Source organism: Rugamonas aquatica (assembly GCF_009380215.1).
Taxonomy (GTDB): domain Bacteria; phylum Pseudomonadota; class Gammaproteobacteria; order Burkholderiales; family Burkholderiaceae_D; genus Rugamonas; species Rugamonas aquatica_B.
Genome location: NZ_WHUG01000006.1, coordinates 281,086 through 336,891, shown reverse-complemented (window position 1 = coordinate 336,891; position 55,806 = coordinate 281,086). Strand labels below are relative to the sequence as shown.

Here is a 55,806-nt window from a genome sequence, read left to right as displayed (position 1 = left end):
CGACAACAAGGGCGGCGTCTGGGCCGCCACCTGGCCCGGCGGGCTGGATTACATGGCGCCCGGCGCCACAGGCTTCCAGCACTTCCGCGTCGACGATCCCGATCATCCCAACCCCAAGGCCAACGACGTGCGCGCGCTCTACTTCGACAGCGCCGCCACGCTGTGGATAGGCTCTGCCGACGGCCTGGTGACGTGGAAGGCGGGCCAGCCCTGGGACCAGCGGGAAGCCTTGTCCGTGCAGGCCAAGCGCGTGACCGACATCGACGAAGACCGCGCCGGCGACATGTGGATCAGCACCCGCACCAGCGGCCTGCTGCGCTGGGACCGCGAGCTGCGCCAGTTCCAGTCCTACCGCCACCGCGCCGAGGACGCGCATAGCCTCAACAGCGACGCCATCAACACCACCATGCGCGACCGCAGCGGCACCTTGTGGGTAGGCTCGCTGACCGATGGCGTCAGCCGCGCCAACCTTGGCAACCACGGCTTCGAACGCTTCGTCCCGCGCGACGTCGATCCGGACTTCGTCAAGTCCAGCAATTTCGTGCGCAGCGTGGGCGCCGCCGCCAACAACCAGCTGTGGCTCGCGCTGGACGACGGCCTGGCGCTGTTCGATCCAGCCAAGCGCGAGATGGTGCGCACCTGGAGCGCCACGCCGAAGCGCCCCGGTGCGCTCAGCTCCAACGTCATCTACAGCACCTATCAGGCGCCGGACGGCACGCTGTGGATAGGCACCTCCGAAGGCCTGAACCGCCTGGACACGCCGGACGGCCAGTTCAAGGTGATCCACTTCGGCAGCAAGACCACGGACTTCATCAACTCCATCGCGCCCGGACGCGGCGGCGTGCTATGGCTGGCCACCGGCACCGCGCTGCTGCGCTACGATCCGGCCAGCGGCGCGGTGGAGAGCCACGCGCACGACGAAAAGAATCCGGACAGCCGCAGCGTCAACGGCGCCACCACGGTGGTGGAAGACAGCGCCGGCCGCGTATGGAGCGGCGAGTTCTATCGCGGCGGCGGCCTCGATATGCTGGACCCGGCGACCGGCAAGTTCCGCCATTTCCGGCTCGATCCGAAGAATCCCGCAAGCCTGAGCAGCGACCGTGTCAGCAGCTTGCACCAGGATGCGGACGGCAGCATGTGGGTCGGCACGTCGAAGGGCTTGAACCACGTGGTGGCGGGCAAGAACGGCGCCTTCACCGTCACCCGCATCCAGGAAAAAGGCGAACTGGGTACGCGCCTGATCGAAGCGATACGCTCGGATAAAAACGGCATGATCTGGGTGACGACTGCGGCGGGACTGAGCAAGATCGATCCGGTCTCCAGCTCCGTCACAGAGTACTCGGTGGAGGACGGCCTGACCGAAGGCTTCTACATGGATTCCGCCGCCAACACCAGCAACGGCTTGCTCTACTTCGGCAGCAGCAGCGGCGTCACCGCCGTCAATCCCGCGATCCACAGCAGCGCCTCGCGGCCGCCGCAGCTGGCGATCACCGACATCCGCGTGCTCAATCGCTCGCTGGGCGGCAGGAACCCGCCGGCGGACGTGGTGCTGGAAGGCAGCCTGACGCAGCCCCGTTCACTGAGCCTGCCATGGATCGCCAACACCATCTCGATCGAATTCGCCGCGCTGCATTACGCCGAGCCGCGCCGGAACGCTTATTCCTACTGGCTGGAAGGCTTCGACCAGCAACCGGTGCAGGCCGATGCAGGGCATCCGGTGGCGACCTACACCAATCTGGCGCCGGGCAAATACCGCTTCCACCTGCAAGGCACCAACAACAAGGGCGTGGTGAGCCGCGATGAAATCGTCCTGCCGATCACCATCACGCCGCCGTTATGGGAGACGTGGTGGGCGCGCAGCGCGGTGGTGCTACTGACGCTGGCATCGCTGGCCTTGCTGTTCCGCTGGTCGGTGCGGCGCCTGAATGCGCGGGCTCGCGAACTGGAAGCGCTGGTGCAGGAGCGTACGGAAGCGCTGCGGGTAGCGCAGCACAAGCTGGCCAACCTGTCGGCCACCGACAGCCTGACCGGCATCGCCAACCGCCGCTGCTTCGACGACCAGCTGGCGCGCGAATGGCGCCGTGCGGCGCGTGAGGAAAAGCTGATGGCGGTGGGCCTGGTGGAGATCGACCACCTGAGCGCCTACCGCGACCACCACGGCCAGCAGGCTGCGGACGATGTGCTGCGGCGCGTGGCCGATGCGTTGAGCGGCGCGGTGCAGCGCGCGGGCGATCTGGTGGCGCGCTATGGCGCCAGCCAATTCGCCTTCCTCGCTCCCGGCACCAGCGGCGAGGAGGCGATGCTGATCGCGCACCGCATGGAGAATGCCATCGCCGCGTTGAACCTGCCGAATGCGAAGGCATCGTCGGGCAGCATCAGCGCCAGCATCGGCGTGGCCGCGCTGGCAGCGGTGCAGGAAGGCAGCACCGAGGATCTGGTGCTGGCGGCCGACCAGGCGCTGTACCGCGCCCGTTCGGAAGGCGGCAGGCGCAGCGTGCTGGCGCCCGAGGACAAGGCGACGCAGCTGGTCTGACGAGTTTGGTCTTGTACGCCCCGTTAGTGGAAAAATGTTGTTATTATTGACACACACCCACGACAGGAACCCAGACCATGCGCTTTCAACTCACCTCCCGGCTGCCCGTCCTCCCCTTTTCCTTGTTGCTCAGTGCCGCCTGCGTCGGCCATCATGCCTACGCCGAAACGGCGCAGGCAACGGTCTATTTCTCGGCCAGCCCCGCCAGTATCGAGCAAGGCCGCAGCGTCAATCTGGCGTGGGACGCGAGCAACGCAACGGCCTGCTCAGCGTCTTGGTCCGGTCCCATTCCCCTGTCGGGGAGCTATGCCACGCCACCGCTGCAGGCCGGCACGAACTACACCATCAATTGCACCAGCGGCGAGCAGACCATATCGCGCACCGTCGCGGTCGACGTGACGCCCTCCTGCGAGAACTGCTTCAAGAAACGCTGGATCTACTACTACGGCGGCCTGGGCTACAAGCGCGGCGTCGAGAACGCCTCCTACAAAAAACTCGTCGAGCTGATCGGCCGGGCCAAACAGGCGGGCTACAACGGCATCATGCTCAACGTCGGCGGCGACGATTCCTACACCTCCTTGCTGAAACCGAGAGAGGCGCCTGAATTCCAGGCGAATTTCGACGAGATCAAGAAGCTGGCCAGCGACAACGGCATCGAACTGATACCGGTCGGCGGCAGCCCCGACGTCGCGGCGAAAATCGACCCCACGCTGGCCGAGGCCCTACCTGTCAACAATACGCCTTTCGTGGTGGACGGCAGCAAGGCGACGCCGGTGGGTGGCTCGATCGTGAGCAACGGCGGCTTCGACAAGGGCACCGAGGGCTGGTACTTGTTCGACACCAGCGTGCACTACGACACCAGCGGGCAAAACGGCGCTGTCAAGCTGGACCAGACCGATCCGAATGGCCGGGCGCGCCTGTACCGGCCTTTCACCAACATCAACCCGCACACCGCCTACCGCCTCTCCTTCTCGGTGAAGACCCAAAACTACGACGCCCCGCTGCGCATACAAATCTTCCCGCCGGCAGCGGACGACTATAACACCGACATCCCGCTCTACATGAGCCGCAACTACCTCGGCTGGGGCAGTACCGACGGCAAGTGGAACGCCAAGGCCAACGCCATCGCCACGACCCAGGACTGGACGCGCTACAACATCGACTTCAACACCCGAGCCTACACAGGCTTTCGCCTCTACATCGGCGCCTGGGGCAACGGCACCACCAAGACCGGCTTCGCCTTGATCGACGATATCGACATCCGCGAGATCGGCCTGGCCCACACCGTGCGCCGGCCATCGCTGCCGGTGGTGGTCAGCGCCGAGGCCAACGGCGAGCGCATCGTCTACACCGAAAGCAAAGATTACGAGGTCGGCGTCGAGTCGCTGCTCATTCTGCCCGGCAGCGGCATCCATGACAAGGATCGTCTGCTGGTGTCGGGCTACCAGGAGGCGACGAATATGCTACCGATCTGGAACCCGCCGGGCAATTCCTGCTCCAGCAAATACTACGACGTCCAAAGAGCCGCCTACCAGAACATCAAGCAACTGTTCACGTCGTCTAAATTCTTCATCAACTACGACGAATGGCGCATCATGAACTGGGACCGGTCCTGCGGCAATCTGACTGCGGGCGAATACCTGGCCAACACCGCCAGGACCATGCAAGACATGCTGTCGAGCGAAAACCAGAACATCGACATGTATGTCTGGAACGACATGTTCGATCCCTATGCAAACGCGATCGACCATTATCTGGCGGTCAACGGCCCGCTGCTGGACGGCTGGAAGGGGTTGCATGCCAACACGACCATCATGAATTGGATTCAAAACCGGACGGACAAGAACCTCCAAGTCCCTTCACTGAAATTCTTCAGCGATAGAAAGTTCCACCAGATGATCGCGCTCTACTACGACGACGACAGCGACCTGACCCGTACCAGGCAATGGCTCGACAGCCTCGATGCCGCGGAGAAGGACGGCGTGACCGGCGTGGACGGCTTCATGTACACCACCTGGCAAAACAACGACAACTACGGCGCGCTCGAAAATGTGTCGGAGTTGATCAAGTCGAGATATTCAAAGCGCTGGCCGAAGTAAGCAGGTCTAGGAAAGCTGCAACTCCCAGTAGCCGACATCGATCCAGCGGTCGAACTTGCGGCCGACCTGCTTGAAGTGCGCGACCTTCTCGAAGCCCAGGCTTTCATGCAGCGCCACGCTGGCCTCGTTGGGCTGCGCGATGCCGCCTATCGCCATGTGAATCTCGCGGGTGCGCAGCTCTTCCAGCAGCGCTTTGTACAGCGCCTTTCCGATGCCCTTGCCGCCCTGCCCGAACTCCAGGTAGACGCTGGTCTCGGCGGCGAAACGATAGGCGCTGCGGGCACGCCATTTGGTGGCGTAGGCGTAGCCGAGCACCGCGCCGTCCTGCTCATATACCAGCCAAGGCAAGCCGGTCGTGACATCGCGGATGCGGCCCGCCATTTCCTCCGGCGTGACGGCGCGCTCCTCGAAGCTGATGGTGGTGGTGGCGATGTAGTGGTTGTAGATGGCGACAATGGCTGCGGCATCGTCCGGCGTTGCAGGTCTGATCATCGGATTCAAAGATAGCGGGTTTCGGTGGGCGGCGATATCCAGTTGTCGGCGCGGCCGTCGACATAGGTGATGGGGGCGTTGGCCAGTTCCTCGTCGCTGACGCCATCAAGGCTGGCGACGTTCACGCCGTAGAACACACCGTAGCGCGGCGAATTGCCGATGCCGTAAGGACGCACGCCGCAATGCTTGCAGAAGTGGTGATGCTCGTTCTTCGCGCCGAACTGGTAGACGTTCATCTCCGCCTCGCCGGCCAGCAGGCGGAAGGCCTCCGGCTTCACCATCACGGCCCAGCAGCGTATCTTCAGGCAGAACGAGCAATTGCAGCGCAGGCTACCCTGGCTCAAGTCGACATCCGCCTCGAAGCGCACCGCGCCGCAATGGCAGCTGCCGTTATAGGTTCTCATCATCTGGTGTGTTCTCCTTATGATAAGTATAGACCAACAACGCCGTTTCAGTTCTTCGCATGCAGAAGGTCGTCAACAACGGGGATGATGGCCAGCGACAGCAGCGCCAACGCCAGCGGCACGGTGACGATGAAGCCGAGATATTTGAAGCCAAAGGCGCCAGCCAGACCGCCCAGCAGGAACATCGCCAGCAGGGAGCTCAGTAGACGCAGCTTGCCGCGATCCGCCACGACCCTGTCCGCCAATGCGCTGCTATTCCAGAAAAACAGTTTACCCAGTTCGATGCCGATGTCCGTCACCAGGCCGGTGACGTGCGTGGTGCGGATCTCAGCACGCGAGACCTTGGTGACGATGGCGTTTTGCAGCCCCATGACAAAGCACAGCAAGGCGACGATGGCCGATATCTGGCCGGAGGCGTCCAGCCGGGCGCCCATCAGTCCAAAGCACAGTAGTAGCGCGGCTTCCACGATCAACGGCAACGCGTACTGGCTTTGCGCGCCGCGCCGCCGTCCCCAGTTGATGAGGATCGCGGAAACCGCCGCGCCAAGCAGAAACGCCAGCAGCGACGCCAGCCCCGCCGCCAACAGGCGCACCTCGCCCAGCGCGGCATTGTCGGCCAGCGCGGAGACGATGCCGGACATATGCGATGTGTACTGTCCCACTGCGAAAAAACCGCCGGCATTGACCGCGCCGGCCACGAAGGCCAGCGAACGGCCAAGGCGGCGGTTGCTGATGTCGGTGCGTTGCGGGCTGGTTAAAGCCCGCAGGTAGTGCATAGGCATGGTCGGCCTCCTTGTTGCTGTCGGCCGGACCATTGTATGCCATCACCTCATTTACGCATCATTTGAGCGTCACATTCCAGTTCTTCTCCACGCACTTGGTGTAGTTGCCGGCGATGAGGGCGCTGTATGGCGTTTGATAGCTCACCAGCTGGCATTGATAATCGCCGCCGCTACTCCAGTTCTTCTCCCAGTAGATGTTGTAGGCCGCCGAACTCGAACCCGTGAAGCGCTGCATGTTCGCGCACGACAGCTGCTCGCTGCCGACGTTCCAGCCGATGTCCGCCGCGAACTGCTTGTAGTAGTCGATGCGGTTCTGCGCTGCCGCCTTCTCCGTGCCGGTCCCGCATTCGGCGTTGATAATCATGATGGTGGTGGCGAAGTTGTTGCCCGCACCAGCCGCCTTGTCCGCCGCATTCGGCACCCACGTCCCGTCCAGCACATGCAGCATCGATGGCTTGGGCGGTTGCGGGTAGACGAAGAAGAACGTCGCCGAGGCGAGATTCAGCCAGGTCGACGCCACCAGGTCGGGATTCTTCAGCAGCACCGACTGGTCGCCGTTGTACATCACCTGCGAGAACGGGCCATAGTTGTAGTTGTACGAAAGCTGCTTGGCGCCGCGCCCGTAGTACTTCTTGAAGCTGCCGTCGGCGTTTTTACCGCAGGTCCAGACGGTGTTGAACACCGGGTCCGCACATTCGACGTTGTAGCCGCAGTTGGTGCCGGTTTCGTCGCAACCCATCTCGCGCAGATACTTCAAGCCCTGGCGCCACTGCGGCAGCGGGATGCTGGCGTTGTGGTCGCCCGTCTCCTGCGCGAAGTGGGCGAACATCGTCGCCAGCGTGTGGCGGCAGATGGCGTCCGCATCGCGGCCGTCGGTGTAGTCGCCGCACACTGCCGGGAACTTGGCCACCGCCTGCAGGAAGCGGCCGTACGTGTAGCTGGGCTCACGGATGCCGAAGTAGTAGTCCCACTTGGCCGACGTCAGCAAGCGCTCCACCCGCTTGACGTTGGCCGGGTTGGCCGCCGCGCCGGGCGACACCGCGTCCACCGCCGCGTTGTCCAGCGTGCGTATCGACGCCTTCACCGTGCGGAAGAAATCGTTGTTGGTGAGCTGCGCTTCGCGCGCTTCCGCCTGGGCCTTGGTCGGCACGCCGCCCGGTTGCGGTGTGCCAGGATCTGGCGGTTGCGGATCGGTGGCTTCGCCGATGTACTTCCACGGCCCCCATGTGTCGGCCGGATTGGGTGCGGTGCCCTGCACCCACCATTTGGCTTCGTACTGCTTGCCCTGGTAGATCGTGCACATGCCGGCGGTGTAGACCGCGGTGGCGGTCCATGCCGGGCATGCGCTGGCGGCGGCGGTGGAGATGCCACCGGAAAGCACGCGTGGTGCGGTGCTGCTGGCCTGGTCGCTGCCGCCGCCACAGGCGGACAGCAGTACAGCGCCCAGCACAGCGATGCTGTGAACTGGTTTCATCGCATCCCCTTATTTCAACGCGACCGGCAGGCCGGGGTACTCGTCGCTCAAGGCGTAGCGCACGCCGCTCACTGTGATGACGTAGGCGGACGGCCCAGAGATCGGCAGCGAGTAGTTCAGCGTCAGCGACACCGAAGCGCCAGGCGCCAGCGACTGCCATGTCGGGATGGTGAACTTGGCGTGGTTGAAGTTGGCCTTGAAGCCGCCGATATTATTCGGCCCCGTGTAGCCGGCCTTGGTGACGGTCAGGCCGTAACCCGATTGGTCGCTCATGTTGGCGGGCGCCGATACCGGATAGTCAAACTCCACCACCGAGCCGCCCGGTATGGTGACGGTGGTGTTGTTCGTCAGCGTCATCACAGGGTTGATCGGGTAATTACTGTCGCCGAGCTTCCAGCCGCCCAACGCGATGGACACTTTGGCGCTACTCGCCGGGATCGGCGATTCAGCACGCACCGCGCCGTAAGGGCTGGCGGTCTTGAAGGCGTTGTAGATGTTGGTGGTCAGCGTGTAGCCCATGAAGTACTCGCCTTTGCCGCCGTTCTTGCTGGCGTCCCAGGCGTAGTCGCCGGCCAGTTCCCAGATCATGATGCCGCCGATGCCCTGGTCGATCACGTACTGGGTTTTGGCTGCCATCGATTGCGCCGTCTCGGTGGAGATGAAGACTTTGCGGGTGGCGTTCCACAACCAAGGCGCAGCCATCGTCGCGCTGTAGTTGGCGGTGTAGGTGCCGGTGATGGTTTTCTCGGTGACGCCGTAGACATCCAGGTAGTCCGGCACGATGCCGTTTTGCAGGTTGAGCGCATGCCACAGCGGATTACCGCCGCCAGGTACAGGCTTGCCGTTGGTATCGAGGTCGTACCAGACGTTGTCGATGCCGACCGCGCCGGTGCCGCAGGTTTTGACGCCGGCGCAGGTGACGGTGTCGTTCACGAGCGGCGTGGTGCCCCACAGGCCGTTGGTGCCGCCGGTGACATCCTTCCAGCCACGCGTGTAGTACGGCACGCCGACGTTGATACGGCCGGCCTGCAATGCGCCACGATAGTAGCGGTAAGCCCAGTCGACGTTGAGGTAGCCGATGCCGCCGTACGAGTAGGCATTGCCTGCGCGGAGTTCCGCGTCGTTGCCGTCGTCGAACAGCGCGGCGTTCGGGCCGACGTACTGGTTCCAGCCGCCGTGCAGGTCATAGGACATCAGGCTGGCATAGTCGAGGTACTGCAGGCCGGAGAGATTTTCCTCGCCGCGCAATATCCAGCCCGATGCCGAGCCGGCGATGGTCAGCATGTAGTACTTGTTGTCGGCGACGGCTGCGGTGTCGAGCTTCTGGCGTACAGTTTTCAGCAGCACGTTGTAGCTCTTCATCAGGCCCGCCAGGCGTGGCTTGGAGAGGCCGAAGTCGAGCGGGTTGCCGGCTTCGTTGTTGGTGGTCGGATGCTCGTAGTCGATGTCGATGCCGTCGAAGAAAGTGTATTGACGGAGTACGGCGACCATCGAATCGGCCAGCGTGTTGATGCCGTTGGTGTTGAGCGAGCCGTCGGCGTTGGTGGTGGCGGTGTAGTAGCCGCCGCTGCCTGCCCAGCCGCCTACGGACAGCATCACTTTCACGCCGGGGTAGCGCTTCTTGTACTGCGCCAGCAGGTTGAAGTGGCCTTTGTAGGGCAGCGACGGGTCCATCGCGGCAGCGGGGATCGTTGGCCAGGTCAGGCCGGTATCCGGGTTGTTGGCGCCGGTGCCCAGTTGGACCTTGGCACTCGCGTCCACCGAGGCGAAGGCGTAATTGATGTGGGTGACTTTATCCCACGGGATGTTGTTGACCAGGTAGGCCGGCGTGTTGTTCGCGCCCGTGCGCCAGCTGGTGAAGTAGCCGACGATGCGGCGGTTCAGGCCATTGGCCAGCTTCTCGCGGCCATTGGCGTCGTACACGCCGCAGTAGTTCACGTTCGGCACCGGCGAGGTCAGGCCGTCGGGACGGCATGCGACCGGCGTTGGCGTTGGAGTCGGCGTTGGAGTCGGCGTTGGAGTCGGCGTTGGCGTTGGCGTTGGCGTTGGCGTTGGAGTCGGCGTTGGCGTTGGGGTCGGCGTAGGCGTTGGAGTCGGAGTCGGAGTCGGAGTTGGCGTCACGGATTGCAGCGCCCATGGTCCCCACTCCTCGGTGCCTGGCACGTTATTCTGGGTCCACCATTTGGCCTTGTAGGTATTGCCGCCATAGGTCACGCACATGCCGGCGGTGTAGATCGCGCCGGACGACCATGCAGGGCAATCGGCGGTTGCGGCTGCGGTGTGCACGCCGCCCAGCAGTTTAGGCGCAGGCGTTGCGCTCTGGGGATCGGAACCGCCGCCGCAGGCAGCAACGGCGCTGCCGATCAGCGCCAGCATCAAAAGGTTATGTCGCATTTTGTCTCCCGTATTTTAGAAGTCGTGATTGTTCGGGTAATGGCTGTAGAAATCGTTGTCCCACTTGAAGTGGGTGGCAGAAATGGTGATGGTGATGTCCAGCGCTTCGACGAAGTGCCACCAACCGACGGGCAGGAACAGGATCTCTCCCGGTTCCAGCACGCAGTCGATGACCGGCACGTCTGCCATCATCGGAAAACGCTGCAGGTCGATGTTGCGTCCATCGACCGGAGTAAAGCAGTGACGCTGGTTGTACAGCTTGGGCGTATCGCAAGGCGCGATCAGCCGTACGCGTTTGCGTCCCGCGATCTGGATCATGAAGTTGTTGGTCAGGTCGTGATGGAACGGCGTGATGGTGCCGGCCGGACCAAACCAGAAAAAGCCCCGCCCTTCCGGCGTCAGATAGTCCGTCAGCGGCGGTGCATCGGCCATCAGCTCCTGCAGCGACTCGCGATTCTGGCCGTCGTTATTGGCCGTCATGTAGAAGTCGTTGGTATGGCCGCTGTCGCGCACCAGTTCCACGTACTCGCCGAAACGCATGCGGCGCTTGTGGGACAGGCTGTTCATCTCGTAGTCCGGATCGGCGCTGCGGCCGAACTGCACTTCCACCATACGGTCGCCCAACTGGCTGCCGAGGTAATCCAGCGTCCACTTGCTGCGGGCCGCGCAATCCTCCAGCATGCCGGTGATGATGACCGGCTGGTTGCGCAGGTAGTGCTGCTCCAGGAACTCCGCGGCGGAAAGGCGCTCCCGCCACGGCACGACGGCCGGCGCCAGCCGGTTCAATTGCGACTGGATGCGCAGCACCCAGTCACGCTTGGCCAGCCGGTTATGCAGACGCGATACGCCCTGTAGATAAGGGCTGCGCAGCGCGGCGGCGATCTCCGCGTGCGCATCGCGCGCTCCGATGCCGGACTGGATCAGGATGCCGGCCAGTGTATCCGGCCGGCTGCCGAGGATCAGGTTCTCGGCGATCCAGCTGCGCCATGCGTCGCTGACGCCGATGGTTTGGACAGCGGCATGGCGCTTCATGGCTTAGCGTCCTTTCCAGACAGCGCTGGTCAGGGTGCCGTTGGCATCGCCGTCCAGCTCCCACGAGAAGGCGCCTCGCAGGCCCTGGTCCTTCATGTACTGCATCTTGGTGGCGATCACGGTCGGATCGTCGTAGCTCCACCATTCGCCGGTGCCGGTGTACAGGAACAGCTGCTTGGTCTGCGGATGGTACCAACGCGTGCCGGACTTGTTGACCAATACCTTGTAGTCGTCGATGCCGGCTTCGTAGGTACCGGCCGCGCCGCCTGTGGTGGTTTGATACAGGCCGTTGGCGTTAGGGCCGGCGGCTACGCCTTTCCATCCACGTCCGTAGAACGGCACGCCGAGCAGGATCTTATTGCGCGGCATACCGGCTGCCACCAGCGCTGTGACGGCGTCGTTGGTATTGTACTTGGCGAGGACGCCGGTCGCGGGATCGGCAGGATCGTGGTACAGCGGCGAGTGGAAGTTGGTGGTGCTTTCCCAGCCGCCGTGGAAGTCATAGGTCATCAGGTTGACCCAGTCCATGTACTGCGAATACACGGCCGGTTCGGTCTGGGCGATCTTCTCGGTGCCGGCGCCGATGGCGGCCGTCAGTGCATAACGCTTGCCGTCGATGGCGCCTTGCGCATCCAGTTGCGCGCGGAACTCGGCCATCAGCAGCGTGAAGTTATGCTTGTCGTTGACCGCGTCGACGGTGTTGTATGGCTGGCCGCCACCGCCCGGGTATTCCCAGTCGATGTCGATGCCGTCAAACACGCCCTTGCCGGAGCCTGCGCCGCCACGGCCATCCTGCACCGGCAGGTCGCCGGCGATGAACATCTTCACGCAGGACTTGGCCAGCTGCTTGCGCAGCGCGTCGGTCTTGGCTGCGGCCGAGAAGTTCTTCGACCAGGTCCAGCCGCCCAGCGAGATGAACACCTTCAGATTCGGGTGCGCGGCTTTGAGCAGCTTCAGTTGCAGGAAGTTGCCGGTCAGCGGAGCGTCCCATGGCACGGTCTTGCCGTCCACGGTGCGGGTGGGCTGGCGTTGGTAGTCGGCGTAGGCGTCGCCGCCGGTGCCGGCTTGCGGCGAGGTTGGCGTGTCGTTGCCCACTTCGGCGCGCGTGACCATGTCGCATTCGTAGCCGCCGTTCTTGGCGTAGGTGTTGCCGAAGGCGTAGTTGATGAAGGTGAGCTGGTCGGCCACGCTGGTCTGTACGCCGTTGACCGGGGTCTTGGTGGTGTGGATGTCGGCCACTTCGTAGCTGCGGCCGTACACGCCCCACTGCGCGAAGTAGGAGCCGATTTCACGGCCGCCCACTGGCGTAGGGGTCGGCGTTGGCGTTGGTGTCGGCGTTGGCGTTGGTGTCGGCGTTGGTGTCGGCGTTGGAGTCGGCGTTGGCGTTGGCGTTGGCGTTGGCGTTGGCGTCGGAGTTGGCGTTGGCGTCGGCGTCACAGCTTGCAGCGCCCATGGTCCCCACTCCTCGGTGCCGGGGACGTTATTTTGCGTCCACCATTTGGCCTTGTAGGTGTTGCCGTTGTAGGTCACGCACATGCCGACGGTGTAGATCGCGCTGGACGACCATGCCGGGCAATCGGCGGCTGCGGCGGCGGTGTGTACGCCGCCCAGCAGTTTCATTTGTGGTGTGGCGGTGGTGGAGCCGTCGCTCCCCCCACCGCAAGCCGCCAGCATGCTGGCGATAAGGCCGAGTACGGCCGCATTTCCCTTGACTGCGCGTTCCATGCTTTCTCCTCCTGGGTTGGTGAATCTATGCTTTTATTGTTTTTTCAGGATGGAGCTTAAAAAAGTGGTAGTCAAGTGGTTTTGTTTTATTACATCCAATCAAATACCAGTTTCAAAATAGGAAGAGTAATTGCAGCAAGAATAGATATGGAACTTGAAATGGTTAGTAAGCGCATACTAACCAGTTAAAGCAGAAAATCCGGCCTCCAAGGGCCGGACTTTCGAATGTCTCAAATTGAACATTGTGTTATTTGACGAGTACCAATTTTCGGCTGCCGCGAAGTGGTACGGGTCAGGTGCCGGTGGCCAGCTCCGGTAATACCGCGCGGGCGACGCCATCACGTATCTCGACGATGCGCGCTTGTTGCTGTGCGCCAAAACTCATCTTGTAGCAAACCTGTCCGTCGCGGGCGGCGGTGGGCAACACCATCAGCAACTGGAACGCGCTCGGTTCTTCTTCCAGGGTCGGGAAAATCGCCGGCAGGCCGGCCAGCACGATGGCTTGCAAGGGATACTCGCCCTCGATCTCGGTGTGGTGTCCGCGCACCGAAATGCCGACGCTTTCGCCGCCGTCGAACGCCACCCGCGCATGGCCGATCACGCTATCGTTGTGGGCGTTCACGACCAGGTTCAGGCGCAAAGTGGGACGGCCTTCGACGGCGCTGGTGACTTCATACACTGCTGTAAATAATTGACTCATGGTACTTCCTAACGAATGGAAATGAAACATGAGCCCACTGTAGCGGCAGGTCGCAAAACCTGCCTTCCGAATACCTTCTGGTTTGTAAGTGATTGTTTATATTGCAGATTTATTTCAGCTCAGCGCTTGGGCAACTGCCAGTCCGGCCGGATGAAATGGCAGGTGTAGCCATTGGGAATGCGCTCAAGATAGTCCTGATGCTCCGGTTCCGCCTCCCAAAACGGCCCCGCCGGCGCCACTTCGGTGACGACTTTGCCCGGCCACAAGCCGGAAGCGTTGACGTCGGCGATGGTGTCCTCGGCCGTCGCTTTCTGTTGCTCGCTGGTGTAATAAATTGCCGACCGATAACTCGTGCCGATATCGTTGCCCTGCCGGTTGCGGGTGCTCGGATCGTGGATCTGGAAGAAGAATTCCAGGATCTTGCGGTAGCTGATGACGGCCGGATCGAAGATGATTTCCAGCGCCTCGGCATGGGTGCCGTGGTTGCGATAGGTGGCGTTCGGCACATCGCCGCCGCTGTAGCCCACCCGCGTTGCCAGCACGCCCGGGTATTTGCGCACCAGATCCTGCACGCCCCAGAAACATCCGCCGGCCAGGATGGCTTTTTCAGTAGTGGTCATGTTCTATCCTTTGTGTGTATCCAGTCAATTTAGTGACGTTCGCCGTTTCTTCAAGCCGCGCAATCGCCGCACAACTGGGATATAATTTATCGTAGGAACTGTAACTTGCATTCCGTAACTAAGTGCCCAAAACCGCGGCACCCTTAGTCCATCCGGCCCGGACCCAGCCGAACGACCAGCAACCGTCTTTGTTGCTTACTTTTTCGTTCAACATCATGGACCAGACCACCATCCCCCCTCGCATCCTGATCGTCGACGATAACGACGCGGCCGCCGATATCGCAGCAGAGTTGCTCGGCTTGTACAACTACAAAACGGCGGTGGCCTACTCCGGCGCGGAAGGCTTGCAAACGGCCATGGCCTTCATGCCCGATGTCGTCCTGCTGGACCTGGGCATGCCCGGCATGGACGGCTACCAGGTGGCGCAGGCGCTGCGAGCCTTGCCGGCATTCCAGGAAGTGGCGCTGATCGCCTTCACCGCCTGGGACGATCCGGCCACGCTGGCACGCACCCGCAGCGTGGGCTTCGACCAGCATATCACCAAGCCGTCCAGCCTCGACGAGATACTCAACGCCATCCACAGCGCCAGCGCCATGCGCGGCGGCTTCCACCAGAAGACGGCCTGAACGTTGTCAGATTGAGTACATGGCGGGCTTTTGTGCTACGCTTGAGCGCTACTGTTTATCGTCACGGGAGTCGCCCATGCAAATAGAACGTCGTTCGCGTCCTGACCGCGTCAAAGCCATCGCCGTCAATGCCGGCCTGGCCCTGCTGGAAACCGCTGGCCGCGAAGCCGCCGCCACTTTCCTCGAAGACGCGGGCGTGCCGCTGCCGGTGATCGCCCGCGTGCTGTCGGAGCCGGACAAGCGCCGCGCCGCCGACCTGCGCTAGGCGCCGATTACATCTTGAGCAGCACGCGGCCGAAAGCCGTATCGGTGCGCTGGCCGGGCAGCTGCGGATCGATCGCGAAACGGCAGGTTTGCAGATAGTCGGCCGCCTGCGCAACCAGATCCGGCGCCTGCCCGTTGGGCTCGGCGACCACGCGGATCGGCGCACCATCGCTGTTGACCAGGAAGCGCAGCAGGATGCCGTCGCTGCCGCTGGGCCGGCGGTCGGAGTCCTTGAATGTCTGGAAGCGCTCGGAAGGCTGGCAGCTGTCGGCCACCAGCAAGGGACGGATCACCGGGCCGTCGCTGAACTGCCATACGAACTGCACCGGGAATGACGCGCCGTCCCTGGCCTCGTCCAGATTGGGCTGGAACACGCAACGGGAAATGCCCTTGATGGCGGCATCGTCGAGAATCTTCCAGCCGCTGCTCCCGGACACTTCCGGCCGCACGACCTTGCCATCCTCGCCGATGCGGAAACGTATCGTCGTCACGCCTTCGATCTCATAACGCCGCGCCTCGTTCGGCCACTGCGGCTGCGCGCAAGTGGCCGGGCTGACCAGCGCCTTGAACGGCGCCTGGCCGCGCTGCTCGGCGTGGCTCATCAAATTAAGCAAGCCCAGCACGCCCGCGATGGCGGCGACGGAGAGGAGTTTCTTGTTCATCGGGCGATGATATCAGACGCCGAGTGATGAAGTAGCCGGCGCCCAGCGCGAGCGCACGGATGGCGGCCGGCGTTCTCAGTCTTCCAGCAGCGCGAGATCGCCCAGGCCGTAGCGCGCGCCCTGCACATTGTCGACGCGGAAGATGGCGTCGATGACCGCCAGCTCGGGCGAGCTCAGCGTCACTGCGGCAGCGGCGGCGTTCTCCTCCAGGTGGCGGATCTGGCGGGCGCCGGGGATAGGCACGATGTGCTCGTCCTGTTGCAGCAGCCAGGCCAGCGCCAGCTGCGCCAGCGTGATGCCGCGGCCCGTGGCCAGCTGCTGCAACTGGCCGATCAGCGTCAGGTTGCTGCGCATGGCCTCGTCCTGGAAGCGCGGCAGCGTGCGGCGGAAATCATCCTGCGCCAGGCCTGCGGTGGAGGTCATCGCGCCGGTCAGGAAACCCCGGCCCAGCGGGCTGTACGGCACGAAGCCGATGCCCAGTTCGCGGCAGGCCGGCAGCACGTCGCGCTCGGGTTCGCGGCTCCACAGCGAGTACTCGCTTTGCACGGCGGCGATCGGATGCACCGCATGGGCGCGGCGCACCGTGGCGACCGACACTTCGGACAGGCCCAGGTGGCGCACCTTGCCTTCGCGGACCAGCTCGGCCATGACGCCCACCACGTCCTCGACCGGCACGGCCGGATCCGGGCGGTGCTGGTACAGCAGGTCGATGGTCTCGATGCCGAGGCGCTCTAGCGAGCCATGCACCGCCTCGCGGATATGTTCGGGGCGGCTGTCGACGCCGGCCATGCGCTGCAAGCCGTGGCCGTGCGGCAGGATGCGGAAGCCGAACTTGGTGGCGATCTGCACCTTGTTGCGCACGCCGCGCAAGGCCTTGCCGACCAGCTCCTCGTTGACGTAGGGGCCATACACTTCGGCCGTATCGAAGAAGGTGACGCCCAGGTCGACGGCGCGCTCCATGGTCCTGATCGACGCCGCATCGTCGCCGCCGCCGTAGGCGAAACTCATGCCCATGCAACCGAGGCCGATGGCCGATACCTGCAAACCGCCGCTACCCAATTTCCGCTGTTTCATTCTTTGCTCCGTCTGTGATTAATGGTGAAAATGATACGGTTGCTCTATCATCTATACAATCGTCAGCAAACCACTTGAACCAATGAACGGAATTCAGCAATAGACCCTATGCGGCACGATCTCAACGAGTTGGAAATATTTGTCGCCGTCGCGCGGCACCGCAGCTTCCGCAAAGCCGCCGAAGAACGTAACGTCACCGCCTCGTCGCTGAGCCACGCCATGCGCGCGCTGGAGGCCAGGTTGGGCATACGCCTGCTGAACCGCACCACGCGCAGCGTCGTGCCCACCGAAGCGGGCCAGCACTTATACGCACGCGTAAGCGGCGTGATCCAAGACCTGGAACAGGCGCTCGACGAAATCAACGGCTTCCGCGACACGGTCCAGGGCACGCTGCGGTTGAACGTGCCGCGTCCGGCGGCCAGGCTGCTGCTGGCGCCGATGTTGAGCGGCTTCCTGAAAGTGCATCCGGGCGTGAAGATCGAAATCACCACCGACGACCAGTTGGTCGACATCGTGGCGCAAGGCTATGACGCCGGCGTGCGCTTCGGCGAAAGCCTGGCGCTGGACATGATCGCCGTGCCGATCGGCGCGGCGCAGCGCTTTGCCGTGGTGGCCGCGCCGGATTTCGTGGCCGTGCACGGCAGCCCGGCCAGCCCGCCCGACTTGCGCGACCTGCCCTGCATCGGCCGCCGCTTCCCGAGCGGCGTGATCTACGCGTGGGAGTTCGAACGCGACGGCAAGAGCCTGGCCGTCAACGTCGACGGCCCGCTGGTGCTGGACGACGACGCCATGATGGTGGACGCTGCACAGAACGGCATCGGCATCGCCTTTGTCCACGAGTCCTATGCGATGGAGCAAATCCGGCAAGGCAAGCTGCTGCGCCTGTTCGAGGACTGGTGCCCGGCCATGCCGGGCTTCTACCTGTACTACCCCAGCCGCAAGCACATGCCGGCGGCCTTGCGCGGCTTTGTCGACTGGTGCATCAAGTACCGGCCGGATGAGGAAGCCGCGCAGACGGCGACAGCTTGATCAGGCCAGCATGCGCGCGTATTCACGGTCCAGGTAATCGTCCACTGCATCGACATCCATGCTGCCCTCGCCATACCACACCCTGATCTCCTTCAGCGCCAACGTGCCAAACCGCGCCCACGCCACCAGATTGCTGCGCAACAGGAACTGCACGATGTCACCGCCGGAGCGGATCCCGGCGTCCGCCGCATCGAATATGCACAGCGTGCCGTGTCCGATCATGAGCATGCGCCGCAATTCCGGGTTGGCGGCGGACGGCAGGCATTGCAGCAACGGGCGCTTGTGGAAGAAGGCCTGCTTGACAGTCCACATCATGCGCGTCAGCAGCTCGGTGATCAGCACCGGGATCGCCAGCGCAAGCCCATGGCGCAAATCGTAGCCCTGTTCGAACACGCGCACCGCCACCGTGCCGAAGGTCTGGCGATGCTGGCCGAACTCGCCCACGTTTATCAATTGCAGAAGGGAGTAGAACGGCATCGGGATGCCGGAGCCACGCCCGACAGCGCCACTCGATCCCGCCATATCCGAAAACAAGTGTCCAAGCCAGTTGACGAAGCCGGAGAATATTTTCGACACCAGGTTACTGCCCTGCAGTTCGAACGTCTCCGTGTCGATGGTGATCAGACGGCCATCGCTGATGAAGCTGGAGGTGCTGGTGAATTGGTTCAGTACCGAGAAAAACAGGCCGATCAGGTCCGGTGAGTGCGCCAGGTTCTTCACGTGATGATTTTTTGTGCTCATCGTGAATGCATCATCCACCGCGGCCCCGGTCGCCTGGTCATAGTTGACGCGGAACTTACGCTCCAGGAAACCGATGGCGCTGGCCGTGGCGTTGTCGGGATTGCGCGGCCCCTGCCACCCCATCAAACCCGCAAATTTCTCGACCATCGCATCGGTGGCATCATCCGCCAGCTTTCCAAGTGGCCCCTCGCCCGGCAAGCCGATAAAGAAGATGTCCACCAGACCACCGATCAGCCCGCAGGTGCCGGCGATCATGTAGTCGTACTTGTCGCAGTCGGCGCCCTTGAGGCTGAACTCGTCGCGGATGCGTTTTTCCAGCGCGATGCGCTGGCTGTCGCTCATCAGATGACGGAACGGATCTTCGCTGGCCTCCAGCTTGTTGCGCCCGCCATATTCATCCATCGCCTGCAGGCAGAACGCCCAGTCCGCATCGCGATCGATCTGCACGCTGTCGAGCATGCCCAGCGGTTGAACGGAGGCCGACACCTCCAGCTCATCCACCTCCATCAGCACATCGATTTCGATGTCGTACTCGATGAATACCTGGTCGCCGCCAGCCATGGCGTCGGCTTGGGCCAGCAGCTGATCCAGCAGCGCATCGTTGCGCTGCTGCGCGCCTTGCAACTGGTCGAGCGCGGCCGACATCGCGCCCAGATGCGTCCCGGCGGCGTTCAGCTGATGCTGCTGTACGATGAGGAACTGCGCCTCGTCGTGCAGCGGCTTCTTCTCGCTCACGAGAACAGACCCGCCAATTTTTCCTTGGCCTTGTCGGCCACATCGCTGGCGGCGCCTTTGAGCACGTCGCCCACCTTGAAGTAACCGATGACATCAAAGGCGCGCGCCAGCTCTTCCAGCTCCTTGTTCGGACGGCCCGGCTTCAACGCCAGTCTGGCCACGCTGCGCTTCTCGTCGTCCTTGGTTTCCTCGACCATGCGCTCTTCGTAAAAATCACGGATATAGCCAAACAGCTCGGCCTTGGTGGCTTCGCGCGTCAGCGTCTTGAGCTTGGCTTCATCCAGATAGCCGGCACACTTGAGCTTGGCGCTGCTGGCCTGCACCGTTTCGCTGCGTCCGGTCAGCTCCGCGCCGGCGCCGGTCAATTGCTGCAGCACGCCCGCGAGGCGACGGATTTTTTCATCCTGCACACCTTGCGTGGCCAACGCCTGATTCAGGCTGACGGTGATGAAATTGATGTCCTCGATCAGCATCGCAATGGTGGTTTGCGTCAGCTTCAGGACTTCGTGCAACATCAACTCGCGCCGCTTGAAGCGCGTCATCTCGTCGGCCCCGGTCAGCTTGCGCACACCGGCGTAGGTGCCGACGCCGATCAGCACGGCAACGCCGATACCGGTCGCCATGCTGGACATGCCCAGCACGCCGCCCATGCCCAGTGTCGCCAGGCCGGAAGTCATGCCCGCCGCCGACAAGCCGATCACCGAACCCGAAAGATATACCGCGGCCAGCGGCGTGCCCACCGCTGCGGCCTTGGCCGACAAGACCTTGAGCGTCGCCACGATCTGATCGTCGCTGACATCCTCACTCAGCAGCTTGCGGTCCAGCTTGATCGCTTCGCATGCCAGTTCGATCTTCTCGTCGCTGACCTGAAGCAGAGCGCGGTGCTTGTGGAAGAAGGCAAACTCCTCGATAGCCCCGCCGGCGGTGCTGAGATAGGTGTTGATCAGATCCTTGGTCAGGGAAATATGCACGGACGTGATCTGCCCCTCTGGGCAATGAGCATCGATGATGCCGATCAGGTCCGCCATCGGTTCCAACCTGGACTGGTCGGCGATGTAGCCACGCAGGTTCAAGCGCGACGCCGGAAGCAGGTCGATACGCGTCATCAGCAGCAGTATCTCCGCCATCTCCTTGGGATCGACCACGCCATCGTTGTCATACGCCATGTTGACGATCACCTTGACGTAGGCGACCTTCAACTCCTCGCCCATGTCTTCAATGGGAACGATTTGCTTCTCTTCCTTGAACTCGTCAAAGCCGCTGATGGCGCCGTGCAGCACCGCCGCCAGTTTTTTGTAATCGCAGTTCATCAGCGATTTCAGATCGACCGTGGCGCCCTCTCTTCTGACGATGCGGACACAGGGTTCGGACTTGTCGTTGTTCTTTCCGCTCAAGAGTTCCAGGTACTCAGCCGACGCCATGTCGGCAAACGGAATGCTGATCGGATCGCTGAATGTCGGGCGGTAAATCATCTGCTCGCCGGTGAAAAACAAACCGTCCTTGCCGCTGCCGAACATCGTGTTGTCGTACAGGGCGACGATATTCGCCACGCTGCCGGTGTAGCCAAACGCCGCGACAGCGTTATTCAGCTTTTTCTCCGGGATCTCCGGTGCCACCACCACGTTTTTGGAAATAGCGGCGAGATTTTCGCGCAGATAGATATTGATACTGGCCATGGGATCCCCGAGTGCACTGTCGAAAATGCATGGTGCCACGAGATGTGCCAATAGGCAATATTAAATGCAAAGTGACAATTGGATAGATTGCCTGTATCGCGTCCAGACACGCGGGTGGATAGCTCGCGGCCGGACGAGTGATATTGCATAAAAAGTATGTATGTGTTTATTTTTAATATTATAGAATACACATGTCATTTGACTATTTCCCACTTCTAAAATGAAAGAATAAGTATGCAAAAACTACTTCTGGGAGCTGTACTGGCAACAGCCCTTTCCACTTCTGCGTTTGCGGCGGCACCTCGATACAAAGTTTCCGTAGTTGGGACCGGTATCGCCGGCGCAGCGTTGAATGAAGCTGGCCACGCAGTCAGCAATCGCTGGGGTGGCGGCGGGGCCGTAACAGGCATGTTCTATAACGGCAGCACCAACGTCAGCATCGGTACGCTTGGCGGCTCTACCTCTTGGGTCTCGGGTATAAACAAGCTGGATCAAGTTGTCGGTTTCTCGGCGACCGGCACTGCCGATCACGCGTTTTTATATGGGAACGGCACGATAAGCGATTTGGGCACACTTGGCGGTAATGCCAGTCAGGCTAATGCCATCAATGACAGCGGCATCGTGGTCGGAAAGGCGGATTTAAACAATGGCCAAACGCACGCCTTCCGCTATACCACGACCGGCGGCATGCAGGATATTGGGACCCTGGGTGGTTCATACAGCTCGGCAACAAGTGTGAATGCTCAAGGCGATATCCTCGGTTATTCGACAACTGCGTCTGGCGCTAAGCACGCCTTCCTCTATGCCAACGGCACGATGACAGATCTGACCGTCAAATGGAGTGCGATCAGCCCCGATTGGGGAACTGTCGTGGGACTGGACAACCTTAAATTTGGCCACGACGGCTCCATCGTCGGCTCGGTGGGTTTCGACTGGATGGGTAGCAACCGCTTTGGCATGGTTTATCTGAACGACCAAATGACGGTGCTAGGGGCGGCTGCGCAAGTGAGCGGCCGCAGCGCCAGCGGCCTGACGCTGATGAGTGACAGCCCTGTACCGAATTCCCTCGTCTATAGCAACGGCCATTACTCTCAAATCACCGATCTGCTCATCTCGCCCAACGATTATTCCAGTGTGTTTTTTCAATACAACACTGATATCAATGCGTCGGGACAAATTCTGGTCGCAGGCTGGGACATCAATCAACAGCAGACCGCGACGTATCTGCTGACACCAGTCCCAGAACCAGAAACCTGGGCCATGTTGGTGGCCGGCCTGGGCATGCTGGGCTGGACCGCACGCCGTCGCCGCACGGTAGCGTAATCGGCAATCGGTCCCTCCCGATTCAATCCGGCTGAAGCAGCGCGGCGGCATCGGCACCAGCGGCCTGGCGCAGCGGACACGATGGATCGTTCGCCGCGCGCCACACCGCTTGCGCCACGTCCGCCGCGTGAGTGACCGCAGTCGATAGCCCCCACGCCTCGAAGACGCCCTTCGCCAAGCCGGCGTACGCCTCCGGTATTGAATCCCGCATGCGCGATTGGGCGTTCTCGCCAAACCTGGTGGTGGGCGCACGTCCCGGCAGCACCAGGTTCACCCGCACATTGAATTGCTCCAGCTCCAGCGCGAGCGACTCGGTGAACGCATTGACCGCCGCCTTGCTCGCCGTGTACACCGACAGCAAAGGCAAAGGCATCAACGTCACGCTCGACGTGACGTTGATGACCACACCCTCCCGTCGCAGCCTGAACTGCGGCAGCACCGCCTGCGTCATCGCGATGGTGCCAAGCGTGTTCGTTTCGAAGACATCGCGCGCAGTTGTCATCGGAACGCCCTCCAGCGCACCCAGCACGCCTATCCCTGCGTTGTTGACCAGCACATCGATCGGCCCGGCCTCCTCCAGAGCGCGGCGGATGCTGTCGGCATCGGTGACATCGAGCGCGATCACGCGCAGGTGTTCGGAACGCGGCAGCGCATCCTCGCGCGGCGTACGCATGGTGGCGATGACCTTCCAATCGCGATCGAGGAAGTAGCGGGCGGTTTCAAGCCCGAAACCGGATGAGCATCCGGTGATGAGGACGGTTTTCATGGCGACTCCTGTTGAGTGGTTTTCAGTAGCCAAACTATAGTTCGCCGGAACCGGACTTGCTACAATCAGGAGTCCACATTTAATTAGCGATAGTCCAGATATGACAGATCCGCTCACCGAGGTCGTCGCGCTGCTGCAACCGCAGGCCCGGTTCTCCAAGGTCGTCAGCGCCGCGGGTTCCTGGCGCGTGCGACGCTCGGAATCCGGGCAGCCGTTCTACTGCGTGATCCTGGAAGGCGCGTGCCGCCTTAAACTCCATGGGCAGGCGCCTGTCCGATTGCAGCAAGGCGACTTCGTCCTGGTCCCGTCCGCATACAGCTTCACGATGACCGGCATGAAGCCGCCGGCAGCGAAGCAGCGGGATATCCCGCCCGTTCAGTTGTCGAATGGCGAATTCCGTCACGGCCCGCAAGACGTGCCGGCCGACACGCAACTGCTGGTGGGCTACTGCACCTTCGGCTCGCCCGATGCAGCCTTGCTGGTGTCACTGCTGCCGCAACTGGTGCATGTGCGCGGCGAACAGCGGCTGTCCACCATCGTGCAGCTGGTGGGAGAAGAATCGCGGGCGGCAAGACCGGCGCGCGAGGTGATACTGGCGCGGCTGCTGGAAGTGTTGCTGATCGAAGCGCTGCGATCCGCAGCGGGGACAGCCGCATCGCCGGGCCTGCTGCGCGGCCTGGCCGACGAGCGCCTCGCCGTCGCGCTGCGGCGCATGCATGAAGACATGAGCCAGCCGTGGACGGTCGCGCAACTGGCGAAGGAAGCGGCCCTTTCGCGCTCGACCTTCTTCGAGCGCTTCAGCCGCGCATTGGGTGTGGCGCCGATGGAGTATCTGCTCACCTGGCGCATGGCGCTGGCGAAGAACCTGCTGAGGCGGCAAGAGGCAGGCATCGCCGAGGTTGCCGAGCGCATCGGCTACGGCTCGGCCAGCGCGTTCAGCGTCGCCTTCAGCCGCCATGTCGGCCTGCCGCCGGCGCGTTACGTGCGGGAGCAGATGGTTTGATCCGCGTACTATTGGAGATCTTGTGAAGTTAAGGAGTTAAGTATGAAATTACGTTTCGCCATTCCACTGCTGGTGCTAGCGATGTCATCCAGCATGGCCGCCGAATTGCCGGCCGGATCACGCGCGGAAATCGACGCGCTGTTGAACCGCCTGGGCAGCTCGGGCTGCCAGTTCAACCGCAACGGCAGCTGGTATAGCTCGGCCGAAGCCAAGGCGCATCTGACGAGCAAGCTGAACTACCTCATCGACAAGAAGAAGGTCGAAGGAACGGAGCAGTTCATTGCGCTGGCTGCCAGCACCAGCAGCATGACCGGCAAGGACTACCTGGTGAGATGCGGCACGGCGCAGCCCATGCCCAGCAGCGCATGGCTCAAGACCGAACTGCAATCTATCCGAACCAAGTGAGCGCCAGCTAAGTAAAAAACTCGATCACTGGTGCAGTTGTTTTTCCACTTCATACACAAGACCGCGTATGTAGCGTACGCGGTTTCTGGATGGTCGCTGGTGCATTGGCGAGCTCAACTCCCCAGGTTGACGAAATCCCTCCGCGTCGATTTGCTTGCTGATGATGGCGCGCAGCTTCCTGAACTCATCATCAAAGCACTCATCGTTCGCGGTGCGTTTTTTCAAGTGCGGCAACACCTGAAGGAATTCCGGGTTTCTGGCAAGGCTACGTATCAGCGTACGGCGTGCTCGTGTGTCCCGCACGAAGTAATAACACTGCAAAACAAAGGCAATCGACGCGATACATACTCCGATGGCTTCAAGCAGGATGGCGGGATGCATAACTCCTCCTAGTCAGCTCTCAAAAATTCAAAGAACTCTCTCTGATTGACTATGTGACGCCTATATCTCTCAATAATATGCACTCCAAATACGATAGCAATAGCCGTACAGGAAAACGCGCGCGCATGTTTAAGCGGAAGTTGAGTGGAAAGAAATCCGAACGCCGCAGAGAAAACGAAACTCAGCAACACGCCAGCACCAAACATCGCGACGTTACGAGAAGACAAACCAATCGCAATGGAATACAGGGCCGCAGTCAAAGTAACGCAGCCGAAGATAGAAAAATCCGCCGCCCCCCCATCAGGAACAGCGGATTTCTTTACCAAGTACGATCAGACCGCCGTGGACGCATGCGCCTTGCGTTTGCGCGCCACGCAGCCTACCAGCGCCAGACCGCCGAGCAGCATGGCGTAGGTTTCAGGTTCCGGCACCGCCAGCACGTCGCCGTTGCGCACGGCCATGGCGCCGATCAGCCCGTTCTGCGGACCCTCGCCATTGATGCCGGCGAAGAAGCTGAAGTTGTAGCCGTAATCCCAGTGCGTCGCATGGGGGCCGTTCAGCCAGACCATCGCCGGAAGGCCATCGGCGCCGCCGAACGGTCCTTGCGGGTGCGTGCCCGTCTGCGGGTTGCCGTCATGATCGACCGCAGGCTGGCTGCCCAGAATGTCATAGTACAAATGGGCCGCGTCGGAACCTATGCCCTTGACGGTGCTGGGGTAAAAGTCGGAATCGTACACGCTGCCCGCGGACGGCAGATGCCATCCGCTCAAGCCGCCCCAGTTCAGGGTGGCCCAGCTGTTGGCCTGGCTATAGGTCATCACATTGGCGCCGGTGGTGGTGCGCAGCCAGGTGATGTCGTAGTCGGCATCGTACAGATAGACGGCATTCGCATCGTTGGCCGAGACCGCATGGAAGAACTGGTCGCGCCCGGCCAGGGGCGTGCCGGCCATGGCTGGCAAGGTGATGGCGGCCAGTAGCAGCGCGGCGGCAATGGTGCTCAGTTTTTTGTTGTGCTTCATTTTAAATTCTCCAGGTTGGAACAGCGGGTTAGGACGCCAGACCGGGCGTACACGGTGATGAATTCATGCGCGCTGGGCGCGTCGGGCAACGATGCCGAGCAAGCCCAGGCCTGCGAACAGCATCGCGTAGGTGGTCGGCTCCGGCACCGCCGACACATTGATGTTGTCCACCTGGACGTAGCTCTGGCTCAGCAGATTGCCGGTGAGGACGACCGACGCCAGATTGGTCCAGTCTTCTAAATCGACATGCGTCAAGCCGCTGCTGTTGTGCCACGTCAGAAAGCCCGACGTCGTCGTGCCATCGGCAAACACGCCCGTGATGCCCATCTTGGCGTTATTGCCGGCGTAGGCGCCCGGCGAAAACTCCAGGCTGTTGAGATTGAACAGCGCCGCGTCCTGGCGGCGGAACGTGATCGCGTTGATGTCCATGCCCGAGACCTTGTCTCGCGGCCCGAACTTGAGCACATTGGTGCCGTTGCTATACGGCTCGACACCGCCGCCGATCAACTCAAGGTCTATCGCGGTGAAGACGAAGCCCTGGGTGGTGAAGATGGTCGGGCGCACGGCGACACCGGTCAGGTCGGCATTGTCGAAGGTGATGGTGTCGGCAAATGCCAGCGGCGCGCTGCAGCCGGCGGCGAAGGCCAGCGCGTACAGCATGGGCTTGATGGAAGATTTCATGACGGTTTCCCCAGTGGTTGAGATGGAATGGCGGTGTTCGCCATCGGCCCAGCTACTGTAGTCACCGCCGGTCAGCGGGGAAATACGGAAATCACCGTATTTTTTGTCAACACATCAACGTTGAGGGGATGAAAACTGCGAAGCAACTGCCGCGTCCCGGCGTGGACGCGATGCGCAGCGCATAGCCGCACTGCTGACAGAGGTTCTTGACGATGAACAGGCCGAGGCCGAAGCCTTCGCTGTGGCCGCCCTGCTCGAACGGCTGCAACAGCCGCTCGCGCGCGGGCGCGGGGATGCCTGGCCCGGTGTCGAACAGCTGGATTTCGACGCCGCCGGGACGGCGCCGCGTGCCGAGCACGATGCGTCCGCTGGGCGTGTGGCGCACGGCGTTGGCCAGCAGGTTGGCAAGGATGCGGTACAACAGCAACGACGAGCCGGTCACGCGCACATCGCTGGCGCGCACCGACAGGCGCAGGCCCTTGACGCTGGCCTCCGCCTGGAAGGCTTGCCCCAGTTGCCCGAACATGGACGTGAGCACGATGGGCTCGGGCAGGCGCTGGTCCTGCCGCGCCTGCTCGATGAGGTCCTTGAGCAGGGATTGCGCATAGGCCAGCGTGGTATCGATATGCTCGGCGATCGGGCCGTGCTGCGGCGCCATCGCGCTGAACGCCAGCCGCAGCGAGGCCAGCGGCTGGGCGATGTCGTGGCTGGCCGACGCCAGGCGCAGCAGGCGCTCGTTGGCTTGCTCCAGGGCCGCCAGCTTGGTTTGTTCCGCCAGCAGCAGTTGCTCGGCCTCGGCCAGGCGCAGCAGGCGGCTCTCGGCCTGGCGCGCATTGAACTTCTGGAATTGGCTGACGACGGCCGCACCGAACAGCAGCGTCTCGCCGAGGCCGCCGAATTTCGGGAAGGACAGCACGGAAAAAAACGGCACCAGCTGCACGCCCAGAACGACGAAGATAAACAGGATCAACGGGATGACCATCAGGATCGATGTGCCCAGCAAATAGAAGCGCGCCGCTTCGATGCGCCGGCGCACGCCGATGAACGCGACCGCGCAGCCCAAGCCCGAGTAGGCCAGCATTTGTATCGTCAGCAGCGTGTCGAGTTCGTAGACCAGGTGCGCGGCGACCGTCAATACGCAAACCGCGAGCAGCGCCCTGTGCCAGCGGAGCAGCTGCGGCATGCGCGTTCGCATCTGCATGAAATCCATGGCGAAGCCGATATGCGCCATCAGCGACAACCCACCCAGCGCGCCCGGCGCCAGCATATTCCAGGCTGGCGCACCGGGCCACAGGAAGGCGAAGTTATATCCCTCGACCTGGCCGACGAACAGTATATTCGTCAGCACGATGGCGCCATACATGCGGTAGCCCAGCGCGCGCTGGCCGCCGAGCCCGAGCACCGCAACCGGCACCATCGCCAGCATGATGCCAACCACCAGGCCGCTGAACAGATGCTCTTCGGTATCGCTGGCGTTGAGCTGGTCGGCATTCCACAGGCGCGCCTGCATCAACATCTTGCCGTGGCTGTGATAATAGACATAGACCGTGGCCGCGCCGGGCGCCAGCGACAACGGCGCCATCAGGCGGCGGTGCTGAACGGGACGGTCGGTGTAGGTGCTGGCGGCGCCGAGGGCCAGCACGCTGCGCACCTGCCCGCCCTGCTGCTGATAGACCTGCACGCGGTAGGCATCCGGAAGGCCGATGTCGAGCAAATACCTGCCGCCGGCGGTGGCTAAATCGATGCGGTACCACTCACCGCCAGTCAGCACCGGCAGGCCGAGGGCGTTCAGGACGCGCGCGGCGGCCGCATCCGGGAGGGCGTGTACGCATCCACGCAAGCTGGTCTGCCCATCCGCCGGCTCGGCGCACACCTGCGCCAGCGTGGGCGCGGCGCAACAGCACAGCAACAATCCCATCCAGAGAACACGAAGGCGCAGCGCCAACAGGCCTGATGTGAAGAGTCTGGAAAACAATGCGCCCCCCGAAGATGTTATCATTATTCTATCACCGTTTCTGATAATCATCTTTATGAACATCCTGCTGGCCGACGATCACACCCTATTCCGGCAAGGGCTGAAGTTGCTGCTGCAAAGCCAGGAAGGGATGCGGGTTGTGGCCGAGGTCGCCAGCCTGGAGCAGGTGCAGCCGGCGCTGCAACAACAGGCGATCGATTTGCTGATACTCGACTACCACATGCCGGGCGGCGAGTCGTCGGCGGTGCTGGGGTATTGCAAGCAGCGCTATCCGGAGTTGAAAGTGATCGCGCTGACCGGCACCCAGTCGGGCATCGTCCTCAAGCAACTGCGGGATGCGCGGGCGGATGCGGTGCTGCTCAAGGATTGCTCCGGCCCCGAGTTATTGCATTGCATCGCGCAAGTGATGGATGGCAGGACCGTGCTCAGCGACGCGGTGCAGCAGCAGATCGCCACCTGCAACGAACAGTTGACGGCGCGCGAGCTACAGACGGTGCAATTGATTTACCAGGGCTACGCCAGCGCCGATGTCGCGACCCAGCTGAACCTGTCGGCCAAGACCGTCGACAAGCACAGGGAAAACGTCATGCGCAAGCTGCAGGTGCATAACGTGGTCCAGTTGATACACAAATTACGCCTGCTTAATTTAATATGATTTATATCGTTTATATAATTCATAAAAATCCCTTCCCAACCTTCCCTCCCCGGCAATACGCCGGATTTTAGAGCGATCAACTGCAATGCGCCGATCATTCCCCCGTCTTTGCCATCAGCGACGGCCCGCCCTGACTCAAGGGAGCGGTGCTGCGCAAGAACCCGGTCAGCCGCCGAGAACTGGAGATGACTTTTCCTGACGGTTTGTGACCGCCACCCGGTCAGGAGCCGAGCGGAGCCTTATAGTCGTTGGGCCCGTTTGCTGGGCATCCCTTGCTTTTTCCTTTCACATTAATGCGGAGCGATCTCATGATGAAAAATCTACTGAAACAAAAAATCCTGCTGGGCCTGGTGGTGACGCTGACGGCTGACCTGGCCATCGCCAGTGATGATGCGTGCAAGTTTTATCCCAAACAAGGCGGGCTAATCGAAGAGTACATCAAGCCGACGCCTGTCGAGGATGCGAACGGCAGGGAGCTGATTGAAAAATTGGCGCCCAACGATATCGTGGCGCTTCGCCTTGCGCCGCTGAGCCAGGACGGGGTCGTCTTCGCGCGCGAAGGCAGCGATACCTGGACCATACGCCGGGCAGCCGAGTCCAGCAAGAAGCCGGCGCTGTATGCGTCCGTTCATGGTCCGTCCAGCGTGGGCCAGAAGTGGCTGCAGGACTATCATCGCGCACTGACCACCACCCTTAGCGAGAGCCTGCGCCGCGGGGTGAAAATCGACATCACCACCCAGGGAAGCTGCAAATAGAAAGCAGGCATACGGGGCCGTGGTGATGGCCTCGTTCCTCTTACCATGTACTTCGTCAGAAACGGTCAGGTGGCATAAAAAAACGCCGCGTAAGCTGAGTCCTCAAACTAACCTCGGAGGGCTACATGGCTATGATGGCGAATCTCGAAAACGTGGTACGGGCGATTGCGGGCTCGATAATGGATGCGCAGAATTTGGTGGAGAAGGCGCAGGTGGCGAACATCAGTTCCTTCTTCGATCGCGAACGCCGTCCCATGGTCATCGACCTGGAACTGCCGTCCATCCACAGCAGCGCCGCCGACAATGAATTTTATCTGTACCGGCTGCCGCTGATTTCGCTGGTGCCGCACAGCGCGCTGATCATCGGCGAGGCCGAGATCGAGATGGACGTCGAACTTGGCGCGCTGTCCGAACCAGAGCCTGCCACCGGCCATCCTGACGCGCTGCAACCGGAAGGCTTCGACCAGCAAGCCAGCAGGCCCAGCCTGATGGTCAATCCCGAAACGGGCGGGCTGGCCAGGAAGAGCGGCAATGCCGCGCACATCAAACTCAAACTGGTAGCCGCCGAGAAATCGGAAGGACTGGCACGACTGATCAACGATGTCGTCAAGGGCCAGGGCTACACGCCCGTGGCGGCCTTGTGATGCGCCGCGCGAGGAGCCAGCCGTGAGCACCGAACGATTCAACCTCAGCGAAGTCCGCTTCATCAAGCGCGTCGTGGTGGGCAACGACAATCCGAAAAATATGCGGACCGAGGCTGAAGTGGAGGAAGCCATGGCTCTGGTCAACCGCTGTCTGCAAGGCACGCCGCGCGGTCACATCGTCGGCATCGAGAAGAATTTCGGCCTCTACACCATCGGCGAACACCAGGTGGTGCTGCAGTACGCGGTCTACAACATCGGTTTCAACCGCAAGCCCATGTTCTTCGACTGAGCGCCATCGTGACCCCGACCGACATTTCACTGGACGCGCTGTGCGCCGCCCTGCAAGCCTCGTTTGCCCGCGCCAATCGCCTGCTAGCCGACATCCCCCTGCCAGGCGACGCGATGGCAGGCGGGCCGGACTGGAGCGACAACGGCGACGGCCCCACGCCCTGGCAGCAGTTTTACTCACGACAGCGGCTGAAGCTGGAATCGGCCGAGTTGATGCTCGCCTTCCATGTCAGGCGCAAGGCCGTTGCCAGGTCAGCCATGTTGAGCACGCGCCCGCCGGCGTGGTGGCAACGCCTGGGCCGGGCGCACATGGTGCTGGAAGTCCATCTCGCCGTTGCCGATGGCGTCTGCACGCTGCGCTTCCAACCCGCCGCCGGGCAGACGCCAGTCGCAACACGATCCGGCGCCGCACTGCGCTTGAAACTCAACCCGCAACAGCAGGCGCAACTGGCGGAGCTGCGCCTGGAACCGCTGGCGAAGCGGCGCAGCAGCCATTGGCTTGCGGGCCTGCTGCGCTGGCTGCGGCGAGTGACAGGAAACGCCACGAAGTAGCGCGCTACGGCTCTTAAGCTGTATTCCGGGGATGCCAAGTCCCCACCCGGTTTTCCTCATTCCGCATCAAACAGAATTCGCTGCCACGCAGCGATGCCCCGCCACGCCTGCATGGTGCAAGCGCGGCAATTTCCCGACCCTCAGGGGTCACTTAACTGAAGGAGTACATGATGACTGAACTTGTCAATATCGCCTCACAATTCCGCGGTCTGCCGATGGCCGACCTGATCGGAGCCCCGCTGACCGCCGCATGCGACGCCCAGGTGCGCCTGGCCAACGCCACTGCCGACTTCATCAAATATATCGGCTTCGAGGCGCCGGCCAACCCCAACGATGCGCCGACCGTGACGCGCACCGCCACGTTCCAGTTCAAGCGCAAAAAGCAGGATCCGGCCGATCCGAGCAAGCAGGTCGACGAAGACGTCACGCTGGACGTGCCGCTGCTGGCGATCGTGAAGGTGCCGAGCCTGGCGATCACCAAGGTCGACATCACCTTCGACATGGAAGTGAAGTCCTCCTTCGTCGCCAAGGAAGGTTCGAGCTCCTCCGCCTCGTTCAGCGCGGACATGAAGGTCGGCTGGGGCCCCGTCAGCGCCACTGTCCACATGGAAGGCTCGGTGGCTTCGCATAAGGAAAACACGCGCTCCTCGGACAATTCGGCCAAGTACCACGTGCAAGTGCTGGCTGAAGACTCCGGCATGCCCGAAGGCCTGTCGCGCGTGATCGACATTCTGCAAACCGCGATCCAGGACAAAGCGTAAGTCCCCACGGCCATGCCGGAGCTAGCGCCGGCATGGCATTTTCTTCGCCACTTCAGGAGCAAGCATGTCACACCTTACCAAAGACCAATTAGCCGCGATGCTGGAACAGAAAAACCGTCAAGATCTGGCCGCGTTGTGGATCGAGCCTGTGCGCCAGGCGATGGATGAATGGGAGATCAATACCGACGCGCGCGTGGCCGCCTTCCTGGCGCAAGTCATCCATGAATCGGCATCGTTCAACCAGCTCGCCGAGAACCTGAACTATACGGCCATCCGCCTGTGCAAGGTCTGGCCGAAGCGCTTTGAGACCATCGAAGCGGCGCAGCCGTTTGCCAACAATCCCGAACGCCTGGCCAACCTGGTCTATGCCAGCCGCATGGGCAATGGCGACGAGCGCAGCGGCGACGGCTATCGCTACCGTGGCCGCGGCCTGATCCAGCTGACCGGGCGCGAAAACTATACCCGCTGCGGCCTCGCCATCCGGCAGGACTTGCTCGCCACGCCCGATTTGCTGCTGCAGCCGGCGGCAGCCTCCCGGTCGGCCGCCTGGTTCTGGAAGTCGCATGGCTTGAATGAGCTGGCCGATCCCCGACCGGACGGCGATGCTGTCACCGACTTTGGCCGCATCACCAAAATCATCAATGGCGGCGATCACGGCCTGCAGGCACGCATCGTTTTGTGGCAGCGCCTGCAGGAAATATTGGCTGACGTTTGACGGTCAGCGAAGTATGCCGCGCGGCACTAAATAGTGATTTTTAGTAGATGTCAAAATGATAGTGTTGATTGTCAGATACTGTCAGATTGCAAACGATCCATGATCCTAAGATTGTAACAAATCGACAATCTAGGGTCTGGAACCATATGATTAATTTAGTACTATTTAGAGTCAACCTGGTTGATCACGAGCTCACAAAGTTGTTCAGCAACGCCGGATACCACGTCACGGAAGTCAGTAGCGCGGCGAGTTGTTCCCAGTATTTGCTGGACGACGATGGCGCGGTGCAAGAGCCGGCGGAGCTGCAAAAACTTCAACGATTGCTGGCGGACCTGGAGCGGCCAGTAGAGACCGGGTGGTGCCTGAGCATGCGCAGCCAGTCATTGCAGGCGCCGAACGGCGTCAACGTCGCCCTCACCAGCCTGGAATTTACCTTCATCAAGCTGTTCGCGCTGCATGAAGTTGGCGAGCCTGTTTCGCGCAAACGCATCGTCCAGGAATTCGGCGAGAACTATCTCAACTATGACCAGAATCGGCTTGACACGCTGGTCACCCGCTTGCGCAAGAAAGTCGAACACGAGGCACAGCAAGTGCTGCCTTTGCACACGGTGCGAGTGCGCGGATTTTCTTTCAACGACGTACTGGTTATCGATCGCTAGGCAGGCCGCCATCCCTTTTTAATCATTTAACTGAAGGTCGATCATATGAACACTGACACTTTCCAGCTCAGCGAAGACGCGCCGGGCCGGCTGCATACCCAAGACTTGATCTGCCAGATCCAGCTGGAATGCCAGGCGATGGCCAGCCACATTTTGCACCAGGGATTGGCGATAGCGCCGGAGCTCGTTGCGAGGCTGGCGACCTTGCTCGCAGCAACCACAACATCCCCGGATCAGGATGAGACGACGGATCTGGCCGCGATCTTCGCGCTGGCCGAAATCCACGGCAAGCTGACTACCGCCGTGGCGCCGGCCACGCCACAAGGCATCATGCTGCTGGACCCGCAGCGGCTTGCGGGTCAGCGCTTTGCCTGGCTGGGCCCGGTGCCGCTGATACGCATGCTGACCGTCACCGCCATGGTCTTTTTGATGGCCGTGATGTTGACCGGATTATCCAGCGAGGTGTCGAGCAAAAACATTACGCTCGGCCTGCTGGAGTCAGCCGGCGATATCCTGCTGTTGAACCTGTTGTTCCTATTATTTTGCGCCGGCCTGGGAGCGTCATTTGCGGCGCTGTTCCAGGCCCACCGCTATATCGCGAACTCCAGCTACGATCCGAAATATGACGCCTCCTACTACGCCCGCCTGATCCTGGGCGTGATCGCCGGCCTGATCCTGTCCGAGATGTTGCCGGCCCAATTATTCGAGGGGAATTCCCTCGGCAATTTCGGGAAGCCCGCGCTTGCCATCCTGGGCGGCTTTTCCTCGACGGCGGTCTATCACATCCTGCATCGCCTGATCGAAACACTCGACGCCTTGGTCCGTGGCGATCCGTCGGCGCAGTACCGGTCCTCACTGGACACGTACAAGGCCCAGATGCTTGCGGACCGCGCCAATGCGAAGAATGAACTGGCCGCCCAACTGCTCGCACTGCAGCAGACCTGCCACACCGAATCCGGTCCTGAATTGCTACGCCAGCGGCTGGCCGAATTGACCTTGTCGATGCTGCCGCCGATTTACACCGCGGCGGCCCAGTCATCCACGCCAGCCACCTCCGGGAGTAAATCATGCTGAACTTTTTATACCATATACCCGGTATTTACATGGCGCTCATTATTGTTGGCGCGACTGTATTCAGCGTCTTCTTCGGCTATGCCATCGTCAAGTATTTTCACTGGCTAGAGGTCGACGCGGAACAGCGCGCCCTGGCGCTGATGATGGTCTCCATCGTCACCACCATTAACTCCCTGCTGGTTGCCTTTGCGGCGATCAGCGTATGGGGAAACTACAACGACGCTGATCGCACGGTCTCCTCCGAAGCCATCAGCGCTAGCGAGCTGGCGCGGGATCTATCGGTCTTTGGCAGCCGGGACGCCGACGCGGCCGACCTCGATTTACGAACTTACCTGGTGCGCGTCGTTGAAGCCGAATGGCCAAGCATGCAGCAACACCAGCGTGCGGATCCGGGCACGGAGATCTGCTTCAACAAGGTTTTTGAATCGGTCAGCCTCCTTAGTCCCACGACGCCACGGCAAACCGTCCTGCTGTCTGAAGTTTTGGCCAGGATGAATGAAATGGTCAAGTTCCGCCAGCAGCGCCTGCAGGGACTGGTTGTCTGCATGCCCCTGACATTGTGGACTGTCATTCTCATAGTCAGCGCCATGTCGTTTGTATTGCTGTACGTGCTGCCGCCGAGACCTTTTTATATCTGCCTCATAGGCTGCTGGGCCTGCACCTTGGGTTTGGCATTCTTCTTCATCGTCGCCGTGGACCATCCGTTTGCGGGGGACTTCAGCGTGAGTCCTTCCGCGCTACAAGAGGCCATAGAGAATCTGACTCAAAGCCGTGTCTGGCCTCCGCCGTAATGCGAACGAGATATGTGATGTTGGCCCCTGCACTACGTCTGGTTCCTGCAATGTCGCGGCGGTACCGGACTTTCCAATTCGCGACGATAGAAAGGTAATAATTATGAGCATCAAAATACAATCGGCACGTTACGGCTTGCCCAATCAGTACAACGATGTCACCGCGCACGTTCAGCTCATGGTGCAGGATTCGAACCGCACCATCGCCATCAACAACGACTCGCTGGGTGGCGACCCGGCTTACGGTCATGGAAAGAAATTGACCGTGGCGTATTTCGGCCACGACGGGCGCCCACATATGGTTGAGGGAGACGAGGGAAGCACCATCCTGCTGACCGACGAGCCCCACGGGCTGCCTGGCGCGCCACCATGGTTGATTGGTTAATCAATCCGGGATAACGCGCTTCTGAAGTAAATAAGAAGCGCGTTAGCAGTCGCTCGGGCTCAGGTTTATTGGCTGTCAGATTTGGTCATCAATAACAATTTCCTGCCTGTGACAATGAAGTCGTGCCGCTATTGGCACTCACTCAAATCGCAAAGGAAAATGTCATGAATCTTTTTCAGGAAATCTCCAAGGAATTCGGCAAGAGCTATGTGTCCAGCTTCATCCCCTGGGACCAATCGGCGGATGGCCTGATTGGCGTCACGCCAAAAACCAGGGCGGGCGCCTGTGCCGGCTATTGCCTGTATTGGCTGAAGTCTCTCAACCAGGGGAAAACAACCTTCCCTCCGAGCTTTAAAGACAAGCTGGCGGCCATCAATGCCCAGAACGCCTTCTATGAAACGGGGTGGAAGGAAGTGTTTGCGCAAAAAGGCGTCGGCATCACGTCGCAAAAGGTGAACTGGCTGAAGACCACCGCGCTGAAGTTCGAATCCAAGAACACGTCCAAGGCAGTGACCGATGCAATCGGCACCATCAATACGTCGCTGGCGCTGCATCTGGTTCTGAGCAACGGCTCCAGCCATTTGGTGGCCCTGGTTGCATCGGACAAGAATGTCACGATGTTCGACCCCAACTATGGCCAGATCGTGTTCAACCGCAGCTTCACCAACCAGTTCATGGAGAACTACCTGACGGGCTTCCATCATGAATTCGGCAATGGGCTCTCGAAGGTGGAAACCTTCCAGACCAGCGGCGACTTTAACCTGGCGCCTATTTTCTGATGTAAAGAGCGGGGCCGGCGCTGCTGCCCGTCCCCGCTGAGCGGCTCACTTAAGCGAGTGGAGATGAGCCGTTATCTAAAGCTGGTCACTGAGTCATAAGCATGTTTTCGAATGATCTCAGTCAGCTTGGCATCGCCCTTGTATTTGGCTTTCAAGAGCTTTAGCTGCTTCTGCGCAGGCTGACAATATTTAACGACGTCTTCCTCGATCTCCCGCTGGCGTTGTTCGCTCAAGCTCCCGTCAAATTCACCCGCTGCGTGATCGCATGCGTCAGCGTTGACTATGAAACTCTGGATGTCCTTGGGAACGGATGTCCTCGCGCTGGCCAGGTTAGGCGCCAGCAAACAGACGATCAGCAAAACAAGTCTCGATACCATCACGTACTCCTCTCAGATGCTAATGTCCATTGTTGGACCAGTGCGGAACGTCCTTGCTTCCACCGTAGTATTTCTTAACGCAGTAACTAGCGCCAATCGCAATCAGCTGCCGGTTCATGCCCGTGCGTGGTGTGGTGTCGATCTTGACCAGCCTGCCTTTCGCATCTTTCACCACAACAGTACCCTGCCATGAAATGGCCATATCGATGGCAAGGCCCAGGTTGTGCTGGGATTTCAAGGCAGGTCTGGTCCGCAGTCTTTTAATGGAAAGCGCAGCCACCAAATCTGCTGCGGCTTTGATGGACTCGGCTTTGGTTGGATGTTCCCATTCGATATCGACGCCTGCCATTGCAGGGATTTTGGCAAGGTCCGTTCCGTCATTCACGATTCGCCAAGACCAGTGCATCAGATACAAGCGCTTGGTTGGGCGATACGTCGCGTCAACGACAACGTCAATGCCTGCCTCAGTCATCGCGTAGATAAAGTCGTCTACAGCATGGCGGAAGGTACCACTGAGATCGCGGGTTGAATTACTCCCTGCGAAACGCTTTGCCCAATGAGCCCCGCTTAACTCCTTGTTACTTTGAATGGGGAGTGCCTTATTGGGCTTGAGTATGGATTGAACGGCAGCCATAGAAGAACCTCCTTGTCTTGATACGGTTGACTTCGACAGTAAGGTTCAAAGGCTATGTCCGAACAAGGAATCAATCCTTGATTTAGAACTAGTAGATAGCGAACTTTGTGCTTCGGCGATGCCGGGCCTCCGATAGCATAAGCAGAAATCTTCAGCCACTCGAAATTATTTATATAGTTATAATCAATCATGCCAGCGACATTGCCTTTGCTCTGGGTGGGGAGCCGCGAAGAAAGACATGACTGCAATGCCGGACGAAGTCCAAGACATTTGTGGTTATGCTTCACATCTTCCACAGTCCAGCTACAAGCACAGCCAGGCAAAGCCGCTGAAGGGCTTGGGTGCTGGCGTTCTGGAAGTGTTGGAGCTCCATCATGGCGACACCTATCGTGCGGTGTACACTGCCTGAAGGCCGTGAGAGCAACGAAAAATGATCTCTCAATATGAGTACGACCGAAATCATCGACAAAATTGCTGTCGAAGCAGGCAGTAGCAATCCCTACGCCGACCTTGGCCGCTCGGATGCAGGCGAAATGCTTGTCAAGGCGGAGTTAGCACAGAAGATCGCGCTGATCCTCAAGAGCCGGCGCTTGACGCAGCAACGCGCGGCCGACCTGCTCGGCATATCGCAGCCTAAACTCTCAGATCTACTACGAGGCAAGTTCCGTGGCATCAGTCAGGCCAAGATGATCGAGTACCTGAACCGACTCGGCTACGATGTCGATATCGTGGTGAGAAAGAATGATCGAAGCACGCCAGGAGAGACCCAAGTCCTAATAGCGTGACGTTGATCCCACTGGAATACATAGAGATAACAAAAAAAACCCGCTCCTATGCGGAGAGCGGGTTTTTAGACTTCTTGAAGCATTTTACTGCTGTGTTCTGGTGCGCTTGCCGGAATCGAATTTCGCATACGGCCTTTAGGTTCAATGCGTATTACATGAGTGCATTAAAAAGTACCGACAAAAGCACCGACAAAATGCAAATTGGAAAGAGTAGGATTCCACAAAATTCCTTCTATGCATCCACCGTAAAAACGCCGGGCAAGTTCGACTCTTTTGTCGCTGGCCACGGATCTATTAATGGAACTTCGCGCACTATTCGTTCCCAAATATTTTATCGCTGACTCGCTACTTTTCGAAACGTTATAGATACTCTGCGATTCCGTTGACGTCCATCGTCAGTTTTCTTCTTAGCGATTTCGTGACTCCAAAGACTGCGAGACTCCCCATCTAGAACTACCGCGCTTCGCCGAGGAAGCATCACGCGATATTTTTCCTGCTGCCCCGACTGCTCCTCGCGGCTAAATACCATCTCCCAGGTTTCCCCCAAGCTGATCGTCACCACTGGACCTCTGAAACATGAAGGGCAGTCGATGTGCTTCGATATCCCCTGCATGCCAACGTACTCGTTCACGATGACTTGGTCAGGCATTTCTGGAACATATCCGGCCATTAACAAGCGTTCTGCCAATTCACTCGCCCAATCCGGGAGAGGGCCGAGGTACGACGCGGGATCAACTTTTTTTGCTTTGTAATCGTAACGCCAACCATGATGCTGGACTCTCCTGGCCATAGTGGTATTCCAAGGAAGGTCATCTATAGCGTCCAGCAAATAACGCTCTGATTCGTCCGTGATAAAGTTTTCTACGATGCTCAGGCCGAGCGGAGGCGTTGAAGAATTTTCAGTCTTCTTAGAAATCGACGCCGATTTAATCTTGGTAGAAGGCACTTTGCCAACATTTGCACCACTAGGTGCCGGGCTAGGCTGACCTCGCGTCGGTACCCGCGCAGGTGGACGCGGCAAGCGGAATGGCATAGATGCAGTGGTTAGCCAAGAGCGGAATCCATCAATGTCGAGCTTTTCCGAAATAAACGCTCCGTCGCCGATAGGAATCTCCAGTTGCTTTGAAACGGTAAGAGTAGAGTTTTTGCTGTCAAATTTGATTTTGCCGGACGTGCGTAATTTGAAATCGCCTGCATTCAGAGTAAGTGTCTGTCTGACGTTTAGTGGGCAGTAATCACGGGCAAGCCCAGCCGCTTGAGAAAGTACATCATCAGCATTGAAATCAGCGTCGTACCACTGACCACGGGCACTAATCCTTGGCTCGGCCAATACATTGGTACCGGCGTAGATCAGTACCGAATCTGACGTGGCGTGCCACCTCATCTCACTATCGCACATGGATTCCCACGGCGAGAATGATGATGCGCACTTCAACTTCCAGGTACGCAAAGAGACTTCCCTTCGGGAGAGTTCGGATCCCCTGAGTTCTAAGGGCAAGCCACGATACCCGCTCAGGTAACCTGCCACGATAGCTCCGGTCCACCACGCTCCCGGAGGAATCGCTCGCCAGTCCTCTTTCCAACTAACGAAGCGCGCCGGCGACGGCCGAAGTAGTAAGAGTTGGAACGTCAACGCCACGAGATTGTCGGAGATGCCCAAATCCTCAATAGTTCCCCGATCGCGAAGCAAGAGCATTGTCGAATCGACGAGTCGATCTAGTAGATCATCTGATTCGCCCAGCGCGCGCGCGCGCGCGCAAACTTCGTCGAGAATTACCTCAGGTACCCAGTTGTTTAGCATTTCAGGGCGTGAAAACTCCCCGCACATAGCGCACCACAGAGGGGAAGACAAATCGGACGTGGACTCTTCGCGGCTCCACAGCGGCAAGCCTAACCAAGGAGCCTGCGCCGCCAGAACCTCTGGACTGGCTGTTGCTCTGGACAGAGAATCGCAAAGAATTTGCAACCAAGGACCAATGGTCGGGACAGTGACCATTGCCATGGAAGCTGCACCACGAAGCTTATTCCAGTCCCCAGGTGCCGCGACTGCCTGCTGTGGATATGTAATTTCCGGAGGTGCAGTACCCCTCTTCGTTTCGCCAATCTCAACTGGCTGCGCCGGCAGTTCCATATCCGCAAAGTTGCGTACCATGCTCAAAAGATGCGCTCGCGTTTGCGCCGATTCCACTGTGAATTTATTCACCGCAAATAACGGCAACGGCCCCGGCCACAAGACTGCGATACCGGAATCTTGTACTTCGTCGAGCTTTCGTGCATGCCACGTGTCAGCGCCCCAAAGCATCACCTCGAGTGCCGGCAACTTTTCCAGATCGAACCATACCGTTACTGTTGTGAGATCTGGGTCAGAAGGCTCCCAGCTCGTGCCGTCGATGCCTCCATAGATCCACCCAGCCTCATCCGGCATAAGCCACTCTTCCGACAAGAAGCGCATCCACCTCCGATGATCTAGTGCTACTACAAGTCGCACTTTCGCCGGGGACTGTACGCCGGATTGCATTTGTGCGCTAAGCAGATCAAGTTGATTTGGGTGGGACACGTTCATCGTTCAAGAATTGGTGGTGAGGGTAAGGATTCTAATTGCACTTTGCTCAATTTAGTTGGACCATTTACCAGGAATAGCATCTCCCTGGCGCGAGCGCATAGCATGTACAACCTGCGCTGTTGCAGTGGATCTACAATTGGAAGCGATCGGCTAAGATCTTGCAAGTAGAGAGCGTCAAATTCTAGGCCAATTGCGGACTCTCCGGAAATAATCGTTACCCCAGGCACCCGCATCTCTATAGCCAACTCTTCACCTTTCCGAGTTTTGTTAGTGTACGCATCCACACGCGTTTCAGGTAGCCTTGCCTTCAGAAGGGTTTGCATGGCATTGACCTCGCTCACAAAATGGACGATCACGCCAATTGCCTCTCTTCGGTTCTTAAACCGGGCCGCAACCAAGTCTGCGAACTCCTCCCATGTGTCGACTTCTAAAAGCGACGGAGGCGCTCCGAGCCCGCGCTTAGGACTTGCTTGTGGGATTTTCCTGTCCGAGTGGAAACATCCGACCAACGTCGCGATATTTTTGGTATTTCGATGATTAACTAAAAGGGGAAAAACCTTGCGAAATCCAACATGTTGCAACTCGCGAATTGAAATGCCGTCGTTTTCTGTTGTTTGATGCTCATCTGCGAATACCGAAAGGTGTTTAGCGCCATACCTTTTCGCCCAATGAAAGAATTGAATTGGAAGATTCTGCCCCTCGTCAATTATCAAATTATCTAAGATTGGTTCAATCTCCGCTTTTTCATAATCAGAAAAAATCTGCTCCCAGTCATACTTAAATCGTGCAACTGATGGAATCATTCCCCCAATGCGGCGACTGTAATCTCTGGCAACGAAACTGTGCATAGTAGCGGTTTCAATTCCAGCATTATTATTCTCGCGAGCTAATTGGCCTGCAACAGCAGATAGGAGTCTGTTTTTAGTTATCAGCGCAACGTTTAAATTTAAATCAGGGGAGACCATGACACGCGCGCGCCATATCGCCATCGAAGTTTTTCCAGAACCAGGCGGCCCAACCACAAGCATTGACTGCGCAGGCGTATATTCATAGACCTTGAGTTGCTCTTCGACCAAGTCATCAAAAATGGGGAGCTGCATCGTTAGAATTCAGCAATCGATAAAGTAATTGGTTGGCGCACGAAAAGTGCGTAGTGGATAGGTCTTGGCTTCTCTGTATCCTCAAATTGTTCAATTGCCTCAATATGCATTGCGAAGCCAGTTTTCTCCATTGCAGCTTTAAATGGGGCGAAATTGCGTCGCGCGGTAGGGCCAGCAGCATTTGTATAAAGCACGATTACCCGCCCCAGTGCTGCTCGGTCGCAGGCACGCACCATCTCCGCGACTAAGTCCTCAACATTTATGGTGCTACTGGCAAGTAGGAAAGATAGGACAAAAATGGTGGCTTCAGCAGCGCGTCGAAGACCGAAATCAACGTTATCTAAGTGGGTATGAAAGCTGACCACTGTTTCAGGATGCATCACTCCTCGCACGAACAATTCGTCAGCGAGTTCACGCCCAAACGCAAGCATAGAATGTGCTCTGTCGATCCCGAAATATCGGTACGGAAAGTGAACACCTACTTGGTTTGCCAAGGCGAGACCACCAGTAAACGGACCACAACCGATGTCGATCACTGTTGCATTTTGCACCGCACCGACATCCGCCAGAAGCTTTCCAAAAGCATGGATCAATTCGTCAACATGGGTTTTCTGGTTGGCATAGGCATAGAGCCGCGCCCTATCGCGAGGAGTCAGATCTTCGATTGGCTCATCAAAGTCTGCCTGTCCGCCATCGATGGCATGATTAAAGATCCAACCCATCTGCCTACCAAGTAGGTTTCCTCCCGCCGTACGAGGGTCACTCTGAAGTGGCTTCACGATGAGGTCGGTTCTCAACTGCACTAGCCATGGCTGTCTATTCATCACAGTGAATTTCCAATGGTCAACAAGCGGTGCAATCGATTATACTCTTCTAAGCAACTTTACCTAGCAACTATCAGCAACTATTGACACCGTCTATTACTTGCCTGGCTAACAGGCAACCGACTGCTGTCGTGGCGAAGTGCACATGGCTTCAACCGGAATACATCATCGGCCTGCGGCACCGCATTCTTTGAAGGAACGGAAGTGAAAAAGCCTAAGGTAGTTAAGTCGAAACACAACGCGCCCGGGCAGTATCTCGGATACGCACTTCAGCCTATTCGTATGTTTTGGCACTTGCTGTCCGCCCCAAAGGGTGCCAGAGTGTCTTTAGAGCACCTTGACGATGTCGCCGTGCATTATGCCAATGGAGATATCCTATTGGAGCAAACAAAAAGTGCGCTAGCACATAATCCTTTATCAGATTGGTCGGTTGATCTATGGAAAACCATAGGAAATTGGATTGACGACATTGAAGCCGGTCGGGTGACTCTTAGTCAGACTACTTTCCAGATATATGTTACCCCTATTTATCAGGGAGATCTTAGTTCAGCAATTTCGCAAGCGAATACGGCATCAGACGTTCACCAGCTTGTTTCTAAAATTTCCGCCCAAGTTGCTCTGAAACCTCCGGCAGATGCGTGCTTGGTCTACATTACGAAATTTCTCAATTTTGACGATGCTCGGAGACAGGCATTCGTAGAGCGAATTCAAGTAATCTCAGCAGACCTGGATCCAATTGATGCTATCCGGAAGTTACTCAGTCCAACAACTGATGAAGAATCCGTTGATATCTTGTGTGCAGTGGGGATCGGACTTGCCAAGGAGCGCGCCGATGCCCTCATACGACAGAAAAAACCGGCTATCGTGTCACGTTCCGACTTTCTCAAGGAGTTTCACGCCTTTGTGCGAAAAAATAATATGCCTTCATATTTAAACTCGATTTCGCCGCCGCCTGCAAAAGGAGAGGTCGAATCACTGTTATCGAGTCGTCCTGATTTCGTTGCGCAACTAGATCTGATAAATGTGCAGAAATCTCAAAGACTACTTGCGGTTAGCGATTTCCTACGTACGTCATCAGATAAAGTTATATGGGCCGACCAAGGGCTTGTTTACCCCGATAGTTTCGACGAACTGGATGATGACCTGCTCCGTAAGCACAGCGCCATTGGCATGGTTATCAACAGTCAATTTTCCGAAAAAGACGATGTATCGCGCGGGGCAATGGTGTATGGACAGTGCGCGCAGCTAAGTTTACCAGTAGAGGGCAAACAGGTGCCGGGACATTTTACACATGGGAGTTTCAATGCGTTAGCCAATACGAGACGCTTGGGCTGGCATCCTAAATATCCCGAGTTATTGGAAAAAGAGGACGAGGAATGAATGTTCGAGCTCAATACCCTAACGAGATTTCCACAGTCCAAAACCCAACATTGGGAGCCTATGCACTTTGGAGATTTGGGCTCGCCTTCGAAGCACGAGAGAACAATGAACCCAGAATCCCGTTAGCTTTTCTAGTTCTCCCATTGGTGCTCCATGAGGCAACTCGAAAGGTAATCCTTAGCACACATAAAGCTTCCGGTTTTGCACTGTTCGCCGGAAAATTAGGTGAACAGAGGGAAGAAATACTGACGATTCACAATCGGGTTCGGCAACTACGCGAGTTGACATTAGAGTCCATCGCATTGGGGGAGCAAGCAGGCCTGCTTACCCTTAATGTTGAACTCGCATCGATAAGATCTCGCCAGCTAGGCGCGGACAAAGCACCGCAGGAGCTTCCCATAGGACTCAGCTGGGTTAATCCAGCATGCGAGCGTGTTGGGCATTGGTTTGGAAGCCTAACAGACGAACATATTGCAAGAACTCTTTGTGTGGAATTCTAAATGTACTTTCAAATAAAAAAAGTAATTCTCTGGCCACGAAATGGGCAATCTCCTCGCGTTGTTCCTTTTGCACCGGGAAAGGTGAACGTCATCAGCGGGCGTTCCAAGACTGGAAAATCTGCTGTGATACCGATCATCGACTACTGTCTGGGCGCGGAGAAATGTGCAATCCCCGTGGGAGTAATTCGGGAAACGTGTGCATGGTTTGGCATCCTGATCGATACAGTTGAAGGGGAGAAGTTGCTGGCGCGGCGCGAGCCTGGCCGACAACAAAGCACGTCCGATATGTACTTTCTGGAAGACGCGAACGCAGTGATCCCAAACGAAATTACTGGGAAGAATAGCAACGTCGAAAACGTAAAGTTAGTGCTCAACCGACTTGCGGGCTTATCGAACCTTGAATTCGAACCGGGCACAAATGATAGCTTTAAGACTCGCCCGAGTTTTCGAGATCTCATGGCATTTACTTTCCAGCCGCAAAATATTGTAGCAAACCCAGACGTGATGTTCTTCAAGGCTGATACGACTGAGCATAGGGAAAAATTGAAGACTATCTTTCCTTACGTTCTAGGCGCTATCACGCCGGAGCTTCTTCAGGCCCGCCACGAGCTTGAACATTTGCAACGGAGCCTTAAGCGAAAAGACGGCGAATTGCTAACTAGAAAGGCCAGCGGTGCCCGTTGGCAAAAGGAGGGGGACGGTTGGATTCGTCAAGCGATTGAATTCGGCTTGCTAGCTCCTAATACCGCGCTGCCGAAAGAATGGCCGCCAACCATAGAGCTGTTGAAGAAAGTCGTGCTAGGCGACCCCTCGGCCGGTGAGGAAACCATGGGTTCTATGGACGCAGCACTTACCCGTCTGGCAGAGCTTCGAAAAATCGAAACGGACACTACCGCGAAATACAATACAAGTAGACAACGATTGAAGGAGCTACAGCGTTTAGAAGAAAGCACAGATGCATACTCACGTTCTCTGCTCGTACAGCGCGATCGTCTATCGCTATCTAAATGGATCCGAGGTCTTGCGGAAGATGGAGGAAATGTAGTATTCGAACCAAGCGAAGAGGGGCGCAGCCGGCTGAATAAACTATGCATCGCACTCGATGCTGTTGAAATGCGCTTGCGATCCCATCCACGTGCAGTAGAAGACTTGGGTAGAGAGATGCTGCGGCAACGAGAGGGAACGCAAACTATTTTGAATGACCTTCAAGCTACTCGAAAAGAAATTTCGGCAATCGAAGGTCGCTCTCAAATTGCTAAACAAGTTAGTTTACGACGCGAGCGCAACGCTCGCTTCTTGGGACGATTGGAAGAGTCTATCCGGCTCTACGAAGTCGTGGAACCATCGTCAGATCTCAATGAAGAGATCGCAAGTCTAAAGAATCGCATCAAGGAATTGACACCAATCGTCGCAGAACAAGAGATTCGAAGAAAGCTGGAACTAGCCTTAACGGAAGTCGAAGATTACGCGGCAAAACTCATTCCTCAACTTGACGGGGAATGGCCCGATGCACCAATAAAACTTATCGTAAAAGACCTAACGGTGAAAGTTAGGCGCGACTCGCGAGATGATTACCTTTGGGAGATTGGAAGCGGAGCGAACTGGCTCGCCTACCACGTCGCAATGACCCTAGCGCTTCAAGGGTTCTTCGTCAATAGACCAAAACACCCTGTTCCTGGCATTCTTATTTTCGACCAACCGAGCCAAGTGTATTTTCCTACGCGCCGTGCTAAGGGTAAAAATGATGCGGACGAAGACGATCCTAAATTCAAAGATGAAGATTTGGATGCGGTGCGCAAAGTGTTCAGCTTGTTCGACAAAGTAATTGGCAAAAAGGGAGACGCTTTGCAGATTATCGTTCTTGACCATGCAGACGAAGAAGTTTGGGGCGAGCTGCCAAACGTTGAATTGGTTGAAGAGTGGCGAGGAAAAGCATTGGTTCCATCTGCCTGGCTTAACGGCTAGGAGCACTTGGATGGCATCGCACGGACTCCCAATTCCTCCCCCCAACGAGGCGACTGATTTTGAACATCTTTGCTTAGAGCTGTTCAAGCGTTCTTGGAACGACAGCCAAGCACAGTTGTACGGTGTGAAAGGCCAAAATCAAAGCGGCATTGACATCGTCGGGCGCCCCAACAGCGGTCTGGAAGTTCATGCGGTCCAATGCAAAGTACGTAGCAAACGATTGGCATTTTCTGAAGTGCTTAGCGACATCGCTAGAGCGGACCAAATGCAACCGCGATTAAGCCATTTAGTTTTCGCAACAACGGCCCGGCGAGATGCTTCGTTACAAAGCCAAGTCCTCGCATTGACCTTGGAACGCTCAGCTCAGGGAAAGTATCCTATTTCGATTATGGCGTGGGATGACCTGACTGCCCTCCTCGCCATGCACATAGACATCGCGCGACTACACTTCCCTATCTACTTTGATAATGTTAGAACTGAAGGGGACGGCCTCGTAAATGTTAATGTCCGAGCTGCCAACTCACAGCGTTCCGAAAGATTGCGCATGTTGGTATCCAAGCTAAACGGAAACCACTCTGATTGCTTGACTGTTTCAGAAATCGCCGAGCTGCTTGGAATCGAGAAGATTACCGAGCTCGATGACTATTTTAGCGGCGCGGATGAGCCCTCGATTGAGCTACTTAAAAAAATCGGAGACCTCTTCTGCATCAATGCAGAATGGATTGTTCACGGAAAAGGCTCACCGTTTTACCACTCAGAACCTTTTTTTCCTGAGGCATATCAGGCGCTACCACTAATCCGTTCGAGCACACCGGAAGAAGTTATCTTTGTTAGATGCGGTTCAGAGCAGGGGGAATGCGTAATTGTCCTAAAATATAATGATTGGAAGTTTCATCGTTTGAATACTTATTGCCACGTCAGCGCGCACGTTGGTGGAACTGGCAGCGCGCAATTACTTAGCCTTTACAACTTAATCAGAGAGCTTTCGAAGCCCCACTCGAACATGTACTGTGTCGGAGAAACGCTCAATCCAAGAGAGTTTGATGAGCTACTAAATGGCGAAGTTGCCCCAGGCTCTGTTTTGGGCAAACGAGGTTCGAGAATGCCCTGGTGGGATGCGCTACTTGATATCGAATACAAGCATGCTACAGCCACCCACTATCTAGATTTGTATGGCGCAGCGCTCGTCGATGCTCATCGCGTAATTCGCGAGCAGATAGTGAAAACAACCAAGTGAGCGATGCAGATGCTATTCTTGGGGACTACTTCAAATGTATGACTCATAGACATCGTTTCAATTAGATGGCGTCATGAACGACGATATCCGGAAGCGGCTACGATGGGTTCAGCTGTAGGAGGAACTTGGCAACGGAGGCGTTGTATGTCCATGTTGTGATGTGTCGGCTTCTACCGAACCCATAAAAGAAAATCGTTTTTAATCATAAGCTTAAGCCACAGATATTGGGTTCACTTCTTAACATCCCCCCCAAAAAATGCCCCCAATCACGTCCGCTCAGCTAAGACAGCCTTGGACTTCATAGGAGCGCATGACTTCCGTGAACTAGATGCTTGGGTCGCGCGTAGGTGCTGCCGCCAAAGCAGGCGCAGGAATCTCTAACTGCATGACCGGCGCTTGGTATTCCGCAACGACAGAATCATTAATAGATAAATTAATCTTTAGTTGTCCAATAGATGGAATTAGAAAACCTTCGACTTCAAAGATAAGTCTAGTTGTCAAATTTTCTTGAAAATCAATCTGTACGGGAGTACTAAAGACAACTGAATTATCAATTTCGTATTTAATAATACCTTCCTGTATATTTGCATCTCCCTCAGCACGCTGCAGATAGAAGACTACAGCAACACTAGGAATTACAACAGGAAAACTAATAGACTTAAATCCCTCAAAAATATCTATCAATGAAAGATTTTGCGACCTAGCATCCACTATTGCTCGGTTAGCGACAACTGTAAAGATTGAACTGATCATGAATTAGCAGGCGAATATGATACAAAATTTGAACTAGGGTGACCTGATCTATAGCTCCCTACAATACCCATTTGAGGAGTTCCTGTGGCCTGAGGGGCAGTAGCCGAAACGTAATGAGCATTATTAACAGAAGTGTTTTTCTGTTGATGGAGTAAAATAATTTCGTTTGCCCAATTCAATTGAGCTTTAACCACTAACTCTTTCGCAAGGTTAGCTTCCCCAGAGCGAAGCAAAGAAAGCAATGCGGCATAAGCCAAAGCGACTGCCTCTACCGTGCCATTCGTTGATCGGACCACCAATTCCGACAAATTATCTTTTGATAATTTATTTAACGCCGAAACATATGTACTCGCCACAAGTTTTCGATATAGATAGGCAGGAGTATTAGCAAAAACATATGCCTCAACAATTTCAGTGGGAACGTTAATTTCCATCTATCTTTATCCTAAAGTATTTTACATTTGCAAAAGTATAAGGGCAGTTATTGGCCCAGTGAGAAAATTCAGCGTACTTCCCCCATTTGCTAACTACTCTCGGGATACCGAGAAAGCCATCGTGAGGTGCTGACACTACAATTCCAGAATGCTCATAATCCCCATCGGGGGACACATATATGATCACATCGCCAGGTAATACATCCTCAAGCTTGATCTCAATATAGTCATCCTCTGTCAATATTTGCTTTAGGTCTTGAGTCCCGTAAATTCCCGTCCTACGGGATGCGAACGTCATTCCATGACAGTTATATCGAGGCGTAGCATGCGTACGAAGATGAGTACTCTCAGTCTCATACTTCTTATAATGAACGAATTGATTTACCTCACTAATATCAAGTTCAGTAATTTGAGCATTCTCAATTTTGCTACCTCTAGCAGTGGCAAGATCGATTGTTTTTTGGGTAAGCTGACCACCTATCAGGATCATTAGTTGCCTTTGCAGAAACATTGCATCGCATTGAAGCGCCTAGCTCCTCAGGATATCATATTTCCCAGCATAAACAATACCGTAGCGCCCACCAACCATCAAAAGGTGCTTTTTTTACATCTCAGTTAGAACATACGCCCGCACGATTGGAAGTTCAAGTAAAGCTTACATTTTGTTTCTATGATCAATAGAAGACGTGCAGCAAAGCAACATAATCCAGCTTGAAATCTAGCAATGCCCAATAGGCCAGGATCTATTGGTACGCACACTTCTCATATGCTCGGGCTCTAAGCCGGGTAAATTTCAGGGCTAACCGTAGATTCTCATCGCCTCTAGGATTTGGTGATACGGTCAATGTTCTCGCTACCGCTATACGGATTGGCAATGCATTGACTAACGTCCCAAATACACGGCGGTGATCTGCTCTCTGCCATGCCCTAAATCCTCGGACAATAACAACCTAGCCGAGAGATCCCGCTGCCGCTGCTCCGGATTCAGCTGAGATGACCGAGGGTCTCCGCGCGCAGGACATTGCCAGCCGGTGAGTTGGCGGTAGCGTTCCTGCGCGTAGGCGTGGCGCAGTCCATGAACACCGTGAACTCCTGCCTTATCGCACTGCGCTCGAAACCGCTGAAGCTGATCCCGGTATCGCAAGTTTGTTGGAATTAGACTCCTGCCAGCAGCAAGCCGCTTAGCCTCATTGAGCACGGTGCGTTGCTCCGGCGTGCGAATGGCGATCTCGCGATATTTGCCGCCCTTGGTCCAGGTGTCCTTTAGCTTCAGTCGATCGCCGCCATCGGCCCACACTGGGACGATCTTGATGCTCTCCTCGCGCCTCAAGCCAAACGCGGATTGCAACCGTAGAGACATCGCCGTATAGGCATCCGTGATCTTCGCCAGGCGCGCATCGTCAAGCACCTTGGCCTTGGAGATATTGGTGACAAAGGTGCGCTTGTCGATGTCATAGCTGCCGTTGTCGCGCGCGATGATGTTGTCCTTGCCGATCTTCTGCGCCCACCATCGCATCGCGCTCATTCGGTTCTTCATCGTGCCGGCGCTGACGCCATCGGCCTTCCACTGCTGCACCAGCGCGTCCACATGCTTGGGACGCAGACTGTCAGCATTCATATGGCGATATCCGAGATCGTGCAACTGGTTGGCTACGTGCGAGAGTATCCGCGCGCGATCGGACTGCGTGGCGTAGCTGCCATCGCGATTGCGGTCGCACAGCTGCTTGAGTTGATAGTTCAAGTCGCGCATCGCATGCTCCTAAAATCAAACTTGGTGTAATCGATCGAGTCAGATGAGTGTTTCTGGCCACCGTGCTTGCCGCAGCAAGGACGGTTTGTAAAGGCCCCGGGACACCACTCCCGTGTATGCGGTATGTTCACTGCTCGCCCGCGCCGCATGCGCGTATGGCGCCGCGATCCGCTCCTTGTAGAAGCCTGATCGCGGTGGGACCAGTTACCCAGGGGCCATGGGGTGTGCCTCGCACACGTTGTCGGCCCACGAAGGGCAAGGTTGGCAAGCAGCGTTCTGCTGTGCTGATAGCGGTAGGTCCGCTGTCACTGGCCTGCGTCACTGAGAAAACAGCGGCGGAGCCCATATAGCGCTTGGTTGCTAGCGCGTCGTCACTGGCAGCAGGCCGCCAGTAACGACGCGCGGTTTGCGCCGCGGACTAGCGCGGCGCTTCGACGTGCACGCGGCGGCAGATCGCCGCGTGAGGTGGTGACAGTGCGTGAAGGCGCACGATGTGACGCGCATCGCCCTCAGGGGAAGGATGCGCAATAAGGATGCAGCCAGTCCTGGCTGATCGCGGGTTCGCTCACAGGCGAGTCCAATCTAGATGTACTGACTAAGGGCGCGTGACGAGCGCTACGCCTGGCGCGATGCCAAGATGCGCGAAGGGCGATCCTTCGCGTCGAAAAGCATATTGTCCTCCACCTGGCATCGCGCCTGCATCACCGATAAAAAATTCTCGCCGATTTATTTGTCGAACGCTGATAGAGAATGGCCCGCGATAACCGCCCTGATTTCGGTTGGCGCTTGCACGGACAACGGTGCATCGTATCGTACAGAGACAACCACCACTGGAGGACAACATGAGAACCTACGACAGTCTCCCCGAAACCATTCGTTTGATTCGATTGAAGGAAGTATTGCGGATGCGGAATGTCCCGAAGCACCCTGTACAACAACATCAAGGAGCGCCAGTTCCCCGAGCCGATCAGGATTTCAGTGCGCTCCGTGGCCTGGCTTCAAAGTGAGGTGCAGGAATGGGTCGAACTCAAGGTCAAGCTGCGCACCGTGAAGCAACGTCAATCGCCCTAGCTGCCGTGATCTGTACCAGCTCGGGCTTGATCTCGTAATTGAGAGTGCTGGCCCAGTGGTAAGGTGTTCCTGAGATTGCACGGCTCGGCAAGGTGACACATAACTTGATATTAGGGTTCAACCCTGCTTGTCAGATTGGAGCCATTGCCCGCTTCCATCTGAAAGTCCGGACAGTATCTGAGGCTACCGCAGTTCACGCAAGCCTGCATACGAGGAGGGAAAGCCATGGACAAAGGAAGCTACTGCCATTGAGATAGATGTCGGCAAGCATAAGCTAGACGTCGCTCTGAGCAGATTATCCGCGAGGCCGTCAAATGAGCTAAACTCACCGGCGACTGAAACGACCATTTGCGGTCAGTCATACGGGCTACTAGTTACTGTTAGCGCCGGTCTAATCAACAACCTCAGCAGGATTTTTGAATGTCGAAGCATATTGAGCAGGCTAGTAAGTTTTTGAGCTTGATCCTCCGCCATAGCCCGGAGACTATTGGCTTAAGACTCGATAACGAAGGATGGGCAGATATAGAAGAACTTATTTCCTCTGCTAACGCTAAAGGCCGCGATCTCTCACGAGAGTTGTTACTTGAGGTTGTCTCCACAAGTGACAAGCAGCGCTTCGCCATCAACGACAACGGTACAAAAATTCGTGCAAATCAGGGACACTCCATTCCGGTTGAACTGAAACTTGATCCTCAAGTGCCGCCATCTCATCTATTCCATGGAACGGCAACGCGTTTTGAGGCGTCTATTCGTAAGGATGGACTGCTGCGCGGTTCTCGCCAATACGTACATCTGTCTTCTTCGATTGAAGTCGCTGTTACGGTAGGAACGCGCCATGGCAAACCCCTAGTTTTGAGCGTCCTTGCTGAACAAATGCATCACGATGGCATCGCGTTCTATTTTTCTGAAAATGGTGTGTGGCTAACTGAATCAGTGCCCGTTAAGTACATTAAATTTGAAGGCGCGTAATGGAATGGTTAGAACCGTGGTGGCCAACCGACGAGTTGCCTCAAGCATTTCGCGACTCATTCAAGAGACAATTGGCACTAGAGGTTGGCCCGGAACATGTGATGCATGGGTTGCCTGTGCGCTTGATTGGCCGTGGAAATGGCGATGACGCCCTCTTCGAGATTCTAGACGGGACAGGTAGGGTGGCTGACGTGCACCTCACCTGGAGCAAAGGGACTGAGCGTTTACCTTGGCCCATCACCACCATCTATACAAGCATTGCTGCATGGGCTGATACTGGAATGATTCGGGACCATAAAGACTGGGCCGGTGAGCCATGAGTGCGCTACTTGTTCCGAGCAGGTACGACTCTGTACTACCAGTAACGGTCTTTCTAAAACGTCGGCTTTTCAAAGCGAACATATGGAACTTCGGCAAGAACTAACACCTCCACAACTCGATGAGCAACTTGTTGATCGGCTCGCCCAACTTGCGGATGCCATCGACGGCAATCCAAGTCAGGCGCAGTGCGCCGAGTTCAACAAACTCGCAGGGACTGAACTTCCAGTGAACTTTTTTCAAGGAGTCTACGGAAGTGAAAACCACACTAACTTTGTGCGGAGGGTGCTACGCAAACAGCGCATTAAACCAGTGCCCGATGTTACTCGAGAAGAGCTTGTCGAAATTGTCCGGCGCGCGATGAAACCTGATCGGAGTGGGTTGCATGAGGCATACATGGCTGTGTTCGACTGTAACGTGCCACGGCCACACGCATCGAATCTGATTTTCTATCCGGCCGACTACGACCACAATAGCGACACATGGGGAGGCGGAAAACCGATGAACGACTACGACCCGAGCCCTGAACAAATCGTCGATTGGGCTCTCAATACGACCACTTTTCATCGGTGAATTGTTGAAGATGGGGGCGGCAATGGGCGGTATCTGACAGAGGCTGCCGGTTGGAAGGCAGATTTCGCCGCCAGGATGCGAACCTTCACCACAAGCCAGTTATGGCTTGGCGCATTCTTCTGCTTCTCGCTTAACCGCCAAGTATCAAGGCACGTAGACCATGTAGACGGTCACGACATGTTCACTGGCTACTTCCGATACATGAACCTGCAACACCAAGTCACTACTGCCTTCTTCTAGCGTCCAGAGATCAATAAAGGCGTCCCAGTGCGACACGCTCCCCTAGCACTTCATCCAGCATCGTGCGGGCCATCGCGCGGAAACCATGGCCTGTCATTTCCTCTTTGCTGTATCCAAGGACGTCACGAGGCTTGATCGCAGAGATCGGCCGCTTGCCTATATGAGGGAACACATCGTGCTGCAGCCAGGCCATCACCTTGTCTTGGGTGCTGGCGGAGCGCATCTTGGCCTGCATCGCCAGCCACTTGAGGGCGACGGATTCGAAGGTGTGACTGGCGGCGATCAGTTTCGCCTCACGTTCCTCGCGCCTGGCTTCCGCCGGATCGATGCCATCGGCCAGCAGCACGCGCGCATCGTCGCGCCGCTTGCGCGCCTTGGCTAGGGCGACCTCGGGATAGGTGCCCAGCGCCATCGTCTTGCGCTTGTTCAGGTATCGGTAGTCCAACCGCCAGTACTTGCCCTGCGGTTTGACGTGAATGTAGAGTCCGCCGCCGTCGTAATGCTTGTCCCCGCTCGGCTTGCTTGCCTTGGCGAATCGAACAAAGGTGTCAGTGAGTGATATGGCAGCCCTCCCCTGTCGGTATACAAAATCGAGCTCAGCAACGAGATACCGTCAAATATGTCGGTATACCTCCTTGATTTTATGTTAACCCTTCGGATTTTCAAGGACAACAAAAAACCCGCTTCTCCTAGGGAGGAAGCGGGTTTTTCGACTTCTTAATACTTTTTACTGCTGTGTTCTGGTGCCGCTTGCCGGAATCGAACTGGCGACCTTTTCATTACGAATGAACTGCTCTACCAACTGAGCTAAAGCGGCGAAGTCGCACATTCTAACAAATATTTCTTGCTACACGCTAGTCCCAACACGATAAATTTTAGCCATGCTGCAAAAATGTCATTGCTTTGTGCGATTTTGAAGCTTCTCAGCCTGCGTGGTAGCCAGTCACCACCGCCACTTCATCCCGCGAACCCAGGAACACCGGCACGCGCTGGTGCAGCTTGTGCGGCTGGATGTCCATGATGCGGGTCTGGCCGTCGGTGGCCGCGCCGCCTGCCTGCTCGACGATGAAGGCCATTGGATTCGCCTCATACATCAAACGCAGCTTGCCTGGCATCGACGTGTCGCGCGTGTCGGCCGGGTACATGAAGATGCCGCCGCGGTTCAGGATGCGATGCACGTCGGCCACCATCGAGGCGATCCAGCGCATGTTGAAGTTGGTGCCGCGCGGGCCGGTGTCGCCGGCCAGCAGTTCGCTGATGTAGCGCTGCACCGGCGGATGCCAGTGACGCTGGTTCGACATGTTGATCGCGAATTCCTTGGTCTTGGCCGGGATCTGCATGTTGCGCTGGGTGAGCACCCACGAACCCATCTCGCGGTCCAGGGTGAAGCAGTTGACGCCGTTGCCGGTGGTGAGCACCAGCATGGTCTGCGGGCCGTACACGGCGTAGCCTGCGGCCACCTGCTTGCTACCTGCCTGCATGAAGTCCGCTTCGGTCGGCTGGCCCATGCCATCCGGCGCCTTCAGCACCGAGAAGATGGTGCCGATGGAGACGTTGACGTCGATGTTCGACGAGCCATCCAATGGGTCGAACAGCAGCATGTATTCGCCCTTTGGATAACGGTTAGGAATCGGGTGGATCGATTCCATCTCTTCCGACG

At 57.8% G+C, this 55,806-nt stretch carries 62 protein-coding genes and 1 tRNA gene (2 of these 63 cut by a window edge); 30 read left to right on the top strand and 33 right to left on the bottom strand.

What is annotated here, in order from left to right; genetic code table 11:
- Together GEV02_RS17760 and GEV02_RS17755 are read left to right on the top strand one after the other, a co-directional pair.
- On the top strand, window positions 1-2,533 hold the 3' portion of the coding sequence (locus tag GEV02_RS17760) for a ligand-binding sensor domain-containing diguanylate cyclase (protein WP_152839227.1). It extends 569 nt beyond the left edge of the window; the window shows 2,533 of its 3,102 coding nt (coding positions 570-3,102); its start codon lies off the left edge, out of view; the stop codon is at window positions 2,531-2,533.
- 77 nt (window positions 2,534-2,610) lie between these two features.
- On the top strand, window positions 2,611-4,632 hold the full coding sequence (locus tag GEV02_RS17755; RefSeq protein WP_152839226.1) for a carbohydrate binding domain-containing protein: 2,022 nt from the start codon (window positions 2,611-2,613) through the stop codon (window positions 4,630-4,632).
- Window positions 4,633-4,638: 6 nt separating this feature from the next.
- On the opposite strand, the gene GEV02_RS17750 is transcribed toward GEV02_RS17755, so the two are convergent.
- The 10 genes from GEV02_RS17750 to msrA form a co-directional block, all read right to left on the bottom strand.
- Window positions 4,639-5,124 (bottom strand): arsinothricin resistance N-acetyltransferase ArsN1 family B, encoded by a 486-nt coding sequence (locus GEV02_RS17750; RefSeq protein WP_152839225.1) that lies wholly within the window; start codon window positions 5,122-5,124, stop codon window positions 4,639-4,641.
- Window positions 5,125-5,129: 5 nt separating this feature from the next.
- Window positions 5,130-5,531 carry a GFA family protein gene (locus tag GEV02_RS17745; protein WP_152839224.1) on the bottom strand — a complete coding sequence of 134 codons (402 nt, stop codon included), beginning with the start codon at window positions 5,529-5,531 and terminating at the stop codon, window positions 5,130-5,132.
- A 44-nt stretch (window positions 5,532-5,575) separates the two neighbouring features.
- The gene (locus GEV02_RS17740; RefSeq protein ID WP_152839223.1) at window positions 5,576-6,310 is read right to left on the bottom strand and encodes a YoaK family protein; all 735 of its coding nucleotides are present in this window, start codon (window positions 6,308-6,310) and stop codon (window positions 5,576-5,578) included.
- Between the two features lie 58 nt (window positions 6,311-6,368).
- Complete coding sequence (locus GEV02_RS17735) at window positions 6,369-7,784, bottom strand: glycoside hydrolase family 19 protein (protein ID WP_152839222.1); 1,416 nt, start codon at window positions 7,782-7,784, stop codon at window positions 6,369-6,371.
- 9 nt (window positions 7,785-7,793) lie between these two features.
- Window positions 7,794-10,178 (bottom strand): chitinase C-terminal domain-containing protein, encoded by a 2,385-nt coding sequence (locus GEV02_RS17730; RefSeq protein ID WP_152839221.1) that lies wholly within the window; start codon window positions 10,176-10,178, stop codon window positions 7,794-7,796.
- A gap of 15 nt (window positions 10,179-10,193) precedes the next feature.
- Window positions 10,194-11,210, bottom strand: a complete 1,017-nt coding sequence (locus GEV02_RS17725; RefSeq protein WP_152839220.1) for a cupin-like domain-containing protein — start codon at window positions 11,208-11,210, stop codon at window positions 10,194-10,196.
- A 3-nt stretch (window positions 11,211-11,213) separates the two neighbouring features.
- Complete coding sequence (locus GEV02_RS17720) at window positions 11,214-12,512, bottom strand: glycoside hydrolase family 18 protein (protein ID WP_328595843.1); 1,299 nt, start codon at window positions 12,510-12,512, stop codon at window positions 11,214-11,216.
- Window positions 12,499-12,663, bottom strand: coding sequence for a hypothetical protein (locus GEV02_RS33565; protein WP_268878642.1), 165 nt, complete (start codon window positions 12,661-12,663; stop codon window positions 12,499-12,501). The genes GEV02_RS17720 and GEV02_RS33565 overlap by 14 nt, the downstream gene beginning before the upstream one ends.
- Before the next feature lie 564 nt (window positions 12,664-13,227).
- Entirely contained in the window at window positions 13,228-13,635 is a 408-nt protein-coding gene (locus GEV02_RS17715) for a DUF1842 domain-containing protein (RefSeq protein WP_152839218.1), read from the bottom strand.
- A gap of 119 nt (window positions 13,636-13,754) precedes the next feature.
- Window positions 13,755-14,255 (bottom strand): peptide-methionine (S)-S-oxide reductase MsrA, encoded by a 501-nt coding sequence (gene msrA / locus GEV02_RS17710; protein WP_008451718.1) that lies wholly within the window; start codon window positions 14,253-14,255, stop codon window positions 13,755-13,757.
- A gap of 188 nt (window positions 14,256-14,443) precedes the next feature.
- Here msrA and GEV02_RS17705 point away from each other — a divergent pair, with 188 nt between their 5' ends.
- Both GEV02_RS17705 and GEV02_RS17700 read left to right on the top strand, forming a co-directional pair.
- Window positions 14,444-14,881, top strand: coding sequence for a response regulator (locus GEV02_RS17705; RefSeq protein WP_235922817.1), 438 nt, complete (start codon window positions 14,444-14,446; stop codon window positions 14,879-14,881).
- Window positions 14,882-14,957: 76 nt separating this feature from the next.
- Window positions 14,958-15,146: a hypothetical protein gene (locus GEV02_RS17700; protein ID WP_152839217.1), complete on the top strand. Its 189-nt coding sequence runs from the start codon at window positions 14,958-14,960 to the stop codon at window positions 15,144-15,146.
- A gap of 7 nt (window positions 15,147-15,153) precedes the next feature.
- On the opposite strand, the gene GEV02_RS17695 is transcribed toward GEV02_RS17700, so the two are convergent.
- A complete protein-coding gene (locus GEV02_RS17695) occupies window positions 15,154-15,807 on the bottom strand; it encodes an energy transducer TonB (protein WP_152839216.1) in 654 nt (217 codons plus the stop codon).
- 75 nt (window positions 15,808-15,882) lie between these two features.
- Window positions 15,883-16,881, bottom strand: a complete 999-nt coding sequence (locus GEV02_RS17690; protein WP_152839215.1) for an aldo/keto reductase — start codon at window positions 16,879-16,881, stop codon at window positions 15,883-15,885.
- Between the two features lie 108 nt (window positions 16,882-16,989).
- Between GEV02_RS17690 and GEV02_RS17685 the strand changes: the two genes are divergently transcribed.
- Entirely contained in the window at window positions 16,990-17,910 is a 921-nt protein-coding gene (locus GEV02_RS17685; protein WP_152839214.1) for a LysR family transcriptional regulator, read from the top strand.
- Here the strand turns inward: GEV02_RS17685 and GEV02_RS17680 are convergent, their stop codons facing one another.
- Together GEV02_RS17680 and GEV02_RS17675 are read right to left on the bottom strand one after the other, a co-directional pair.
- Window positions 17,911-19,386 (bottom strand): hypothetical protein, encoded by a 1,476-nt coding sequence (locus GEV02_RS17680; protein WP_217433143.1) that lies wholly within the window; start codon window positions 19,384-19,386, stop codon window positions 17,911-17,913.
- Window positions 19,383-21,062: an RNA-binding protein gene (locus GEV02_RS17675; protein ID WP_152839213.1), complete on the bottom strand. Its 1,680-nt coding sequence runs from the start codon at window positions 21,060-21,062 to the stop codon at window positions 19,383-19,385. The genes GEV02_RS17680 and GEV02_RS17675 overlap by 4 nt, the downstream gene beginning before the upstream one ends.
- 234 nt (window positions 21,063-21,296) lie before the next feature.
- On the opposite strand from GEV02_RS17675, the gene GEV02_RS17670 reads away from it, so the two are divergent.
- Entirely contained in the window at window positions 21,297-22,385 is a 1,089-nt protein-coding gene (locus GEV02_RS17670) for a PEP-CTERM sorting domain-containing protein (protein ID WP_152839250.1), read from the top strand.
- Between the two features lie 22 nt (window positions 22,386-22,407).
- Here the strand turns inward: GEV02_RS17670 and GEV02_RS17665 are convergent, their stop codons facing one another.
- On the bottom strand, window positions 22,408-23,151 hold the full coding sequence (locus GEV02_RS17665) for an SDR family oxidoreductase (RefSeq protein ID WP_152839212.1): 744 nt from the start codon (window positions 23,149-23,151) through the stop codon (window positions 22,408-22,410).
- Window positions 23,152-23,251: 100 nt separating this feature from the next.
- On the opposite strand from GEV02_RS17665, the gene GEV02_RS17660 reads away from it, so the two are divergent.
- Together GEV02_RS17660 and GEV02_RS17655 are read left to right on the top strand one after the other, a co-directional pair.
- On the top strand, window positions 23,252-24,154 hold the full coding sequence (locus GEV02_RS17660) for an AraC family transcriptional regulator (RefSeq protein ID WP_152839211.1): 903 nt from the start codon (window positions 23,252-23,254) through the stop codon (window positions 24,152-24,154).
- A gap of 42 nt (window positions 24,155-24,196) precedes the next feature.
- Window positions 24,197-24,559 carry a DUF5329 family protein gene (locus GEV02_RS17655; protein WP_152839210.1) on the top strand — a complete coding sequence of 121 codons (363 nt, stop codon included), beginning with the start codon at window positions 24,197-24,199 and terminating at the stop codon, window positions 24,557-24,559.
- A 24-nt stretch (window positions 24,560-24,583) separates the two neighbouring features.
- Here GEV02_RS17655 and GEV02_RS17650 read toward each other — a convergent pair whose 3' ends face one another.
- From GEV02_RS17650 to GEV02_RS17630, 5 genes are all read right to left on the bottom strand, one after another.
- Window positions 24,584-24,940, bottom strand: a complete 357-nt coding sequence (locus GEV02_RS17650) for a hypothetical protein (protein ID WP_152839209.1) — start codon at window positions 24,938-24,940, stop codon at window positions 24,584-24,586.
- 8 nt (window positions 24,941-24,948) lie between these two features.
- Window positions 24,949-25,266 carry a hypothetical protein gene (locus tag GEV02_RS17645; RefSeq protein ID WP_152839208.1) on the bottom strand — a complete coding sequence of 106 codons (318 nt, stop codon included), beginning with the start codon at window positions 25,264-25,266 and terminating at the stop codon, window positions 24,949-24,951.
- Between the two features lie 6 nt (window positions 25,267-25,272).
- A complete protein-coding gene (locus GEV02_RS33320; RefSeq protein WP_235922816.1) occupies window positions 25,273-25,959 on the bottom strand; it encodes a PEP-CTERM sorting domain-containing protein in 687 nt (228 codons plus the stop codon).
- A 63-nt stretch (window positions 25,960-26,022) separates the two neighbouring features.
- Window positions 26,023-26,640: a PEP-CTERM sorting domain-containing protein gene (locus GEV02_RS17635; protein ID WP_152839207.1), complete on the bottom strand. Its 618-nt coding sequence runs from the start codon at window positions 26,638-26,640 to the stop codon at window positions 26,023-26,025.
- Between the two features lie 106 nt (window positions 26,641-26,746).
- Window positions 26,747-28,558: a sensor histidine kinase gene (locus GEV02_RS17630; protein ID WP_217433142.1), complete on the bottom strand. Its 1,812-nt coding sequence runs from the start codon at window positions 28,556-28,558 to the stop codon at window positions 26,747-26,749.
- A gap of 112 nt (window positions 28,559-28,670) precedes the next feature.
- Between GEV02_RS17630 and GEV02_RS32940 the strand changes: the two genes are divergently transcribed.
- From GEV02_RS32940 to GEV02_RS17570, 12 genes are all read left to right on the top strand, one after another.
- Entirely contained in the window at window positions 28,671-29,270 is a 600-nt protein-coding gene (locus GEV02_RS32940; RefSeq protein WP_174999153.1) for a response regulator, read from the top strand.
- Window positions 29,271-29,578: 308 nt separating this feature from the next.
- Window positions 29,579-30,025 carry a hypothetical protein gene (locus tag GEV02_RS17620; protein WP_152839204.1) on the top strand — a complete coding sequence of 149 codons (447 nt, stop codon included), beginning with the start codon at window positions 29,579-29,581 and terminating at the stop codon, window positions 30,023-30,025.
- Window positions 30,026-30,150: 125 nt separating this feature from the next.
- Window positions 30,151-30,669, top strand: a complete 519-nt coding sequence (locus GEV02_RS17615) for a DUF2589 domain-containing protein (RefSeq protein WP_152839203.1) — start codon at window positions 30,151-30,153, stop codon at window positions 30,667-30,669.
- 22 nt (window positions 30,670-30,691) lie between these two features.
- Complete coding sequence (locus GEV02_RS17610) at window positions 30,692-30,958, top strand: hypothetical protein (RefSeq protein ID WP_235922815.1); 267 nt, start codon at window positions 30,692-30,694, stop codon at window positions 30,956-30,958.
- An 8-nt stretch (window positions 30,959-30,966) separates the two neighbouring features.
- On the top strand, window positions 30,967-31,509 hold the full coding sequence (locus GEV02_RS17605) for a hypothetical protein (protein WP_152839202.1): 543 nt from the start codon (window positions 30,967-30,969) through the stop codon (window positions 31,507-31,509).
- A 167-nt stretch (window positions 31,510-31,676) separates the two neighbouring features.
- Window positions 31,677-32,270: a DUF2589 domain-containing protein gene (locus tag GEV02_RS17600; protein WP_152839201.1), complete on the top strand. Its 594-nt coding sequence runs from the start codon at window positions 31,677-31,679 to the stop codon at window positions 32,268-32,270.
- Between the two features lie 64 nt (window positions 32,271-32,334).
- Window positions 32,335-32,985 (top strand): glycoside hydrolase family 19 protein, encoded by a 651-nt coding sequence (locus GEV02_RS17595; protein ID WP_152839200.1) that lies wholly within the window; start codon window positions 32,335-32,337, stop codon window positions 32,983-32,985.
- A gap of 200 nt (window positions 32,986-33,185) precedes the next feature.
- Window positions 33,186-33,644, top strand: a complete 459-nt coding sequence (locus GEV02_RS17590; protein WP_174999152.1) for a helix-turn-helix domain-containing protein — start codon at window positions 33,186-33,188, stop codon at window positions 33,642-33,644.
- Window positions 33,645-33,689: 45 nt separating this feature from the next.
- Window positions 33,690-34,718 (top strand): hypothetical protein, encoded by a 1,029-nt coding sequence (locus GEV02_RS17585; protein ID WP_152839198.1) that lies wholly within the window; start codon window positions 33,690-33,692, stop codon window positions 34,716-34,718.
- A complete protein-coding gene (locus tag GEV02_RS17580) occupies window positions 34,712-35,509 on the top strand; it encodes a bestrophin-like domain (RefSeq protein WP_235922814.1) in 798 nt (265 codons plus the stop codon). Before GEV02_RS17585 ends, GEV02_RS17580 begins: the two co-directional genes overlap by 7 nt.
- Before the next feature lie 103 nt (window positions 35,510-35,612).
- Window positions 35,613-35,894 (top strand): hypothetical protein, encoded by a 282-nt coding sequence (locus tag GEV02_RS17575; RefSeq protein ID WP_152839197.1) that lies wholly within the window; start codon window positions 35,613-35,615, stop codon window positions 35,892-35,894.
- 164 nt (window positions 35,895-36,058) lie between these two features.
- Window positions 36,059-36,673: a YopT-type cysteine protease domain-containing protein gene (locus tag GEV02_RS17570; protein WP_152839196.1), complete on the top strand. Its 615-nt coding sequence runs from the start codon at window positions 36,059-36,061 to the stop codon at window positions 36,671-36,673.
- 71 nt (window positions 36,674-36,744) lie between these two features.
- Here the strand turns inward: GEV02_RS17570 and GEV02_RS17565 are convergent, their stop codons facing one another.
- Window positions 36,745-37,050 carry a hypothetical protein gene (locus GEV02_RS17565; protein WP_152839195.1) on the bottom strand — a complete coding sequence of 102 codons (306 nt, stop codon included), beginning with the start codon at window positions 37,048-37,050 and terminating at the stop codon, window positions 36,745-36,747.
- 19 nt (window positions 37,051-37,069) lie between these two features.
- Entirely contained in the window at window positions 37,070-37,684 is a 615-nt protein-coding gene (locus GEV02_RS17560) for a peptidoglycan-binding domain-containing protein (RefSeq protein ID WP_152839194.1), read from the bottom strand.
- Window positions 37,685-37,922: 238 nt separating this feature from the next.
- On the opposite strand from GEV02_RS17560, the gene GEV02_RS32935 reads away from it, so the two are divergent.
- Both GEV02_RS32935 and GEV02_RS17555 read left to right on the top strand, forming a co-directional pair.
- Window positions 37,923-38,093: a hypothetical protein gene (locus tag GEV02_RS32935; RefSeq protein WP_174999151.1), complete on the top strand. Its 171-nt coding sequence runs from the start codon at window positions 37,923-37,925 to the stop codon at window positions 38,091-38,093.
- Between the two features lie 34 nt (window positions 38,094-38,127).
- Complete coding sequence (locus tag GEV02_RS17555; protein WP_152839193.1) at window positions 38,128-38,469, top strand: helix-turn-helix domain-containing protein; 342 nt, start codon at window positions 38,128-38,130, stop codon at window positions 38,467-38,469.
- A gap of 331 nt (window positions 38,470-38,800) precedes the next feature.
- On the opposite strand, the gene GEV02_RS17550 is transcribed toward GEV02_RS17555, so the two are convergent.
- The 3 genes from GEV02_RS17550 to GEV02_RS17540 all read right to left on the bottom strand — a co-directional run bounded on the left by GEV02_RS17550 (window position 38,801) and on the right by GEV02_RS17540 (window position 42,854).
- On the bottom strand, window positions 38,801-40,921 hold the full coding sequence (locus GEV02_RS17550) for an alpha-ketoglutarate-dependent dioxygenase AlkB (protein ID WP_174999150.1): 2,121 nt from the start codon (window positions 40,919-40,921) through the stop codon (window positions 38,801-38,803).
- A gap of 107 nt (window positions 40,922-41,028) precedes the next feature.
- Window positions 41,029-42,132 (bottom strand): AAA family ATPase, encoded by a 1,104-nt coding sequence (locus GEV02_RS17545; RefSeq protein WP_152839191.1) that lies wholly within the window; start codon window positions 42,130-42,132, stop codon window positions 41,029-41,031.
- Between the two features lie 2 nt (window positions 42,133-42,134).
- Window positions 42,135-42,854 carry a class I SAM-dependent methyltransferase gene (locus GEV02_RS17540; RefSeq protein WP_152839190.1) on the bottom strand — a complete coding sequence of 240 codons (720 nt, stop codon included), beginning with the start codon at window positions 42,852-42,854 and terminating at the stop codon, window positions 42,135-42,137.
- Between the two features lie 306 nt (window positions 42,855-43,160).
- Here GEV02_RS17540 and GEV02_RS17535 point away from each other — a divergent pair, with 306 nt between their 5' ends.
- The 4 genes from GEV02_RS17535 to GEV02_RS17525 are packed head-to-tail and all read left to right on the top strand — an operon-like array spanning window position 43,161 to window position 48,038.
- Window positions 43,161-44,336 carry an ABC-three component system protein gene (locus tag GEV02_RS17535; RefSeq protein WP_152839189.1) on the top strand — a complete coding sequence of 392 codons (1,176 nt, stop codon included), beginning with the start codon at window positions 43,161-43,163 and terminating at the stop codon, window positions 44,334-44,336.
- Window positions 44,333-44,836, top strand: coding sequence for a three component ABC system middle component (locus tag GEV02_RS33815; RefSeq protein ID WP_408014854.1), 504 nt, complete (start codon window positions 44,333-44,335; stop codon window positions 44,834-44,836). Before GEV02_RS17535 ends, GEV02_RS33815 begins: the two co-directional genes overlap by 4 nt.
- Window positions 44,837-46,801, top strand: a complete 1,965-nt coding sequence (locus tag GEV02_RS17530; RefSeq protein WP_152839188.1) for a DUF3732 domain-containing protein — start codon at window positions 44,837-44,839, stop codon at window positions 46,799-46,801.
- A gap of 10 nt (window positions 46,802-46,811) precedes the next feature.
- Window positions 46,812-48,038, top strand: a complete 1,227-nt coding sequence (locus GEV02_RS17525) for a restriction endonuclease (protein ID WP_174999148.1) — start codon at window positions 46,812-46,814, stop codon at window positions 48,036-48,038.
- A gap of 324 nt (window positions 48,039-48,362) precedes the next feature.
- On the opposite strand, the gene GEV02_RS17520 is transcribed toward GEV02_RS17525, so the two are convergent.
- From GEV02_RS17520 to GEV02_RS17505, 4 genes are all read right to left on the bottom strand, one after another.
- Window positions 48,363-48,791 carry a DUF6941 family protein gene (locus GEV02_RS17520; RefSeq protein WP_152839186.1) on the bottom strand — a complete coding sequence of 143 codons (429 nt, stop codon included), beginning with the start codon at window positions 48,789-48,791 and terminating at the stop codon, window positions 48,363-48,365.
- Window positions 48,788-49,225, bottom strand: coding sequence for a hypothetical protein (locus tag GEV02_RS17515; protein ID WP_152839185.1), 438 nt, complete (start codon window positions 49,223-49,225; stop codon window positions 48,788-48,790). Before GEV02_RS17515 ends, GEV02_RS17520 begins: the two co-directional genes overlap by 4 nt.
- Window positions 49,215-49,715, bottom strand: coding sequence for a hypothetical protein (locus GEV02_RS17510; protein WP_152839184.1), 501 nt, complete (start codon window positions 49,713-49,715; stop codon window positions 49,215-49,217). Before GEV02_RS17510 ends, GEV02_RS17515 begins: the two co-directional genes overlap by 11 nt.
- A gap of 393 nt (window positions 49,716-50,108) precedes the next feature.
- Entirely contained in the window at window positions 50,109-50,975 is an 867-nt protein-coding gene (locus tag GEV02_RS17505; protein ID WP_152839183.1) for a phage integrase N-terminal domain-containing protein, read from the bottom strand.
- Window positions 50,976-51,887: 912 nt separating this feature from the next.
- On the opposite strand from GEV02_RS17505, the gene GEV02_RS17500 reads away from it, so the two are divergent.
- From GEV02_RS17500 to GEV02_RS17485, 4 genes are all read left to right on the top strand, one after another.
- Window positions 51,888-52,046 (top strand): helix-turn-helix transcriptional regulator, encoded by a 159-nt coding sequence (locus tag GEV02_RS17500; RefSeq protein ID WP_235922813.1) that lies wholly within the window; start codon window positions 51,888-51,890, stop codon window positions 52,044-52,046.
- A gap of 420 nt (window positions 52,047-52,466) precedes the next feature.
- Entirely contained in the window at window positions 52,467-53,015 is a 549-nt protein-coding gene (locus GEV02_RS17495; RefSeq protein WP_152839182.1) for an RNA 2'-phosphotransferase, read from the top strand.
- Entirely contained in the window at window positions 53,015-53,335 is a 321-nt protein-coding gene (locus GEV02_RS17490; RefSeq protein WP_152839181.1) for a hypothetical protein, read from the top strand. The genes GEV02_RS17495 and GEV02_RS17490 overlap by 1 nt, the downstream gene beginning before the upstream one ends.
- Window positions 53,336-53,417: 82 nt before the next feature.
- Window positions 53,418-53,906: a hypothetical protein gene (locus GEV02_RS17485; protein WP_152839180.1), complete on the top strand. Its 489-nt coding sequence runs from the start codon at window positions 53,418-53,420 to the stop codon at window positions 53,904-53,906.
- A 144-nt stretch (window positions 53,907-54,050) separates the two neighbouring features.
- Here GEV02_RS17485 and GEV02_RS33890 read toward each other — a convergent pair whose 3' ends face one another.
- The 4 genes from GEV02_RS33890 to GEV02_RS17470 form a co-directional block, all read right to left on the bottom strand.
- A complete protein-coding gene (locus tag GEV02_RS33890) occupies window positions 54,051-54,122 on the bottom strand; it encodes a hypothetical protein (RefSeq protein ID WP_456320529.1) in 72 nt (23 codons plus the stop codon).
- Between the two features lie 34 nt (window positions 54,123-54,156).
- Window positions 54,157-54,708 (bottom strand): site-specific integrase, encoded by a 552-nt coding sequence (locus GEV02_RS33690; RefSeq protein ID WP_328595842.1) that lies wholly within the window; start codon window positions 54,706-54,708, stop codon window positions 54,157-54,159.
- A gap of 179 nt (window positions 54,709-54,887) precedes the next feature.
- Window positions 54,888-54,963, bottom strand: a tRNA-Thr gene (locus GEV02_RS17475).
- Between the two features lie 106 nt (window positions 54,964-55,069).
- On the bottom strand, window positions 55,070-55,806 hold the 3' portion of the coding sequence (locus tag GEV02_RS17470) for a class 1 fructose-bisphosphatase (RefSeq protein ID WP_008451744.1). Its footprint extends 265 nt past the window's final position; the window shows 737 of its 1,002 coding nt (coding positions 266-1,002); its start codon lies beyond the right edge, outside the window; the stop codon is at window positions 55,070-55,072.

Coding starts and splice junctions, on each gene's coding strand:
- GEV02_RS17755 (WP_152839226.1), top strand. CDS start 2,611: ATGCGCTTTCAACTCACCTCCCGGCTGCCCGTCCTCCCCTTTTCCTTG.
- GEV02_RS17750 (WP_152839225.1), bottom strand. CDS start 5,124: ATGATCAGACCTGCAACGCCGGACGATGCCGCAGCCATTGTCGCCATC.
- GEV02_RS17745 (WP_152839224.1), bottom strand. CDS start 5,531: ATGATGAGAACCTATAACGGCAGCTGCCATTGCGGCGCGGTGCGCTTC.
- GEV02_RS17740 (WP_152839223.1), bottom strand. CDS start 6,310: ATGCCTATGCACTACCTGCGGGCTTTAACCAGCCCGCAACGCACCGAC.
- GEV02_RS17735 (WP_152839222.1), bottom strand. CDS start 7,784: ATGAAACCAGTTCACAGCATCGCTGTGCTGGGCGCTGTACTGCTGTCC.
- GEV02_RS17730 (WP_152839221.1), bottom strand. CDS start 10,178: ATGCGACATAACCTTTTGATGCTGGCGCTGATCGGCAGCGCCGTTGCT.
- GEV02_RS17725 (WP_152839220.1), bottom strand. CDS start 11,210: ATGAAGCGCCATGCCGCTGTCCAAACCATCGGCGTCAGCGACGCATGG.
- GEV02_RS33565 (WP_268878642.1), bottom strand. CDS start 12,663: ATGGGCGCTGCAAGCTGTGACGCCGACGCCAACGCCAACTCCGACGCC.
- GEV02_RS17715 (WP_152839218.1), bottom strand. CDS start 13,635: ATGAGTCAATTATTTACAGCAGTGTATGAAGTCACCAGCGCCGTCGAA.
- msrA (WP_008451718.1), bottom strand. CDS start 14,255: ATGACCACTACTGAAAAAGCCATCCTGGCCGGCGGATGTTTCTGGGGC.
- GEV02_RS17700 (WP_152839217.1), top strand. CDS start 14,958: ATGCAAATAGAACGTCGTTCGCGTCCTGACCGCGTCAAAGCCATCGCC.
- GEV02_RS17695 (WP_152839216.1), bottom strand. CDS start 15,807: ATGAACAAGAAACTCCTCTCCGTCGCCGCCATCGCGGGCGTGCTGGGC.
- GEV02_RS17690 (WP_152839215.1), bottom strand. CDS start 16,881: ATGAAACAGCGGAAATTGGGTAGCGGCGGTTTGCAGGTATCGGCCATC.
- GEV02_RS17685 (WP_152839214.1), top strand. CDS start 16,990: ATGCGGCACGATCTCAACGAGTTGGAAATATTTGTCGCCGTCGCGCGG.
- GEV02_RS17675 (WP_152839213.1), bottom strand. CDS start 21,062: ATGGCCAGTATCAATATCTATCTGCGCGAAAATCTCGCCGCTATTTCC.
- GEV02_RS17670 (WP_152839250.1), top strand. CDS start 21,297: ATGCAAAAACTACTTCTGGGAGCTGTACTGGCAACAGCCCTTTCCACT.
- GEV02_RS17665 (WP_152839212.1), bottom strand. CDS start 23,151: ATGAAAACCGTCCTCATCACCGGATGCTCATCCGGTTTCGGGCTTGAA.
- GEV02_RS17660 (WP_152839211.1), top strand. CDS start 23,252: ATGACAGATCCGCTCACCGAGGTCGTCGCGCTGCTGCAACCGCAGGCC.
- GEV02_RS17655 (WP_152839210.1), top strand. CDS start 24,197: ATGAAATTACGTTTCGCCATTCCACTGCTGGTGCTAGCGATGTCATCC.
- GEV02_RS17650 (WP_152839209.1), bottom strand. CDS start 24,940: ATGCATCCCGCCATCCTGCTTGAAGCCATCGGAGTATGTATCGCGTCG.
- GEV02_RS33320 (WP_235922816.1), bottom strand. CDS start 25,959: ATGAAGCACAACAAAAAACTGAGCACCATTGCCGCCGCGCTGCTACTG.
- GEV02_RS17635 (WP_152839207.1), bottom strand. CDS start 26,640: ATGAAATCTTCCATCAAGCCCATGCTGTACGCGCTGGCCTTCGCCGCC.
- GEV02_RS17630 (WP_217433142.1), bottom strand. CDS start 28,558: ATGGGATTGTTGCTGTGCTGTTGCGCCGCGCCCACGCTGGCGCAGGTG.
- GEV02_RS32940 (WP_174999153.1), top strand. CDS start 28,671: ATGAACATCCTGCTGGCCGACGATCACACCCTATTCCGGCAAGGGCTG.
- GEV02_RS17620 (WP_152839204.1), top strand. CDS start 29,579: ATGATGAAAAATCTACTGAAACAAAAAATCCTGCTGGGCCTGGTGGTG.
- GEV02_RS17615 (WP_152839203.1), top strand. CDS start 30,151: ATGGCTATGATGGCGAATCTCGAAAACGTGGTACGGGCGATTGCGGGC.
- GEV02_RS17600 (WP_152839201.1), top strand. CDS start 31,677: ATGATGACTGAACTTGTCAATATCGCCTCACAATTCCGCGGTCTGCCG.
- GEV02_RS17595 (WP_152839200.1), top strand. CDS start 32,335: ATGTCACACCTTACCAAAGACCAATTAGCCGCGATGCTGGAACAGAAA.
- GEV02_RS17585 (WP_152839198.1), top strand. CDS start 33,690: ATGAACACTGACACTTTCCAGCTCAGCGAAGACGCGCCGGGCCGGCTG.
- GEV02_RS17580 (WP_235922814.1), top strand. CDS start 34,712: ATGCTGAACTTTTTATACCATATACCCGGTATTTACATGGCGCTCATT.
- GEV02_RS17575 (WP_152839197.1), top strand. CDS start 35,613: ATGAGCATCAAAATACAATCGGCACGTTACGGCTTGCCCAATCAGTAC.
- GEV02_RS17570 (WP_152839196.1), top strand. CDS start 36,059: ATGAATCTTTTTCAGGAAATCTCCAAGGAATTCGGCAAGAGCTATGTG.
- GEV02_RS17565 (WP_152839195.1), bottom strand. CDS start 37,050: ATGGTATCGAGACTTGTTTTGCTGATCGTCTGTTTGCTGGCGCCTAAC.
- GEV02_RS17560 (WP_152839194.1), bottom strand. CDS start 37,684: ATGGCTGCCGTTCAATCCATACTCAAGCCCAATAAGGCACTCCCCATT.
- GEV02_RS32935 (WP_174999151.1), top strand. CDS start 37,923: ATGACTGCAATGCCGGACGAAGTCCAAGACATTTGTGGTTATGCTTCA.
- GEV02_RS17555 (WP_152839193.1), top strand. CDS start 38,128: ATGAGTACGACCGAAATCATCGACAAAATTGCTGTCGAAGCAGGCAGT.
- GEV02_RS17550 (WP_174999150.1), bottom strand. CDS start 40,921: ATGCGCTTCTTGTCGGAAGAGTGGCTTATGCCGGATGAGGCTGGGTGG.
- GEV02_RS17545 (WP_152839191.1), bottom strand. CDS start 42,132: ATGCAGCTCCCCATTTTTGATGACTTGGTCGAAGAGCAACTCAAGGTC.
- GEV02_RS17540 (WP_152839190.1), bottom strand. CDS start 42,854: ATGGGTTGGATCTTTAATCATGCCATCGATGGCGGACAGGCAGACTTT.
- GEV02_RS33815 (WP_408014854.1), top strand. CDS start 44,333: ATGAATGTTCGAGCTCAATACCCTAACGAGATTTCCACAGTCCAAAAC.
- GEV02_RS17530 (WP_152839188.1), top strand. CDS start 44,837: ATGTACTTTCAAATAAAAAAAGTAATTCTCTGGCCACGAAATGGGCAA.
- GEV02_RS17525 (WP_174999148.1), top strand. CDS start 46,812: ATGGCATCGCACGGACTCCCAATTCCTCCCCCCAACGAGGCGACTGAT.
- GEV02_RS17520 (WP_152839186.1), bottom strand. CDS start 48,791: ATGATCAGTTCAATCTTTACAGTTGTCGCTAACCGAGCAATAGTGGAT.
- GEV02_RS17515 (WP_152839185.1), bottom strand. CDS start 49,225: ATGGAAATTAACGTTCCCACTGAAATTGTTGAGGCATATGTTTTTGCT.
- GEV02_RS17510 (WP_152839184.1), bottom strand. CDS start 49,715: ATGATCCTGATAGGTGGTCAGCTTACCCAAAAAACAATCGATCTTGCC.
- GEV02_RS17505 (WP_152839183.1), bottom strand. CDS start 50,975: ATGCGCGACTTGAACTATCAACTCAAGCAGCTGTGCGACCGCAATCGC.
- GEV02_RS17500 (WP_235922813.1), top strand. CDS start 51,888: ATGTCCCGAAGCACCCTGTACAACAACATCAAGGAGCGCCAGTTCCCC.
- GEV02_RS17495 (WP_152839182.1), top strand. CDS start 52,467: ATGTCGAAGCATATTGAGCAGGCTAGTAAGTTTTTGAGCTTGATCCTC.
- GEV02_RS17490 (WP_152839181.1), top strand. CDS start 53,015: ATGGAATGGTTAGAACCGTGGTGGCCAACCGACGAGTTGCCTCAAGCA.
- GEV02_RS17485 (WP_152839180.1), top strand. CDS start 53,418: ATGGAACTTCGGCAAGAACTAACACCTCCACAACTCGATGAGCAACTT.